Annotated in this window: 51 protein-coding genes and 1 pseudogene (2 of these 52 cut by a window edge); 34 read left to right on the top strand and 18 right to left on the bottom strand. The window is 73.1% G+C overall.

Features of this window, described 5'->3' with window-relative positions:
• Positions 1–88 carry the 5' portion of a glycoside hydrolase family 75 protein gene (locus AB0I49_RS02075; RefSeq protein ID WP_363224806.1) on the bottom strand. It extends 629 nt beyond the left edge of the window, so only the first 88 of its 717 coding nucleotides appear in the window; it begins with the start codon at positions 86–88; its stop codon lies beyond the left edge, outside the window.
• 319 nt (positions 89–407) lie between these two features.
• Between AB0I49_RS02075 and AB0I49_RS02080 the strand changes: the two genes are divergently transcribed.
• Positions 408–1,388, top strand: coding sequence for a C45 family peptidase (locus AB0I49_RS02080; protein ID WP_363224807.1), 981 nt, complete (start codon positions 408–410; stop codon positions 1,386–1,388).
• On the opposite strand, the gene AB0I49_RS02085 is transcribed toward AB0I49_RS02080, so the two are convergent.
• Together AB0I49_RS02085 and AB0I49_RS02090 are read right to left on the bottom strand one after the other, a co-directional pair.
• On the bottom strand, positions 1,385–2,734 hold the full coding sequence (locus tag AB0I49_RS02085) for an MFS transporter (RefSeq protein WP_363224809.1): 1,350 nt from the start codon (positions 2,732–2,734) through the stop codon (positions 1,385–1,387). The two genes, AB0I49_RS02080 and AB0I49_RS02085, sit on opposite strands and share 4 nt — an antisense overlap.
• A gap of 169 nt (positions 2,735–2,903) precedes the next feature.
• Complete coding sequence (locus AB0I49_RS02090) at positions 2,904–4,688, bottom strand: PucR family transcriptional regulator ligand-binding domain-containing protein (RefSeq protein WP_363224811.1); 1,785 nt, start codon at positions 4,686–4,688, stop codon at positions 2,904–2,906.
• Positions 4,689–5,027: 339 nt separating this feature from the next.
• Between AB0I49_RS02090 and AB0I49_RS02095 the strand changes: the two genes are divergently transcribed.
• The 6 genes from AB0I49_RS02095 (at position 5,028) to AB0I49_RS02120 (ending at position 13,477) form a co-directional block, all read left to right on the top strand.
• Positions 5,028–5,939 carry a xanthine dehydrogenase family protein subunit M gene (locus AB0I49_RS02095; protein ID WP_363224813.1) on the top strand — a complete coding sequence of 304 codons (912 nt, stop codon included), beginning with the start codon at positions 5,028–5,030 and terminating at the stop codon, positions 5,937–5,939.
• Complete coding sequence (locus tag AB0I49_RS02100) at positions 5,930–6,595, top strand: (2Fe-2S)-binding protein (RefSeq protein WP_363224814.1); 666 nt, start codon at positions 5,930–5,932, stop codon at positions 6,593–6,595. The genes AB0I49_RS02095 and AB0I49_RS02100 overlap by 10 nt, the downstream gene beginning before the upstream one ends.
• A 2-nt stretch (positions 6,596–6,597) precedes the next feature.
• Positions 6,598–8,985: a xanthine dehydrogenase subunit D gene (pucD, locus tag AB0I49_RS02105; RefSeq protein ID WP_363224815.1), complete on the top strand. Its 2,388-nt coding sequence runs from the start codon at positions 6,598–6,600 to the stop codon at positions 8,983–8,985.
• A gap of 183 nt (positions 8,986–9,168) precedes the next feature.
• On the top strand, positions 9,169–10,617 hold the full coding sequence (locus AB0I49_RS02110; RefSeq protein ID WP_363224816.1) for an NCS2 family permease: 1,449 nt from the start codon (positions 9,169–9,171) through the stop codon (positions 10,615–10,617).
• A 34-nt stretch (positions 10,618–10,651) separates the two neighbouring features.
• A complete protein-coding gene (locus tag AB0I49_RS02115; protein WP_363224817.1) occupies positions 10,652–11,839 on the top strand; it encodes an XdhC/CoxI family protein in 1,188 nt (395 codons plus the stop codon).
• 393 nt (positions 11,840–12,232) lie between these two features.
• Complete coding sequence (locus AB0I49_RS02120; protein ID WP_363224961.1) at positions 12,233–13,477, top strand: SLC13 family permease; 1,245 nt, start codon at positions 12,233–12,235, stop codon at positions 13,475–13,477.
• Positions 13,478–13,515: 38 nt separating this feature from the next.
• On the opposite strand, the gene AB0I49_RS02125 is transcribed toward AB0I49_RS02120, so the two are convergent.
• Positions 13,516–13,971: an ATP-binding protein gene (locus AB0I49_RS02125; RefSeq protein ID WP_363224818.1), complete on the bottom strand. Its 456-nt coding sequence runs from the start codon at positions 13,969–13,971 to the stop codon at positions 13,516–13,518.
• On the opposite strand from AB0I49_RS02125, the gene AB0I49_RS02130 reads away from it, so the two are divergent.
• The 9 genes from AB0I49_RS02130 to AB0I49_RS02170 all read left to right on the top strand — a co-directional run bounded on the left by AB0I49_RS02130 (position 13,966) and on the right by AB0I49_RS02170 (position 23,832).
• A complete protein-coding gene (locus tag AB0I49_RS02130; RefSeq protein ID WP_363224819.1) occupies positions 13,966–14,274 on the top strand; it encodes a hypothetical protein in 309 nt (102 codons plus the stop codon). The two genes, AB0I49_RS02125 and AB0I49_RS02130, sit on opposite strands and share 6 nt — an antisense overlap.
• The gene (locus AB0I49_RS02135) at positions 14,267–15,127 is read left to right on the top strand and encodes a helix-turn-helix transcriptional regulator (RefSeq protein WP_363224820.1); all 861 of its coding nucleotides are present in this window, start codon (positions 14,267–14,269) and stop codon (positions 15,125–15,127) included. Before AB0I49_RS02130 ends, AB0I49_RS02135 begins: the two co-directional genes overlap by 8 nt.
• 5 nt (positions 15,128–15,132) lie before the next feature.
• Positions 15,133–15,366: a DUF397 domain-containing protein gene (locus AB0I49_RS02140; protein WP_363129973.1), complete on the top strand. Its 234-nt coding sequence runs from the start codon at positions 15,133–15,135 to the stop codon at positions 15,364–15,366.
• Positions 15,367–15,468: 102 nt separating this feature from the next.
• Positions 15,469–16,284, top strand: coding sequence for an SAM-dependent methyltransferase (locus AB0I49_RS02145; RefSeq protein ID WP_363224822.1), 816 nt, complete (start codon positions 15,469–15,471; stop codon positions 16,282–16,284).
• Positions 16,285–16,771: 487 nt separating this feature from the next.
• Entirely contained in the window at positions 16,772–19,624 is a 2,853-nt protein-coding gene (locus tag AB0I49_RS02150) for an AAA family ATPase (protein ID WP_363224824.1), read from the top strand.
• Positions 19,625–20,767: 1,143 nt separating this feature from the next.
• On the top strand, positions 20,768–20,893 hold the full coding sequence (locus tag AB0I49_RS02155) for a hypothetical protein (protein ID WP_363224825.1): 126 nt from the start codon (positions 20,768–20,770) through the stop codon (positions 20,891–20,893).
• A 163-nt stretch (positions 20,894–21,056) separates the two neighbouring features.
• The gene (locus AB0I49_RS02160; RefSeq protein WP_363224826.1) at positions 21,057–22,031 is read left to right on the top strand and encodes a ParB N-terminal domain-containing protein; all 975 of its coding nucleotides are present in this window, start codon (positions 21,057–21,059) and stop codon (positions 22,029–22,031) included.
• A gap of 383 nt (positions 22,032–22,414) precedes the next feature.
• A complete protein-coding gene (gene hppD, locus AB0I49_RS02165; protein ID WP_363224827.1) occupies positions 22,415–23,500 on the top strand; it encodes a 4-hydroxyphenylpyruvate dioxygenase in 1,086 nt (361 codons plus the stop codon).
• 107 nt (positions 23,501–23,607) lie between these two features.
• The gene (locus AB0I49_RS02170) at positions 23,608–23,832 is read left to right on the top strand and encodes an MbtH family protein (RefSeq protein ID WP_363224828.1); all 225 of its coding nucleotides are present in this window, start codon (positions 23,608–23,610) and stop codon (positions 23,830–23,832) included.
• A 130-nt stretch (positions 23,833–23,962) separates the two neighbouring features.
• Here AB0I49_RS02170 and AB0I49_RS02175 read toward each other — a convergent pair whose 3' ends face one another.
• On the bottom strand, positions 23,963–24,487 hold the full coding sequence (locus tag AB0I49_RS02175; protein ID WP_363224829.1) for a DUF6314 family protein: 525 nt from the start codon (positions 24,485–24,487) through the stop codon (positions 23,963–23,965).
• Between the two features lie 172 nt (positions 24,488–24,659).
• Here AB0I49_RS02175 and AB0I49_RS02180 point away from each other — a divergent pair, with 172 nt between their 5' ends.
• Positions 24,660–25,895, top strand: coding sequence for a serine hydrolase domain-containing protein (locus tag AB0I49_RS02180; RefSeq protein WP_363224830.1), 1,236 nt, complete (start codon positions 24,660–24,662; stop codon positions 25,893–25,895).
• 56 nt (positions 25,896–25,951) lie between these two features.
• On the top strand, positions 25,952–27,496 hold the full coding sequence (locus AB0I49_RS02185; protein WP_363224831.1) for an alpha/beta hydrolase: 1,545 nt from the start codon (positions 25,952–25,954) through the stop codon (positions 27,494–27,496).
• 50 nt (positions 27,497–27,546) lie between these two features.
• Here AB0I49_RS02185 and AB0I49_RS02190 read toward each other — a convergent pair whose 3' ends face one another.
• The 3 genes from AB0I49_RS02190 to AB0I49_RS02200 all read right to left on the bottom strand — a co-directional run bounded on the left by AB0I49_RS02190 (position 27,547) and on the right by AB0I49_RS02200 (position 30,999).
• Positions 27,547–28,734, bottom strand: a complete 1,188-nt coding sequence (locus tag AB0I49_RS02190) for a magnesium and cobalt transport protein CorA (RefSeq protein WP_363224833.1) — start codon at positions 28,732–28,734, stop codon at positions 27,547–27,549.
• Between the two features lie 199 nt (positions 28,735–28,933).
• On the bottom strand, positions 28,934–30,289 hold the full coding sequence (gene lysA / locus AB0I49_RS02195) for a diaminopimelate decarboxylase (protein ID WP_363224834.1): 1,356 nt from the start codon (positions 30,287–30,289) through the stop codon (positions 28,934–28,936).
• 236 nt (positions 30,290–30,525) lie between these two features.
• Complete coding sequence (locus AB0I49_RS02200; RefSeq protein WP_363224835.1) at positions 30,526–30,999, bottom strand: SAV_915 family protein; 474 nt, start codon at positions 30,997–30,999, stop codon at positions 30,526–30,528.
• 261 nt (positions 31,000–31,260) lie between these two features.
• Here AB0I49_RS02200 and AB0I49_RS02205 point away from each other — a divergent pair, with 261 nt between their 5' ends.
• The 3 genes and pseudogenes from AB0I49_RS02205 to AB0I49_RS02215 all read left to right on the top strand — a co-directional run.
• Positions 31,261–31,857, top strand: coding sequence for a TetR family transcriptional regulator (locus tag AB0I49_RS02205; protein ID WP_363224836.1), 597 nt, complete (start codon positions 31,261–31,263; stop codon positions 31,855–31,857).
• A 322-nt stretch (positions 31,858–32,179) separates the two neighbouring features.
• Entirely contained in the window at positions 32,180–32,410 is a 231-nt protein-coding gene (locus AB0I49_RS02210) for a hypothetical protein (RefSeq protein WP_363224970.1), read from the top strand.
• Positions 32,371–32,697 (top strand): annotated as a pseudogene (locus AB0I49_RS02215) (RNHCP domain-containing protein); the annotation flags it as partial. The gene AB0I49_RS02210 and the pseudogene AB0I49_RS02215, both read left to right, overlap by 40 nt.
• A 208-nt stretch (positions 32,698–32,905) precedes the next feature.
• Here AB0I49_RS02215 and AB0I49_RS02220 read toward each other — a convergent pair.
• Positions 32,906–33,691: a LuxR C-terminal-related transcriptional regulator gene (locus tag AB0I49_RS02220; protein ID WP_363224963.1), complete on the bottom strand. Its 786-nt coding sequence runs from the start codon at positions 33,689–33,691 to the stop codon at positions 32,906–32,908.
• A gap of 156 nt (positions 33,692–33,847) precedes the next feature.
• Between AB0I49_RS02220 and AB0I49_RS02225 the strand changes: the two genes are divergently transcribed.
• Positions 33,848–35,533: an AMP-binding protein gene (locus tag AB0I49_RS02225; RefSeq protein WP_363224837.1), complete on the top strand. Its 1,686-nt coding sequence runs from the start codon at positions 33,848–33,850 to the stop codon at positions 35,531–35,533.
• A complete protein-coding gene (locus tag AB0I49_RS02230; RefSeq protein ID WP_363224838.1) occupies positions 35,530–37,164 on the top strand; it encodes an AMP-binding protein in 1,635 nt (544 codons plus the stop codon). Before AB0I49_RS02225 ends, AB0I49_RS02230 begins: the two co-directional genes overlap by 4 nt.
• 175 nt (positions 37,165–37,339) lie before the next feature.
• Here the strand turns inward: AB0I49_RS02230 and AB0I49_RS02235 are convergent, their stop codons facing one another.
• Positions 37,340–38,326 carry a helix-turn-helix domain-containing protein gene (locus AB0I49_RS02235; RefSeq protein ID WP_363224839.1) on the bottom strand — a complete coding sequence of 329 codons (987 nt, stop codon included), beginning with the start codon at positions 38,324–38,326 and terminating at the stop codon, positions 37,340–37,342.
• 108 nt (positions 38,327–38,434) lie between these two features.
• Here AB0I49_RS02235 and AB0I49_RS02240 point away from each other — a divergent pair, with 108 nt between their 5' ends.
• Positions 38,435–39,373: an alpha/beta hydrolase gene (locus AB0I49_RS02240; RefSeq protein WP_363224840.1), complete on the top strand. Its 939-nt coding sequence runs from the start codon at positions 38,435–38,437 to the stop codon at positions 39,371–39,373.
• Between the two features lie 108 nt (positions 39,374–39,481).
• Here AB0I49_RS02240 and AB0I49_RS02245 read toward each other — a convergent pair whose 3' ends face one another.
• The 4 genes from AB0I49_RS02245 to AB0I49_RS02260 all read right to left on the bottom strand — a co-directional run bounded on the left by AB0I49_RS02245 (position 39,482) and on the right by AB0I49_RS02260 (position 41,785).
• Positions 39,482–39,628, bottom strand: coding sequence for a hypothetical protein (locus AB0I49_RS02245; RefSeq protein ID WP_363224841.1), 147 nt, complete (start codon positions 39,626–39,628; stop codon positions 39,482–39,484).
• A gap of 164 nt (positions 39,629–39,792) precedes the next feature.
• Complete coding sequence (locus tag AB0I49_RS02250) at positions 39,793–40,224, bottom strand: GNAT family N-acetyltransferase (protein WP_363224964.1); 432 nt, start codon at positions 40,222–40,224, stop codon at positions 39,793–39,795.
• Between the two features lie 88 nt (positions 40,225–40,312).
• On the bottom strand, positions 40,313–41,047 hold the full coding sequence (locus tag AB0I49_RS02255; RefSeq protein ID WP_363224842.1) for a hypothetical protein: 735 nt from the start codon (positions 41,045–41,047) through the stop codon (positions 40,313–40,315).
• Positions 41,048–41,167: 120 nt separating this feature from the next.
• A complete protein-coding gene (locus AB0I49_RS02260) occupies positions 41,168–41,785 on the bottom strand; it encodes a helix-turn-helix domain-containing protein (protein WP_363224843.1) in 618 nt (205 codons plus the stop codon).
• A 136-nt stretch (positions 41,786–41,921) separates the two neighbouring features.
• On the opposite strand from AB0I49_RS02260, the gene AB0I49_RS02265 reads away from it, so the two are divergent.
• Entirely contained in the window at positions 41,922–43,085 is a 1,164-nt protein-coding gene (locus tag AB0I49_RS02265) for an FAD-dependent monooxygenase (RefSeq protein ID WP_363224844.1), read from the top strand.
• Here AB0I49_RS02265 and AB0I49_RS02270 read toward each other — a convergent pair.
• Complete coding sequence (locus tag AB0I49_RS02270; RefSeq protein ID WP_363224845.1) at positions 43,076–44,281, bottom strand: DUF4037 domain-containing protein; 1,206 nt, start codon at positions 44,279–44,281, stop codon at positions 43,076–43,078. The two genes, AB0I49_RS02265 and AB0I49_RS02270, sit on opposite strands and share 10 nt — an antisense overlap.
• Positions 44,282–44,515: 234 nt before the next feature.
• On the opposite strand from AB0I49_RS02270, the gene AB0I49_RS02275 reads away from it, so the two are divergent.
• Together AB0I49_RS02275 and AB0I49_RS02280 are read left to right on the top strand one after the other, a co-directional pair.
• Entirely contained in the window at positions 44,516–44,767 is a 252-nt protein-coding gene (locus tag AB0I49_RS02275) for a hypothetical protein (RefSeq protein ID WP_363224846.1), read from the top strand.
• Positions 44,764–45,201 (top strand): helix-turn-helix domain-containing protein, encoded by a 438-nt coding sequence (locus tag AB0I49_RS02280; RefSeq protein WP_363224847.1) that lies wholly within the window; start codon positions 44,764–44,766, stop codon positions 45,199–45,201. Before AB0I49_RS02275 ends, AB0I49_RS02280 begins: the two co-directional genes overlap by 4 nt.
• Before the next feature lie 32 nt (positions 45,202–45,233).
• Here the strand turns inward: AB0I49_RS02280 and AB0I49_RS02285 are convergent, their stop codons facing one another.
• Complete coding sequence (locus tag AB0I49_RS02285) at positions 45,234–46,184, bottom strand: DNA-3-methyladenine glycosylase 2 family protein (protein WP_363224848.1); 951 nt, start codon at positions 46,182–46,184, stop codon at positions 45,234–45,236.
• Positions 46,185–46,186: 2 nt separating this feature from the next.
• Positions 46,187–46,564: a VOC family protein gene (locus AB0I49_RS02290; RefSeq protein WP_363224850.1), complete on the bottom strand. Its 378-nt coding sequence runs from the start codon at positions 46,562–46,564 to the stop codon at positions 46,187–46,189.
• A 201-nt stretch (positions 46,565–46,765) separates the two neighbouring features.
• On the opposite strand from AB0I49_RS02290, the gene AB0I49_RS02295 reads away from it, so the two are divergent.
• The 7 genes from AB0I49_RS02295 to AB0I49_RS02325 all read left to right on the top strand — a co-directional run bounded on the left by AB0I49_RS02295 (position 46,766) and on the right by AB0I49_RS02325 (position 54,823).
• The gene (locus AB0I49_RS02295) at positions 46,766–47,239 is read left to right on the top strand and encodes a MarR family transcriptional regulator (protein WP_363224851.1); all 474 of its coding nucleotides are present in this window, start codon (positions 46,766–46,768) and stop codon (positions 47,237–47,239) included.
• A gap of 181 nt (positions 47,240–47,420) precedes the next feature.
• Positions 47,421–47,939, top strand: a complete 519-nt coding sequence (uraD, locus tag AB0I49_RS02300) for a 2-oxo-4-hydroxy-4-carboxy-5-ureidoimidazoline decarboxylase (RefSeq protein ID WP_363224852.1) — start codon at positions 47,421–47,423, stop codon at positions 47,937–47,939.
• On the top strand, positions 47,936–48,472 hold the full coding sequence (locus AB0I49_RS02305; protein ID WP_363224853.1) for a hydroxyisourate hydrolase: 537 nt from the start codon (positions 47,936–47,938) through the stop codon (positions 48,470–48,472). Before uraD ends, AB0I49_RS02305 begins: the two co-directional genes overlap by 4 nt.
• Before the next feature lie 6 nt (positions 48,473–48,478).
• Entirely contained in the window at positions 48,479–49,423 is a 945-nt protein-coding gene (gene pucL, locus AB0I49_RS02310) for a factor-independent urate hydroxylase (RefSeq protein ID WP_363224854.1), read from the top strand.
• 50 nt (positions 49,424–49,473) lie between these two features.
• Positions 49,474–50,934 carry an 8-oxoguanine deaminase gene (locus tag AB0I49_RS02315; protein WP_363224855.1) on the top strand — a complete coding sequence of 487 codons (1,461 nt, stop codon included), beginning with the start codon at positions 49,474–49,476 and terminating at the stop codon, positions 50,932–50,934.
• Positions 50,935–51,340: 406 nt separating this feature from the next.
• Positions 51,341–52,690: a nucleobase:cation symporter-2 family protein gene (locus AB0I49_RS02320; RefSeq protein WP_363224857.1), complete on the top strand. Its 1,350-nt coding sequence runs from the start codon at positions 51,341–51,343 to the stop codon at positions 52,688–52,690.
• A 189-nt stretch (positions 52,691–52,879) separates the two neighbouring features.
• Positions 52,880–54,823, top strand: a complete 1,944-nt coding sequence (locus tag AB0I49_RS02325) for an alpha-L-fucosidase (RefSeq protein ID WP_363224859.1) — start codon at positions 52,880–52,882, stop codon at positions 54,821–54,823.
• A 72-nt stretch (positions 54,824–54,895) separates the two neighbouring features.
• Here the strand turns inward: AB0I49_RS02325 and aceB are convergent, their stop codons facing one another.
• On the bottom strand, positions 54,896–56,369 hold the 3' portion of the coding sequence (gene aceB / locus AB0I49_RS02330) for a malate synthase A (RefSeq protein WP_363224860.1). Its footprint extends 152 nt past the window's final position; the window shows 1,474 of its 1,626 coding nt (coding positions 153–1,626); its start codon lies off the right edge, out of view — the gene reads right to left on this strand; its stop codon occupies positions 54,896–54,898.

Here is a 56,369-nt window from a genome sequence, read left to right on the forward strand (position 1 = left end):
GTGAGTTGTGGGCCTGGGCGGCGGCGGGGACGACGGCGAGAGCGGTGGCCGCGGCGGCGATGCCGACGGCGAGGGTGCGTTTACGCATGGGGGATCCCTCTGTTAGGAAACCTTCCTTACCGTGCCGCGTCAATGTCCCCGCATGGGCATGACCGCGTCAACCCTTCCGGCGCCCGCAATTCCGGAACGCCGGACGCCGGGACGCCGCACGGCCGCCGCCCGCACCGCTGACGGCCCGTCGGCCCGTAGATCCGTACGCACCCGGCGCCCCGCACCCGGCACCCTGCGCCAGACGCCCGAAGCCCGCCGCCTGACCTGGTGATTCGCAGGCGATTCCGGCTAGGTTGCGCAGCAGCCGCCCGTAGCGATCACGGCCGGTGCCGGACGGACCGAACTGGGGGAGAGGCATGCCCGAACAGCAGCACAAGACCTTCCGCGCCATCGAGGTGGGTGACGGCGGCGACGGCCGATGGGCCGCTCACGCGCGAGGCCGCTGGCCGGTCGCCGAGGGCTGGTTGAGCGAAGAGGGGCGTACGGCGGCGGGCGCGGCGCGGGCCCGCCGGCTCTTCGAGACGCATCTGCCCGAGCTGGTCCCGGTGCTCGACCGGCTCGCCGGGCAGCTGGACCGGCCCGGCGGCGCCACCTACCTGACCCACGCCGCGCTGCGGCCGTTCTTCTCCGGCTGCACGCAGACCGGCGCCCCCGGCGCCCTGCTGCGCAACTACGACTTCGCTCCCGCACAGTGCGAAGGCACCATCGTCTCCTCCCATTTCCTGCGCCCCGTGATCGGGATGCAGGAGGAGGGGTGGGGGCTGCTCGACGGGATGAACGACGCCGGGCTCGCCGTCTCCCTCACCTTCGGCGGCCGGTACGTGCACGGCCCCGGCTTCAGCGTCCTCATCGTGCTGCGCTACCTCCTGGAGACCTGCGACACCGTCGGCGAGGCGGTCGCCGCGCTCCGCTCGATACCGGTCGGCATCCCGCAGAACATCACCCTGGTCGACGCCGAGCGCGCCGTGACGGTGTACACCGGCCCCGACATCCCCCTCACCGAGGCCCCGGACGCCTGCGCCGCCAACCACCAGAACCTGCCGGTCCCCGAGGAGCAGGAGCGGTTCACCCGGACCCAGGAGCGGCTGGCCACCGTACGCGCGGCCGTAAGCGCGGGCGTAGGCGCGGCCGTGGGGATGCAGGGCGTCGAGGCCGCCGCGATGCTGCGCCCGCCGCTGTATCAGTTCGCGTACGACAAAGGGCTGGGCACGGTCTATACGGCCGACTACCGGCCCACCGAAGGGCGCGTGGTCTACCACTGGCCCGGCGCGAGCTGGGAGCAGTCCTTCGCCGCCTTCGCACCGGGAGAGCGGACGGTGGCCCTCGGAGCCAACTAGGGAGCCGCGGCGGGTACGGGGGACGCGCCGCCGGGCAGCGGTGTCCCGGCGGATGCGCCGTCGGCGTCGGCGTCGATGGGGGCGGTGGCCCGGTGGTGTCTGCGCACCGCCTCGGCGAGGAAGGCCGCGCTGAGCAGGGTGAGGACCGTGGCGCCCGCGAACACCGCCGGGTAGCCCAGTGACTTCGGGCCGGCCAGCGGGACCAGCTGCGCGATGGCCAGGTGGGAGACGAGGAACGGGATCGCCGTGAAGCACGCGACCTGGGTCGCCGGACGGTTCTGGCGGGTCAGCGTGAAGGCGAGCAGCGTGGACAGCGCGGAGAAGGTCGCGTACGAGACGCGGGAGACCAGGACCGAGAACAGGGTCAGCGAGGCCGCGTGCAGGGCGGCGGCCGCGATCAGCAGGGCGCAGGAGAGCGCCTCCCCGCAGACCACGGCGAGGACCAGCCGCGGCCGGGGGAGCCGCCGCACCGGGATCCACAGCAGCGCGCCCACGAAGGACATGGCCAGGCCCGCGGTGCCCATGAAGGCGCCGATGGTCCGCGGGGAGAGGTGCTGGTCCACCATGAGGACCGAGGTCAGCTTGTGCGCCAGGCCGACGCCCAGCCAGTTCAGGGTCAGCCCGGCGACGGCCAGCAGGCCGATCAGGCGGGTTCCGGAACCGGCCGCCGTACGGTCCTGGGCGCGGGCCGCGGCGGCCGGCTCCGCCGCGTCCTCCGGCCGCTCCCGCAGCAGCAGCACCGGCACCGCCGTCACCACGCCGATGGCCAGGACCAGCAGCACCGCCGTCCGGTAGCCGAGCGTGAGGGCGACGCCGCCGCCGATCGCGGTGCCCAGCAGGATGCCCATCGACTCCGCGGCGGAGAGCCGGCTGCGGTGCCGGGCCGGCGCCGCCCGCATCACCAGCGCGTCCCCGGCGGCCCGTTCCCAGCCGCTGAACAGCCCCACGGCCACCCCGCAGGCGGCCAGCGCCGGCCAGGAGCGGGTGAGGAGCAGGGTGCTCAGCGCTATCAGCACCAGCAGCCGGAAGGCGAGCAGTTGGAGGCGGTAGGAGAACCGCCGCGCCGCGAGGCGGTCCAGCACCGGCGCGACGACGAAGCGGGTGGACCACAGCACCATCACATACCCGAACAGGGCGACCTGGTGCAGCGAGCCGCCGCCCGCCCGTACCAGGACCGGCAGCGCCGAGGCCACGTAGTCGATGGAGACCAGGTGGCCCAGGTAGAGCAGGGCCATCGCCCAGCTCGCCCGCGAGGGCGCGGCGGTGGTCGCGGTCGGCGTGTCCGCGGCGGTGGTCGGGATCGGCGCGTCCGGTCGGAACCGGAAGGCCGGGGAGAACTTCGCCATGCGGGCTCCGTTTGCGTCGTCTTGCCTCGTCACACACGCTTCTATCGCTCTTGCATACAGTATGCAGATACTGGATCTCCGCAGAGAGCCGCCCCCCGGCGGTGGGCGCGCGGACGCGAAGCGGCCCCTGGCGAACATTCGCCAGGGGCCGCTGAGCAGGGGACGCGCGTCAGCTCATCCGCAGCGCCAGGAAGAAGTCCAGCTTGTCCTCCAGTCGGGACAGATCCCGGCCTGTCAGCTGCTCGATCCGCCCGACCCGGTACCGCAGGGTGTTCACATGCAGGTGCAGCCGGGCCGCGCAGCGCGTCCAGGAGCCGTCGCAGTCGAGGAACGCCTCCAGCGTGGGGATCAGCTCGGCGCGGTGACGCCGGTCGTAGTCGCGCAGCGGGTCCAGCAGCCGAGCGGTGAAGGCGCGGCGCACGTCGTCCGGTACGAAGGGAAGGAGCAGCACATGGGAGGCGAGCTCCTGATGGCCCGCGGCGCTGACCGCGCCCGGCCGGGCCGCGGCGACGCGACGGGCGTGCCGGGCCTCCTCCAGCGCGCCGCGCAGCCCCTCCGCGGAGTGCACGGCCGCGCTGACGCCCAGCGTGAGCCGCCCGTCGTCGGCCAGCCCCCGCGACAGCGGCTCGCGCACCGCGGCCAGCAGCGCGTCCGCGTGCAGACCGGGGGCCGGCGCGTCCTCCGCCTCGTCGTCGGGGAGCGCGGGCAGCGGTACGAGCGCCACGGCCTCGTCCCCGGTGTGCGCGACCGCGATCCGGTCGGAGGGCTCGGGGCCCGCGGCGGCCGGGTCGACCAGCACCTCCTCCAGCAGCGACTGGGCCACGGCGCCGCCCGGCACGTCATCGCCCGCCCACTCGACGCGCGCCACCACGACCTGCCAGCGCGGGGCCGCGCCCAGCCCCGGCAGCAGCACGGGGGCCGCCACCCGCAGCCGGGCCGCGATCTCCGCGGGCTGCGCGCCCGACTGCACCAGCTCCAGGACCTCCTGCGCCAGCCGCCGCCGCACGGTGCGCGCGGCGTCCCGCCGGTCCCGCTCCACCGCGATCAGCTGGGTGACGCCATGCAGCAGGTCGAGCCGCTCCGCCGGCCAGTCCCCGGCGTCCGCCTCGACGGCCAGCACCCAGTCCGACAGCACCGTCTCCCGCAGGTCGCGCCCGCCGCCGCGGACCGGGAAGAGGGAGTACGTACCGCCCCCGGCCGTACAGCGGTACGGCCCGCGGCGGCCCGTACGGGACGCGGCGAGCTGCTCGCCCGCGAGCGCGGCGCGCACCTCGGCGGACAGCTCCGATCCGCCTCCGGAAGGCCCCCCGCCGGAAGGTCTCCCGGAAGCCCCGCCTCCGGCGGCCCCGCCCCCGGAAGGTCTCCCTCCGGCAGCCCCCCCTCCGCTCGCGGGGGCCCCGGCCGAGCTGGCCCCGCCCGACGAGCCGCCCGCGATCCGGCGCCCGGTGGGGGAGAGCACCCAGGCCCGCAGGTCCAGGTCCGAGCCGAGCAGGTCGAGGACGACGTCCGGCCCGCCGCCCGCCGGGCCCGCGGTCATCAGCCGCCGGTGCCGGTCGACGACGGCCGCCAGGTCCCCGGCCCGCTCGCCGGAGACCTGCCGCACCACGTGCTCGGTGATCGACGCGAACGACACGCTCTCCACGACCGCGAAGAGCGGCAGCCGGTGGCGGGCGCAGGCCGCCACCAGATCGTCCGGCACCGGCCCCGTCTCGGCCTCGCCCGCCGCGAGCCCGGCGATCCCGGCCGCCGCGAGGATGCGGACGAACCGCTCGGAGTCCTCCGGCTCGCGCCGCCAGGCGAGGCCGGTCAGCACCAGTTCGCCGCCGGAGAGATACCGGCTCGGGTCGCGGAGATCGGTGGTCATCACGCCGCGGACGGTGCGCTCCAGCTCGTCTTCGCCACCGAGCAGCCGCAGGCCCAGGGCCTCGGTCTCCAGCAGGGTGCGCAGCCGCATCGTCGTCTCCGCCGATCTGTCGTGTCGTCACCAGTGGAATGCGGTGAGGTTTCCGGACCCCGCCTTTCGTTCGAATCTACAAGACCGGGCCCGCGACCAGCCAACTGCTTCATGGTTTCGGTGACTGCACCCGGCGGCCGCCCCCTGCGTGTACTGGGCGCACGCCGTCCGAACGGGACAGGAAGCACCAGTCGCCGCCGGCCGGGCGCGCGTCCGGCGCCCCCGGTGCCGTCCCGGCACAGCCCCGAGCAGCTCCCTCGAACGAACTCGAACCTGAACGCGCACTCGACCCCGACCGCGAACGCGCACTCGAACCCGATCGAGAAGAGACACACGCCCATGGACTTCCTGCGCCCCACCCGCTGGGAGGACGCGCTCGCCGCCAAGGCCGAGCACCCCGCGGCCCTGCCCATCGCCGGCGGCACCGACGTGATGGTCGAGCTCAACTTCGACCAGCGGCGGCCCGAGCACCTGCTCGACCTCGGGCGCGTCGCCGAGCTGACCGAATGGGAGACGGACGGGGAGCGGGGCGCGGGGTGCGTACGCCTCGGCGCCGCCGTCCCCTACACCCGGATCATGGAGCGGCTCCGCGCCGAACTGCCCGGCCTCGCGTTGGCCGCGCACACCGTCGGCTCGCCCCAGATCCGCAACCGCGGCACCGTCGGCGGCAACCTCGGCGCCGCCTCCCCGGCGGGCGACTGCCACCCCGCGCTGCTCGCCGCGGGCGCCGAGGTCGAGGCCGCGTCGGTGCGCGGCACCCGCCTCATCCCGGTCGAGGAGTTCTATACGGGCGTCAAACGCAACGCCCTCGCCCCCGACGAGCTGATCCGGGCCGTCCGCGTCCGCACGGCCGACGGGCCCCAGCAGTTCTCCAAGGTCGGCACCCGCAACGCCATGGTCATCGCCGTCTGCGCCTTCGGCCTCGCCCTCCACCCCGAGTCCCGCACGGTGCGGACCGGCATCGGATCGGCCGCGCCCACGCCCGTACGGGCCCGCGCGGCGGAGGACTTCCTGAACGCGGCGCTCGCGGACGGCGGGTTCTGGGAATCGGGGCGGGCCCTGCCCCCGCCGGTCGCCGCCCAGTTCGCCGAGTTGTGCTCCGGGGCCTGCAACCCCATCGACGACGTCCGCGGCAGCGCCGCGTACCGGCGGCACGCGGTCGGCGTCATGGCGCGCCGCACGCTCGCCTGGACCTGGGACGAGTTCCGCGGCCCCGGCCGCTCCGCCAAGGGAGGCGCCCCGTGCGCGTGAACCTCACCGTCAACGGCCGGCCGCAGCGGGCCGACGACGTCTGGGAGGGCGAGAGCCTGCTGTACTTGCTGCGCGAGCGGCTGGGTCTGCCGGGCTCCAAGAACGCCTGCGAACAGGGGGAGTGCGGCTCCTGCACGGTCCGCCTCGACGGCGTGCCGGTCTGCGCCTGCCTGGTGGCCGCCGGACAGGCCGAGGGCCGCGCCGTCCTCACCGTCGAGGGCCTCGCCGACCTCGCCGAGCAGCGAGCGGCGGGCCCCACGGCCGACACCGCCGGTACGGACGCGGGCACGGCCGACGCCGCTGGTACGGACATCGGCAGGGCCGAAGCCGGTACGGGCGCGAGCTCCGCGGCCCGTACCGGCGGAGCCGGAACCCCCGCCCAGCCCCCCGCCCAGCCCCCCGCCCAAGCCCCCGCCCTCGCCCCCGTGCAGCAGGCGTTCATCGACGCCGGGGCCGTGCAGTGCGGGTTCTGCACCCCCGGACTGCTCGTCGCCGCCGACGACCTCCTGGAGCACAACCCCGAGCCGTCCGACGCGGACATCCGCGAGGCGCTCTCCGGCAACCTCTGCCGCTGTACCGGCTACGAGAAGATCCTCGACGCGGTCCGCCTCGCGGCCACCCGCGCCGCCGCCCCGGCCCCGGAAGGGGGGCGCTGACCATGGGCGCGACCCGAGCGACCCGCACCCCCGCCGGCCTCACCCAGGGCGCCGCCGCCCAGGGCGGCGTCGGCGCGTCCACGCTCCGCCCGGACGGCACGCTGAAGGCCACCGGCGAGTTCGCGTTCGCCTCGGACCTGTGGCACGAGGACATGCTGTGGGGCTTCACCCTCCGCAGCCCGCACGCGCACGCCGAGATCCGCTCCGTCGACACCGCCGAGGCGCTGGCGCAGCCGGGCGTGCACGCCGTCCTCACCTACGACGACCTGCCCGCCCCCGCCAAGACCTACGGCCTGGAGATCGAGGACACCCCCGCGCTGGCCCACGGCCGGGTCCGCCACCAGGGCGAGCCCGTGGCCGTCGTCGCCGCCGACCACCCCGAGACCGCCCGCCGCGCCGCCGCGAAGATCAAGGTCGAGTACGCCCCGCTGCCCGTCGTCACCGACGAGGAGAGCGCCACCGCCGCGGACGCGCCGCTGCTGCACCCCGGCCGCACCGACCACCACGCCGCCCGGGTGCCGCACCCCAACATCGTGCACCGGCAGCCGATCGTCCGCGGCGACGTGGCCGCGGCGCGGGCGCGCGCGGACGTCATCGTGACGGGCGAGTACGAGGTCGGCATGCAGGACCAGGCGTTCCTCGGCCCGGAGTCCGGCCTCGCGGTGCCCGCCGAGGACGGCGGCGTAGACCTCTACATCGCCACCCAGTGGCTCCACTCCGACCTGCGGCAGATCGCCCCCGTGCTCGGCCTGCCCGAGGACAAGGTGCGGATGACGCTCTCCGGCGTCGGCGGCGCGTTCGGCGGCCGCGAGGATCTGTCGATGCAGATCCACGCGAGCCTCCTCGCGCTGCGCACCGGCCGGCCCGTGAAGATGGTCTACAACCGGTTCGAGTCGTTCTTCGGCCATGTGCACCGCCACCCCGCCCGGCTCCGGTACGAGCACGGGGCGACCAGGGACGGCAAGCTCACCCATATGACGTGCCGGATCGTGCTGGACGGCGGCGCGTACGCCTCCTCCTCCCCGGCCGTCGTCGGCAACGCCTCCTCGCTCTCCGCCGGCCCGTACGCCGTCGACCACGTCGACATCGAGGCGCTCGCGCTCTACACCAACAACCCGCCGTGCGGCGCGATGCGCGGCTTCGGCGCGGTCCAGGCGTGCTTCGCGTACGAGGCCCAGATGGACCGGCTCGCGGCGGAGTTGGACATGGACCCGGTGGAGCTGCGGCGCGCGAACGCCATGTCGCAGGGCACCCTGATGCCCACCGGGCAGGCCGTCGACTCGCCGGCGCCCGTCGCCGAACTCCTGCGCCGCGTCAAGGCGCTGCCGCTGCCGCCGGAGAACCAGTGGGAGACGACGGAGGGCGCCGACGTGCGGGCCCTGCCCGGCGGGCTGTCCAACACCACGCACGGCGAGGGCGTCGTGCGGGGCGTCGGCTACGCCGTGGGGATCAAGAACGTCGGCTTCTCCGAGGGCGCCGACGACTACTCCACGGCGCGCGTCCGCCTGGAGGCGGCCGGCGGCGAGCCGGTCGCCGTCGTGCACACCGCGATGGCCGAGGTCGGCCAGGGCGGCGTCACCGTCCTCGCCCAGATCGCCCGTACCGAACTCGGCGTCGCCCAGGTCACCCTCCACCCGGCCGACACCCGCATCGGCTCGGCGGGCTCCACCTCCGCCTCCCGGCAGACGTACGTCACCGGCGGCGCGGTCAAGCACGCCTGCGAAGAGGTGCGGGCCGCGGTCCTGGAGCGGGGGCGGGCGCGGTTCGGCACGTACCACCCGGCGTGGGCCACCGCCGAACTCCTGCTGGAGGGCGGCAAGGTGGTCACCGACGCGGGCGAGGTCCTCGCCGACCTCGTGGACGTCCTGGCGGGCGACGCCGTCGACCTCGAACGCGTATGGCGGCACCGGCCCACCGAACCCCTCGACCCGCGCACCGGGCAGGGCGACGGCCACGTCCAGTACTCCTTCGCCGCACACCGCGCGGTCGTCGAGGTGGACACCGAACTGGGCCTGGTCAAGGTCGTCGAGCTGGCCTGCGCCCAGGACGTCGGCAAGGCGCTCAACCCGCTGTCGGTCGCCGGCCAGATACAGGGCGGCACCACGCAGGGCCTGGGCCTCGCGGTGATGGAGGAGATCGTCGTCGACCGCGACGGCAAGGTCCGCAACCCCTCCTTCACCGACTACCTCATCCCCACCATCCTCGACACCCCGAGCATCCCCGTCGACGTCCTGGAACTCGCCGACGCCGCCGCCCCGTACGGGCTCCGCGGCGTCGGCGAAGCGCCCACCCTGTCCTCCACCCCGGCCGTCGTGGCGGCGATCCGGGCGGCGACGGGGCTCCCCCTCAAGCGCGTGCCGGTGCGGCCCGAACACCTCACCGGCACCTGACCGTCGCCCGGCCGCCGGGCACGGCGGTACGAGCGCGCGCCGCCGTACGTCCGTACGTACGCCCGTCCGTCCGTACCCCGTCCATCCGTCTCGGGCCGTCCCCCGGGTCGTGCAGCCCCCGCACCATCCCATCCACATCCCGCGCCGCACGCGGGCGCCCCTGTGAACCTTGGGAGCAGGCACATGACCCATCAGTCGATACGGCCGCGGCCCGCGGCGGGCGACGGCCCGCGCCCACCCGCCGGCCGCTCGTGGCTCGACCGGTACTTCCACATCACCGACCGCGGCTCGACCCTCGCGCGCGAGGTGCGCGGCGGCATCACCACCTTCATGGCGATGGCGTACATCCTGCTGCTCAACCCGGTGCTGCTGAGCGGCCCCGACGTCGACCGGCACACCCTCGGCCGCACCGCCGTCATCACCGCGACGGCCGCCGCGGCGGCGCTCTGCACGCTGCTGATGGGGTTCGTCGGCAAGGTGCCGCTCGCCCTCGCGGCCGGGCTCAACGTCTCCGCGGCCCTGACCGCGCAGGTCGTGCCGCGGCTGACCTGGCCGCAGGCGATGGGGATGTGCGTGATGTACGGGGCCGTCATCATGCTCCTGGTCGTCACCGGCCTCCGCGAGATGATCATGAACGCGATCCCGCTGCCGCTGAAACACGCGATCACCATGGGCATCGGCATGTTCATCGCGCTGATCGGCCTGGTGAAGGCCGGCTTTGTCGGCAAGGGCACGGGCGCCCCCGTCCAACTGGGCGCCACCGGCGAACTCAGAGGCTGGCCCGTCCTCTTCTTCGCCGTCACCCTGCTGCTCATCCTCATGCTCCAGGCCCGCGCCGTCCCCGGCGCCATCCTCATCGGCATCGTCGCCGGCACGGTCCTGTCCGTCGCCGTCACCAAGCTCGGCGGCCTCACCGACCGGGACTGGGGCGGCCCCACCCCCGCGCTGCACGGCGGCGCCGTCTCCACCCCCGACTTCGGACTCCTGGGGCACGTCGAATTCGGCGGCTGGGACCGGATCGGGGCGATCAGCGTCGGCATGATCGTCTTCACCCTGGTGCTGGCCGGGTTCTTCGACGCCATGGCCACCATCATCGGCGTCGGCACCGAGGCCGGGCTGACCGACGCCGAGGGCCGGATGCCCGGCCTGTCGCGGGCGCTGTTCATCGACGGCGCGGGCGGCGCGATCGGCGGCGTCGCCGGGGCCTCCGGCCAGACCGTCTTCATCGAATCGGCCACCGGGGCCGGCGAGGGCGCCCGTACCGGGCTGTCGTCCGTCGTCACCGGCGCGTTCTTCGCCGCCTGCCTCTTCTTCACCCCCGTCACCCGGCTCGTGCCCGCCCAGGTGGCCGCGGCGGCGCTCGTCGTCATCGGCTCGATGATGATGGGCGCGGCCAAGCACGTGGACTGGAGCGACCGTTCGGCCGCCGCCCCCGTCTTCCTGACGGTCGCCCTGATGCCGTTCACGTACAGCATCACCGCCGGGGTCGGCGCGGGCGTCATCGCCTACACCGCCATCCGGGCCGCGCGCGGGAAGTGGCGCGAGCCGGGAGGGTTCATGTGGGGGCTGAGCGTTATCTTCCTCGTCTACTTCGCGCTCGGCCCGATCGAAGGGTGGCTGGGCGTCGCATGAGGGACGCACCGGGGCACACGAGGAGTTGACCGCCATGCTGGACATCGCCGCCGAACTGCACCAATGGTGCGAGCAGGGCCGTGACTTCGCCGTCGCCACCGTCGTGGCGACGCACGGCAGCGCGCCCCGCCGGCCCGGCGCCGCCCTCGCCGTCGACGCCGACGGCACCGCGATCGGCAGCGTGTCCGGCGGGTGCGTCGAGGGCGCGGTGTACGAACTGTGCCGCGCGTCGCTGGAGAGCGGCGACAGCGTCCTGGAGAGCTTCGGATTCAGCGACGAGGACGCCTTCGCGGTGGGGCTGACCTGCGGCGGCGTCATCGACATCCTCATCACGCCGGTACGCGCGGCCGACCCCGCGGACGGCGGGGCGCGGACGACGCTCGCCGCCGCCCTGTCCGCCGCCGCGCGCGGCGAGGCCGCGGCGCTGGCCCGCGTCGTCGGGGGAGCGGCCGGTCCGCTGGGCCGCGCCCTGCTCGTACGCCCCGACGGACCGTACGAGGGGACGCTCGGCGGCGACGCGGAACTCGACCGGACCGTCGCCGCGGAGGCCCGTGCGATGCTCGACGCGGGGCGTACGGGCACGCTGACGGTCGGCACGGAGGCGGTGGCCGCTCCACTGGGGGCGGCGGAGACGGAGTGCGGACAGCGTGCCGTCCTGCTCGTCGAGTCGAGCTCCCCGCCGCCCCGCATGATCGTCTTCGGGGCCATAGACTTCGCCGCCGCCCTGGTCAAGGTCGGCAAGCTGCTGGGCTACCACGTCACCGTCTGCGACGCGCGCCCCGTCTTCGCCACCCCGCGGCGCTTCCCCGAGGCGGACGAGGTCGTCGTCGACTGGCCGCACCGCTACCTCGACACGCAGCGGCTCGACGGCCGCGGCGTGCTCTGCGTCCTCACCCACGACGCCAAGTTCGACGTGCCGCTGCTGGAACGGGCGCTGCGGCTGCCCGTCGCCTACGTCGGCGCGATGGGCTCGCGCCGCACCCACCTGGACCGCCTGGCCCGCCTGCGCGACGCCGGCCTCACCGAGGAGGAGCTGGCCCGGCTGCACTCCCCGATCGGCCTCGACCTCGGGGCCCGTACGCCCGAGGAGACGGCCCTGTCCATCGGCGGCGAGATCGTCGCGTCCCGCCGGGGCGGCACCGGCGCCCCCCTCACCGGCGCCCACACCCCGATCCACCACGACGCGCGAACGCCCCTCGGCCCCCTCGGCTCACCCGCCTGACCTTCCGCCGGCCGCGGCGACGGCGTGCCGCGGATCGAGCCCCCGGCGGGCCGGGCGGCGGCGCCTGCGCACCACCCCGCTCCGGAGCGCGGCACGGCCCGTCGACCGCCGCGGCGGCGCGCCCGGTGAGCGGGGCGGACGCCTCCGCCGAGTCGAGCCGGGGGCCCAAATTCCCCGGTGAGCCGGCCTCGCCGCGGCTACGCGCCCCAGGGAGCCGAGCGGCCGGTGTCCGCGCGGCGCGCCCGGCTCCGGGGCCGGGCGCTGGTTCCCCGGCCGGGCCCGGAAGCTCGTACGCTGCGCACAGCAGCCGTTGACCTGAAGCCGTGCCGTGCCGTTCGGCCCGTACGCGACGCCGGAAGGACCGAGCACCGTGAGCCCCGCCCCGTGAGCGCCGTGCTGGAGACGGTCTCGGTACTCCTGCTGCTGGTGGTGCTGGCGTTCGCCGTCGTGCGGCCCCGCGGCCTGCCGGAGGCGGTGGCGGCCGTGCCCGCCGCGGCCGTCGTGGTCGCCATAGGAGCGGTCTCGCCCGCCGACGCCTGGGAGCAGACCCGCACCCTGCTGCCGGTCGTCGGGTTCCTCGCCGCGGTGCTGGCGCTGGCCCGGCTCTGCGACGACGACGGGCTGTTCGCGGCCGCCGGGGACGCGGTGGCGCGGCGCTGCGGCGGCAGTCCGGGGCGGCTGCTGGGCGGGGTGTTCGCGGTGGCCGCCGTCGTCACGGCCGTGCTCAGCCTGGACGCGACCGTGGTGCTGCTGACCCCCGTCGTCTTCGCGACGGCCGCGCGGGCGGGGGCCCGCGCCCGGCCGCACGCCTACGCCACCGCGCACCTCGCCAACTCGGCGTCGCTGCTGCTGCCCGTCTCCAACCTCACCAACCTCCTGGCGTTCGCGGCCAGCGGCCTGACCTTCACGCGGTTCGCCGCGCTGATGGCCCTGCCGTGGCTCGCCGCCATCGCCGTCGAGTACGCGGTCTTCCGCCGCTTCTTCCGCGCGGACCTGACGGACGGCGCGCACGCCGTACGCTCCCCGGACCCGCCCGCCGTGCCCGTGTTCACGCTCGCCGTCCTCGCGCTGACCCTCGGCGGCTTCGTCGTCACGTCCTTCGCCGACGTGAACCCGGCCTGGGCCGCGCTCGCCGGGGCGCTGGTACTCGGCGTACGGGCGCTGCGCCGCGGGCGGACCACCGTGCCCGCCCTCGTGCGCTCCGCGAACCCGCAGTTCTGCCTGTTCGTCCTCGCGCTCGGCATCGTCGTCAAGGCGGTCGTCGCGGGCGGCCTCGGCACGGCCATGGGCGATCTGCTGCCGGACGGCGACTCGCTCCCCGAACTCCTCGCCACAGCCGCCCTGGCCGCGGTCCTCGCCAACGCCATCAACAACCTGCCCGCGGTGCTGGCCCTGCTGCCGCTGGCCGCCCCCGCCGGCCCCGGCCCCGTGCTCGCCGTCCTCATCGGCGTCAACCTCGGCCCCAACCTCACCTACGTCGGGTCCCTGGCCACCCTCCTGTGGCGGCGCCTCCTGCGCGAGCGGGACGCCGAACCCGGCCTCGGCGAGTTCACCCGCCTCGGCCTGCTGACCGTGCCGGCCACCCTCGCCGCCTCGACCGTCGCCCTGTGGGCGATGCTCCGGGCCGTCGGCGGCTGAGGGCGCGTACCTCCTGCCGGCGTCGCCAGGCGTACGGCTCAGGCGCCGGTGATCCGCAGCGTGGCCCACACCGTGTGGCCCGAGCTGTGGCCGGGGGCGGCCACCCCCCACGCGTCGGCCATGCTCCCCACCAGCAGCAGCCCGCGCCCCGTCTCGGCGTCCGGCCCCGCGCTGCGCTGCCGGGGGCCGCGCCGCCCCGAGCCGCTGTCCCGCACCTCCAGGCGCACCTGGGCGGTGTCCGCCCGTACCCGGCAGGAGATCCGCTCGCTGTCCGTGTGGACCACGGCGTTGGTCACCAGCTCGGAGACGACGAGGACCGCCGCCGCGCATATCCCGTCCGGGACGGCGCACCGGTCGAGCCACTGGCGGGTGCGGTGCCGCGCCTCGGCCACGGACGCCGTGCGGCTCGGCAGCTGGAAGACGTCCTCCTGCTTCGAGTCCTGCTGCTGCGAGCGCGGGGTGTGCGACTGCGGAGTGGGGGGCGAAACATGCACGAGGAGCGCCTTCCAGCGGAGGGGGCGGGTCTGTCGACGGCCTCGCGGTCCGGCACGGCAGGCCACGGCGCGCATCGGCGTGTCGGTTACCGGCAGGACAACTCGACCGTGCAGACGGCTGGTTGGCGTGGACTGCTCGTGGTTCGTGAGGTGCGCCACTCGATCACTATGAGTGCCGACACAGTCAACTGGCAAGCGGTCAACCTGATAATTTCAGGAAGGCAATCTCAAATTGCTTCTATCCTCAACGCTATGGCGCAGGGCATGATGTGCCGGAGAGTTGAGGAGGTGCTGTATGGGTGACGCGCGAACTGGCAGCGCGCCCACCGTCCTGCGTCTGGTGCTCGGCATACAGCTCCGAGGGCTCAGAGAGCGCGCCGGGCTGGAGCTCGAAGAGGCCGCCGCGGCCATCGACGTGACCCACCAGACCATCCGCAGGATGGAGAAGGCCGAGGTAGGGCTCAAGATCCCCTACGTCAAGGAGCTGGTGGCGCGGTACGGCCTCGGCGAGGAGGAGCGCGAGGACTTCCTCGCCCTGGTCCGCGAGGCCAACAAGCCCGGCTGGTGGCACCGGTTCCGCGACGTCCTGCCGGACTGGTTCAGCGCCTACGTCAGCCTGGAGGACGCCGCCGAGCTGATCCGCTCGTACGAGCCGCACTACGTGCCGGGGCTGCTCCAGACCGAGGACTACGCCCGCGCCGTCCTGACGGTCGGCTCCGACGGGAACAGCGACGAGCTGGAGCGCCGCGTCGCCTTCCGCGTCAAGCGCCAGGACCTGCTCACCACGGACCACGCGCCCACCGTGTGGGCCGTCCTGGACGAGACGGTCTTCCGCCGGCCCGTCGGCGGGCCCGGCGTCATGCGCGCCCAGATCGAGCACCTCCTGGAGGTCTCCGAGCGGCCGAACGTCCGGCTCCAGATCATGCCGTTCGCGGCCGGACCGCACCGCGGCGCCTTCGGACCCTTCCATCTGTTCCGCTGCCGGCTGCGCGAACAGCCCGATGTCATCTACACCGAGGGACTCACCGGCGCGGGGTACCTCGACGACCGCCCCGATGTCGCGGCCTATATCGAGGCCCTGGACCACATGGCGGTCCAGGCCGCCTCCTTCGAGCAGACGAGAACCATCCTCAAGGACCTGAGAGAGGAGCTGTGACGCAGATGGAGATCCACAACGGAATGCCCGCCAACGCCCTCGGCACCGAGGGCTGGCACAAGCCCTGGAGCGGACCCAACGGCGGCAGCTGCGTGGAAGCGAAGAAGCTGTCCGACGGCCATATCGCCGTACGCCAGTCCACCGACCCCGACGGTCCCGCCCTCATCTACACCAAGGCCGAGATCAAGGCGTTCATCCAGGGCGCGCGCGCCGGAGACGCGGACTTCCTCGTCCACTGACCGGCCCGCTCCACCCCACCCGCCCCCGGCGCCCCGGCACCCCCGGACCACCGGCGGCACCCACACCGACAGATCACTCCCGAGCACGGAGGGCGGACTCCCATGGCCGAAACCGGCGGCGCACCCGGCACCATCGACACCAGCAAGCCACACCCGGCGCGCATGTACGACTACTACCTGGGCGGCAAGGACCACTACGACGTCGACGCCCTGGCGGCGGGGGACGTGGAGGCGGTCTTCCCCGGCATCAAGATCTGCGCCCAGACCAACCGGCTGTTCATGCACCGGGCGACCCGCGTACTGGCCGAGGCCGGCATCCGGCAGTTCCTGGACATCGGCACGGGCATCCCCACCACCCCCAACCTGCACCAGGTGGCGCAGGAGGTGGCCCCCGACGCCAAGATCGTCTACGCGGACAACGACCCCATCGTGCTGATCCACGCGCAGGCCCTGCTGCGCAGCACCCCCGAGGGCCGCACCGAGTACATCCACGCGGACGTCCGCGACCCCGAGTCCATCCTGAAGGCCGCCCAGCTGCACGCCACGCTGGACATGGACCAGCCGATCGCGATGTCGCTCAACGCGCTGCTGCACTTCATCCCCGACTCGGACGGCCCGTTCGAGATCGTCAAGGGGCTCGTCGACGCCCTGCCCTCGGGCAGCTACCTCGTGCTCTCCCACTGCACGCCCGACTTCGACCCGGAGACCTGGGAGAAGGTCATCTCCATCTACCACCGCAGCGGCATCCCCGCGCGCGTCCGCCCGAAGGCGCAGGTGGAACGATTCTTCGACGGTCTGGAACTCCTCGACCCCGGAGTGGAGGTGCCGCACCGCTGGCGGAACGAGGGCGCCGAACTGGGCCCCGAGATCACCGACGCGGCGGTCTCCTTCTACGCGGGCGTGGCCCGCAAGCCGTAGCCGCGGCCACCGCGCCCGGACCGGTCCCGCCCCGGGGCGTGCTGTGCGGCCGACCCCCGCCCGTACGGCACGCCGCGGAATCCCAGGCTCCCGAAACTGTTTCACGATTGGACTGGCGACCAGGTAAGGCGCAGGCAAAAATAGGTGGATGACGGGGTGGGGGAGAGCGCCGGCATGGGGACGGTTCCACCGGAACCGCTGCCGCCACGGGCGCGAGCGCCAGGCCGACCGGCCGCCGGCGCCGATCCCCGCACGGGCAGGCCGACCGCCGTCGGCGGACAGCGCGAGCCCACCGGGCCCGCCGCCCCGACCGGAACACTCCTCCGTCCACAATCGCCTTCACCTACTCCTTCGCGGCCGAAGCGGAAAGAACGGTTTCGGCCGCTGTGCGTTCCGCCGCGGACGGCGCCGCCGGAGCGGCGGGCACGCGCGCGACACAGGGACACAGCACGGATCGGCAGTCAGCACTCGGGGGTGAAACCAGCTCATGAGGTTGGTGGAACGCGACAAAGAGCTTGCGGCGATGGGGAACATGCTCGACGCCTGCGCGGCCGGGCACGGCGGGGTGGCCTGGGTCAGCGGTCCGGTGGCCAGCGGAAAGACGGCACTGCTGCGCGCGTTCGGGCAACGCGCCGCGGAGACCGGCGCGCTGCTGCTGCGCGCCACGGCGGCCGGGGCCGCCCACGACCAGCCCCTCGGCGTGCTGCGGCAGCTGCTGCTCGGCGCGGACCTGCCCGGCGCCGACGCCGACCGCGCCGCCCGGCTGCTGAACCTGGTCGCGGCCGCCGCGCCGGTGCGCGGCGCCGAGGGCACCGTCCCCGCCGAAGTCGCCATCAACGTCTTCCCCCGGCTCTGCGGCATCCTGCTCGCCCAGGCCCGCAAGCGCCCCGTGGTGATCGTCGTCGACGACGTGCACCACGCCGACGCCCACTCCCTGGAGTGCGTCCTCTACCTGACGCGCCGGCTGGACGTCAGCCGCATGCTGGTCGTCCTCGGCGAGAGCAGCAGCTTCCCCTCCAAGGACCCGCGGTTCCGGACCGAGCTGCTGCGCCGCCCCAACTGCCGCCCGCTGCGGCTCGACCTGCTGCCCTGGCGCGGCGTGACCGAGATGATCGCCGCCGGCCAGGAGGGCTGGCGGGCCCGCCCCCTGGTCTCCGACTTCCACCGGCTGAGCGGCGGCAGCCCGCTGCTGCTGCGGGCGCTGCTGGAGGACTACCACGCCTCCGACCGGGCCCGGTCCGCCGAACTGGTGCCGGGCGAGGCGTTCGAGCAGGCCATCACGGCCTGCCTCTACCGCAGCGACGCCGCGACCCGGGGCACCGCGTGGGCGCTCGCCGTCCTCGGCCCGCGCGCCACCCACCCCGAACTCGCCGACGTCCTGGACACCGGCCCCGAACCGGTCGGCCGCAGCCTCACCGCGCTGACCGAGATGGGGCTGCTCAGCTGCGGCTGGTTCCGCCACGAAGCGGGCCGGGCCGCCGTGCTGCGGAGCATGGAACCCGCGCACCGCGCCCGGCTGGAGGCCCGCGCCGCCCGCGTGCTGTACGAACACGGGGAGCCGCCGGCCGCACTGGCGCGGCATCTGATCGTGGCCGAGCCGATCGACGAACCGTGGGCGCTGCCCACCCTGCTGGCGGCGGCCGAGGAGGCGCTGGCCGACGACGAGACCGGACTCGCCCTGGACTGCCTGCGCGTCGCCCACGACGCCTGCTCCGACGAGGCGCGGACCCTGGCCATCCGGTCCGCGCTGCTGCGCACCGGCTGGCGCGTCAGCCCGTCCGCGGCGGTCCAGTACCTGCCCGGACTCACCGCGGCCGCGCTCGCCGGGCGCCTGGACAGCCGGGACGCCAGAGCACTGGTGGGCTATCTGCTCTGGTTCGGACAGGTGGGCACGGCCGTCGACGTGCTCGACGCCGTCGACAAGCACGGCGGGTCCGCGGCGGACGGCGAGGAACCGCGCGAGCTGGGCTTCCTCCGGCTCTGGGCCGCCTACAGCTATCCGGGGCTCTCCGGCCTCCCGGCCCGTGCGGCCGGCGGGCCCGCCGGCCGGCGCGACCTCACCCCGGCGCAGAGCGCCCAGCAGCAGGCCGTCTCCCTGCTGGACGGCGCGCTGGACCGGGGCTCCGGCGGCGACGTGGTGCTGCGCGCGGAGCGGCTGCTGCGGGACACCCGGCTGGACGACCGTACGCTGCCCGCCGTCACCGCCGCCCTGGCCGCGCTCATCTTCGCCGACGCCCTCGACCGGGCCGGCTCCTGGTGCGACGCCCTGCTCAAGGAGGCGACGGAGCGGCGGGCCCCGATGTGGCAGTCGATATTCGCCGGGGCCAAGGCGCTCGTCGAGATCAGGCTGGGCGGGCTCGCCGCGGCGGAGGAGTCGGCGCACACCGCGCTCACCCTCGTCTCCCCCGAGGAATGGGGGGCGGCCATCGCCACGCCCGTCGCCGCCCTGCTGTACGCCAAGACCGCGATGGGCCGCCTCGACGAGGCGGCGGCGCACCTGAGCATCCCCGTGCCCGACGCGGCCTTCCACAGCCCCGGCGGGCTCCTCTACCTCTGGGCGCGCGGCCACTTCTACCTGGCCGCGGGACGCCCGTACGCAGCGCTCGACGACTTCCGCTCCTGCGGGGACCTGATGTCCGGCTGGGACCGCGACCTCCCCGCGCTCGTACCGTGGCGCACCGACGCCGCCCAGGCGTATCTGGCGCTGGGCGACCACCGGCGCGCTCGGGCGCTCGCCGAGGAGCAGTTGGCGCGGGACGGCGCGGGGCGGTCCTGGACGCGCGGGGTCTCGCTGCGGGTGCTCGCGGCCGTCGCCGAGCCCGGCCGGCGGCCCCGGCTCCTCGGCGAGGCCGTGGAGATCCTCCGGGAGCGCGGCCACCGGCTGGAGCTGGCCCGCGCGATGGACGCGCTGGCCCGCGCGCACCGGGACCTCGGCGACGAGGGCCGGGCGCGGACGCTCGCGCGCAAGGCGCAGCAGCTGATGCGCGAGAGCGGCGCCGAGCCGCCCGCGTACGAGACCGCCGCCGCCGACGCCGGTGCCTCCCTGCCGCTCGCGGGGCGGCAGTGGTCGCCCGGCACCGGCTGGCAGCCCGTCGAACTCAGCGACGCGGAGCTGCGGGTGGCCACGCTCGCCGCCCGCGGGCACACCAACCGGCAGATAGCCGGCAAGCTGTTCATCACCGTCAGCACCGTCGAGCAGCATCTGACCCGCGTCTACCGCAAGCTCGACGTCCAGCGCCGCACGGACCTCGCGCCGAAGCTCAGACTCGACGTCGGGGGGCCGGGCGACTCGGACGGCGGCGGCAATGGCGCCGCCCGTGACCGGCTCCGCGCGGTCTAGACCGAAACGGCCGGAACGGTGGAATCCGTGGGGGAAACGCGCGGAATTCACCAGGAGAGCACTCGAAAAAACACTCCGGAACTCGTGGCGCGTTGAACGGCGCGGGACGGCGCGCCGGGGGCGCTCGTACAGCTGTTTACCCCGGATTCATCGGCGTCCGCCGTTTCGCTCCTTGCACATCCCGGCGGCACTCGCGCTCCTCGAACCGCCCGCCGGCGACCGGCCGGTAGGGGTACCCCGCCGGACCGGGCCCGCAGGCCGGCGGGGGAACCGGCCACGAGAGGGCGGTCGAAGACCGGGCGACGCCGTCCGATTCCTGGTCGATACGGCGTCCACCAGGAGTTCTTCCAGTATCGCCGGCATGGGGACCCGAGCACACCGGGCACGTTCCGTTGATTGTGCGGCCAAAGCTTCCGGGGAGATTACCCGGTGCCTCGCATATTCCCCGATAGGGGTACCGAATCCGAACTCATGATTTCATCGGGCCGTCGGCGCCGGATTTCCGCACGGCTCTGGACCGTGATTCTCGATGGCCTATACCTTTACTGACGTGCCCGCGACGACCCCGCGTCCCCGCTGGTCGTAGCGGGTCGAGCAGCGCCGGATGGTCCGTACCGGAAAGACCGGGGCGGTCCGCCGGATGACGGTGACATGGCCGCGGGTGAAAGCGGGGCGGCGGCTCTCAGGGGTCGCGTCGTCCCGGCGGAGGAGGCCCCCGGGCGGCGAATACCCCGGCAAGCCGACGACAGTGGGCCCGCCGCCAGAAGTTCCTTACGCATAATGCAGTACCGAGTTGTCCCCTCCGGCAACTGCCCCGGATAAGCGAATCATGGCACCACGAGTCCGGCGGCTTCGGATAGGGGTGCCTGACCGGTAAAGACGCTGTTAGAGTCGGAGTCCGAATAGGGGAAATTCGCCGCCGGTACACGGCACTTGACGCATGGCGGGGCAACGGGGGGAGGGCGCGTGGGTTTGGCGACGGACGGAATCCTGCAATTCGACGGGATACGCGCGATACGCGGTTTCGGCCGCACCGCGGCAGACGGCGACGGTGAGGATGTGTTCCTTCATACATCCGCCTTCGCGGGGGAACCAGGGGGACCGGGAGATCCGACCCCGGAAGCGCGTATCGAATTCCAGATCATGGCCGGCGAGTACGGCGAGTACGGCGGGTACGGGGCGCACGGCGGGCACGACGACCGACAGCCCGTACCGGCACGGCGGGCCCTGACCGGGCCCGTCCGGCAGTACGGCCGGGCCGATGTCTGACCGGCAGGGCGGCGCCATACGCCGGGGCAGACCAGCGGGGGAGCGCTGCGCGGCGGCCTCGCATGAGTCGCCAGGTGCGCCGACGCACGCCTCGGGCGTGCCGACGCTCACCTGCGCACGGGGGAAATCAGATCGTGAGGAGCTGGCGTTGGAGCCGGGGCAGGTGCGATTCGATCAGCAGATGGCCGTCGGAGTGGAGATCAGCGCGCTCTCAGTGGCCGATTCACCGAGGATCTCCGGGGAAGATCCGGAACACGTCAAGGCGCTGACGGTGGCGCAGACCGAGCTGCCGCCGATCATCGTGCACCGCGCGACGATGCGGGTGATCGACGGAGTGCACCGGCTGCGGGCCGCCATGCTCTGCGGCCACGACAAGATCGCGGTCAGATTCTTCGACGGCGACGAGGCCGACGCCTTCGTGCTGGCCGTCGAGTCGAACATCGCGCACGGCCTCCCGCTGTCCCTCGCGGACCGGAAGCGCGCGGCCGGGCGCATCATCGACTCGCACCCGCAGTGGTCGGACCGGATCGTCGCCTCCGTCACGGGCATAGCCCCCGGCACGGTCGCCGAGATCCGCAGGCGCCGTACGGGCGGACTGACCGCGGTGAGCAGCCGGATCGGCCAGGACGGACGCATCCGCCCGGTCAACGGCACCGAGGGGCGCAGGCTCGCCAGCGAGGTCATCGCGGAGAACCCCACCCTCTCGCTGCGGCAGATCGCGCGGGCGGCCGGGATATCCCCCGAGACGGCCCGCGACGTACGGAACCGGCTGCGCCGGGGCGAGGACCCGCTGCCCAAGCCGCGCGGCAAGGGGCGCGTCGCCGCGCGGGCGACGGCGCAGGTCAGTACGGGCAAGGGGTTCGGCACCGGGACGGTACCGCAGCGCGCGCCGGTGCAGGACCGCACGGCGACCGTGGAGCGGCTCAAGGCGGATCCGGCGCTGCGGATGAGCGAGACGGGGCGCACCCTGCTGCGGCTGCTCGCCATCCACACGGTCAGCGCCGAGGAGTGGGAGGAGATCATCGACAACATTCCGCCGCACTGCAGCAACATCGTGGCTCATCTGGCCGGCGAATGCGCGGGGCTGTGGGCGGAGTTCGCCCTCCGCGTGGAGCGGCGGGTGGCCGAGACCGTATAGCTCTCCGGCGGCCGGGGGACGGCGGCTCGGGAGCCAGGGGGATGTGAGGAATCGGGGGCATCGGGACATCGGGACAGCGGGGGAATCGGGACATCGGGGGAATCGGGGAATCGGGGAATCGCGCCGGAGGCTCTCCGGCGCGGCGTCCAAGCGCGGGAGTCGGCCGGTTGGACGGCGGTCGTCGTTCCGGGGCGCGACGGGCGGACGGGACCGGCGCGCGGGGCAGGAAGCGCGCGCCGGAGCAGCGGTCCGCGGTGCGTGGTCTGCGACCCGTGGTCTGTGGTCCCGATCCCCTGCCCCCGCTCTCAGGCCCCCGGCCCCCGGCCCCCGGTCCGCAAGAAGGTGCACACATGGGGAAGAGGCTCACACATGGGGGAATTTGGATGGACGTTCATGCGATAGACCATCTTGAGCTGTACGTCGAGGACGCCGAGGAGACGGCCGCCCACCTGCGCGACGCGTACGGATTCACCGTGCGCGGACGCGGCGGCCCCGACACCGGCCTGGGCAACTGCCGGACGGTCCTGCTCCGGCAGCGGGACATCGCCCTCCTCGTGACGTCGGCGCTGCCGGGCGGCCACCCGGCCGGCGAGTACGTGGACCGGCACGGCGACGGGGTCGCGGTCATCGGACTCGAAGTCGACGACGCGGACGCCGCGTTCTCCGAGGCCGTGGAGCGCGGCGCCGTGCCGACCGCACCGCCGACGGTGCTCGGCGCCGCGGGCAACCGCGTGGCCTTCGCGTCGGTGCTCGGATTCGGGGACGTGGAGCACCGCTTCACTTCCCGCGAGGCGCGGGGCGCGCCCTTCGCGCCCGGCCTGATCGAGGAGAGCGGGCCCGCCGCCCCGGCCCGTACGGCGCTGTTCGAGACCGTGGACCACATAGCGGTCTGCCTGCCCGCGGGCGAACTCGAGCACGCCGTACGCCACTACCAGGAGGTCTTCGGGTTCGCCCAGACCTTCGAGGAGCGGATCGTGGTGGGGCACCAGGCCATGGACTCGAAGGTGGTGCAGAGCGCTTCGGAGAAGGTGACGCTCACCCTCATCGAGCCCGACATCACCCGCGAGCTGGGACAGATCGACGCGTTCGTGTCCGCGCACGGCGGCGCGGGCGTCCAGCACGTGGCCTTCCTCACCGGCGACATCACGCGGGCGGTCCGCTCCGCCTCCGACCGGGGCGCGCGCTTCCTGTCCACCCCGGCCGCGTACTACGACACGCTCACGGAGCGGGTCGGCGACCTGTCCGTACCCGTGGCGGAGCTGCGGGAGCTCAACGTCCTCGCCGACCGGGACAGTTCGGGCGCGATGTTCCAGATCTTCAGCGAGTCCCGGCATCCGCGGCGGACTCTGTTCTACGAGCTGATCGAGCGGCGCGGGGCGCGCACGTTCGGCAGCAACAACATCAAGGCGCTGTACGAGGCGGTGGAGCGGCAGCACGCGCTCTCCGACTCCACGGCGCCGTCGGCGTGAGGGGCGTACCCGGCCCGCGCACGCGGGCGCCGGGAACGGCCGCCTCCATGACCATCGCCGGCGCCACGGTCACCATCATCGCCACCGCCACCGAAAAGGACTGAATCATGACCAATCCGTTTGACAACGAGAACGGCACTTTCCTGGTGCTCGTCAACGACGAGGGGCAGCACTCCCTGTGGCCCGCCTTCGCCGAGGTGCCCGACGGCTGGGACATCGCGCACGACGAGGACACCCGGGCCGCGTGCATCGCGTACATCGAGGAGAACTGGACCGACATGCGGCCGAAGAGCCTCATCGCGGAAATGAGCGCCGACCGGCAGACGGCCTGACCCCCCGGCGGCCGGCACCCCGGCCGCGGGGCGGGAAGGGGCGCGTGGCCTCGGACCGGGCGGGCCGCAACGGCCCGCCCGGTCTCTTCGCGCGCCGGTCCGGGCCGGCTGCCGTACGGCCGGGCCGACGCTACGGACGGTCCGGCGCGCCGGTCCCGCGCCGCCGGTAGACGGAGCGCAGCAGCTGGTCCTTGGCCGGGCCGCCCACCCGCCAGCTCACCCGCCACTCGTCCGGCGAGACGACGGTGAACCCGCCCTCGTACAGGTCGTCGACGCAGGGGTGCCGCGCGTCCCAGACGCCGGTGCGCAGATCGAGGTCGTGGAACGGGCGGCCGTCGGCGAACGCCACCTCCGCCGTGCCGTCCGGCCGGGGGGACAGCCGCAGGGTGCGACTCGCGGGGCTCACCGCGCCGCCCCAGGTCAGCTCGCCCTCCTCGATATGCAGCAGCACCCCGTCGCCGTCGCCGCCCCCCTCGTCCGCGGGGCGGAAGACGGCCATGCCGTGGAAGCGGCCGCTCGTGCCCGCGCTCAGGTCGAACAGTTCCCGGTCCACCGTCCACGTTCCGGACAGATAGGACGCGGCATCGGGAACGGGGTGGGCGGCCCCGGCCGGGGGCCGGTCGTCCGGGTGCGGGGGCGGTGCGACAGAAGCCATGGCCCCATTGTCCGGCCCCCTCGCACGTCGGCGCGGCGCGGGGGCGCCGGAGGGCGCGGCGGGCTCCGCGCAATCGGGTAACCCCCACCATTCGAAGCCGACTTGGGTGCACCCGATGCCGGGGAGCGGGCCCCATTGGCGGCGCGCCGGGGGTGCTGGAGGCTGCTGAGGCATGACAGCAGTTCGCAGAGAACCTTCGAACACGCCTGCCCCGGCGGTCGCCTCGCGGTCGTCCGTCACCCGCCGCCAGATCCTGCGCGGTACGTCCGTAGCGGCCGTGGCCGCGCTGGGCGCGGGGTCCGGACTGGGCGCGGCGCACGCCGCGCCGCCGCGCCCGCCCGGCAGCCGGGCCGCGCCCGACCTGGCGGCGGTGCGCGGGGTGCTGGCCGGTCTGATCGAGGCCGAGGGGCTGCCCGGCGCGCAAGCGGTGATCACCGACGCGGACGGCCGGGTGCGAGAAGTGGGCGCCGGGGCCGGCGACCTGGCCTCGGGCCACCCCTACCCGCACCGCTCCCGGCTGCGGGTGGCCAGCCACACCAAGACGTTCATCGCCACGGTCGTGCTGCAACTGGCGGCGGAGGGACGGGTGCGGCTGGAAGCGCCGGTGGAGCGCTATCTGCCCGGCGTGGTCCGCGGCCACGGCAACGACGGCCGCCGCATCACCGTGCACCAGATGCTCCAGCACACCAGCGGCCTGCCCGACTTCCCCGAGGACCTGACCGACGAGACCCCCGGATACTTCACCCCCGAGGAGGTGACCCGGCGCATCCTGACCCAGCCGCCGGAGTTCCCGCCCGGCGAGCGGTGGTCTTACTGCAACCTCAACTACATCCTGCTCGGCATGGTCATCGAGCGCGTCACCGGGCACGGCTACGAGCACGAGGTGGAGCGGCGCGTCATCGCGCCGCTGGGGCTCCCGCACACCTACTGGCCGCGCTGGCCCGAGCAGCGGCTGCGCGGCCCGCACCCGAAGGCGTACGCGACGGTGGCGGGCGGCGGCCACCGGGAGATCACCTTCATCAACACCTCGGTCATCGGCTCGGCGGGAGCCCTGGTGTCCACGGCACAGGACCTCACCACGCTCTACTCCGCCCAGCTGGCCGGGGAGCTGCTGCCGCCCGCGCAGCTCGCGCGGATGCGCGACACCATGCCCGCCGACATCGCCCGCGGCGCCGAGTACGGGCTGGGGCTGGCGAGCTACCCGATCGCCGGGGGCGCCGGCGGCCGGTACTGGGGCCACGGCGGCACCGTCGACGGGACCCGCACCCGCGGCGGGGTCACCGAGGACGGCCGGGCCGTGTTCGTCGCCGTCAACGAGGTCCCCCGGCGCGAGGACGCCTCCCAGGCGGTCGTGGACGCGGTCGACCGCATCTTCCAGCTCGTACCGAAGGCCGCTGCCACCCGCTGACCACGCGTCAAGTGATGGCCTGTCAACTGATGATCCCCACAAGGAGAACACCCTCCATGAAGAGACTGCGACCCTTGCGCCGCACCGCGGCCGTCGCCGCGCTGGCCGCGGCCACCGCCGCCGGACTGCTCGCCCCCGTGCAGACGGCCTCCGCCCAGCAGCGCCAAGAGCCCTCCGGCATCGACAAGTTCACCCAGCAGAAAGTGCGTTGGGAGAAATGCGGCGTCAAGGACCTCGACCAGGCCGGGGCGCGGTGCGCGTCGATCCGCGTGCCGCTGGACTACAGCCGGCCCGACGGACCCACGCTGTCCGTCGGCTTCTCCCGGATCAAGGCGACCGACACCCGCCACCGCGTCGGGCTGATGATGCACAACTCCGGCGGCCCCGGCGGCCCGACCCTCGACATGCCCCTCGAATCACGGGCCGCCATGGGCGAGAAACTCGCCGCCCGCTACGATCTGATCGGCATGGACCCGCGCGGTGTCGGCCGCAGCAGCCCGCTGCACTGCGGCACCAGCGGCCACTGGCTCCGCTCGGCCGGCTACGACGACGCCGGATTCCGCGCCCAAGCCCGCTACGAGCAGCGCCTCATGGCGTCCTGTCAGCAAAAATACGGGAAGAAGATGGCGTATCCGCGGCACTTCACCACCCGCAACACCGCCCGCGACATGGACCTGCTCCGCGCAGTCCTGGGGGAGCGCAAGACCTCCTACTTCGGCGTCTCCTACGGCACCTACCTGGGCGCGGTCTACGCGAACATGTTCCCCGGCCATGTCGACCGGCTGCTCCTGGACAGCGCCATGGACCCCGGCCGGTACGGCGTCCAGGCGTTCCGGGACATGGGGCGGGTCAACGAGGAGTTCATGGACGCCTGGGCGCGCTGGGCGGCTCCCCGGAACAGCGCCTACGGATTCGGCGACACCCCCGCCAAGGTGCGCGCGACCGTCGAGGGCATAGCCCGCCAAGCCGCCCGCGAGCCCCTGAAGGTCGGCCCGTACACCGCCGACGGCCAGCAGGTGCCGGCCGCGTACGCCATGATGATGTCCGACGACCGGGACTTCGCCGAGGCGGCGAAGAACATCCGGATCCTGTACGACGCGGCCCAGGGGCGCACCGTGGAGCCGACCGAGGCGCTGGCCGCCGCGTTCGGCAGGCCTGACGCGGCGATGGACAACCAGAACTCCCTCCAGATGTCCCTGATATGCGCGGACCGGCAGGCCCCGCGTGACCTGTCCTGGTACCGGAAGAACGTCGAGGCGAGCCGGGCGAAGAACCCGCTGTACGGGCCGCTCGCCAACGGCGTGTCCCCCTGCGCGTTCTGGCCCGGCGGCAAGCCGGCCGAGCCGCCGATGCTCTCCGGCAATGATGTGCCCGGCCTCATCGTCCAGTCCACCGGCGACCCGCGCACCAGCTACGCCAACGGCCAGGGCCTGCACCGCAAGATGCCGAACTCCCGGCTCATCACCCTCAAGGCGCGGGTGCACGGCGTCTACGGCACGTACCAGAACGCCTGCGTGGACCGGCAGGTCAACGACTACCTGAGCACCGGCCGGCTGCCCGCGAAGGACACCACCTGCGAGAAGGCCCCGGCAGGCCGCTGACGCCCCGCCAGGTCCCCGAGCGGCGCGGCCGGCCCGTACGCGTCACGGCGTCACAGCCAGCCGCGCCGCTTGAAGATGAAGTACAGGCTCACGCAGACCAGCGCCATCAGGCCGATCGCGAACGGATACCCGAGCAGCCAGTGCAGCTCCGGCATATGGTCGAAGTTCATGCCGTAGATCGTGCCGACGAGGGTCGGCGCGAAGAGGATGGCCGCCCAGCTGGAGATCTTCTTGACCTCCTCGTTCTGCTCGAAACCGGCCTCGGCGAGCGCCCGCATCTCGGCGTTCTGCTGCTGGGTGACCAGCGTCGCGTTGACGGCGAGGATGTCGGCGAGCGCCGACCGGAAGCCGTCGACGCGCTCGCTGGTGTGGGTGACGTGGTCGGCGACGTCGCGGAGATAGCGCTGCAGCTCCTCGTCCGTGCCGTACTTCGTGAACCCCGCCATCAGCCCCCGCAACATCCCCACCAGCGGACGGGTGGCGCGCTGGAACTCGACCATCTCGCGGGAGAGTTCGTAGATGCGCCGCGACACGGCGGGGTCGCCGCCGAACACCTCGGTCTCGATCTCGTCGATGTCGTTCTGCACGCCCTCCACGACCGGCGCGTAGCCGTCGACGACCGCGTCGAGGATCGCGTACAGCACCGCCTCCGGGCCCAGCGCCATCAGCTCGGGCGTGGCCTCCATGCGGCTGCGCACGGTGGACAGGTCGGGGGCCGCGCCGTGCCGGACGGTGATGACGAAGTCCGGGCCGACGAAGACGTGCAGCTCGCCGAAGTCCACCTCCTCCGGGGCGTCGAGGTAGCGGGCGGCGCGCAGCACGACGAAGAGCGTCTCGCCGTACCGCTCCAGCTTCGGGCGCTGGTGCGCTTCGAGCGCGTCCTCCACCGCCAGCTGGTGCAGGTCGAACTCCTCGGCCAGCGAGACCAGTTCGGCCTCGCTGGGGCGGTGCAGCCCGATCCACGCCATGCCGGACGGCTCCGCGTGCAGCTGCCGGTAGGTCTCGGCGAGGGTGGCCGGGGTCGCGACGCGGTGGCCGTCCCGGTAGACCGCCGCCTGCACGATGCTGCCCCGGCCCGTCGGCTCCGCCGCGCGGGGTTCGCCGTCCGCCGGCGGGCCCTCCGGCGCGCCCGGCGCTCCGGTCGCCGCGGTCGCTCCCGGCGAGCCGGCGGGCCGGAGCCAGCCGTGCTTCTTGATGGAGGCCCCCGTCTTCCGGGGCGGTTTCCGGCGGTCGGGCATCGGGATTCCTTCACGGTCGCGGTCGCTGGGACATCGGCGGGCACACCGGGCGGACGCCGCCGCCCGGCCCGCGCTGTGACCGGACCGCTTCGGACCGCTGGAGCACAATGCAGGATATACGTGCGCAATCACGCGACCGCGAAAGAGGGGCGGACCGCGGCCGGGGGCCGGCGTGCGCGCGTCCCGGCCGCGGTCCCGTTCACTCGCCGACGTCGCGGCTCCGCAGGTCCGCGAGCGTCTCGCGGCGTACGAGCAGCCGGGCGTGGCCGTCGCGGACGGCGGCCACGGGCGGCCGGCCCACGAGGTTGTACCCCGAGGCCATGGAGACGTGGTACGCGCCGGCGGCCGGGACGGCGAGGAGGTCGCCGGGGCGGATGTCCGAGGGCAGCTGGACGCCCTCGGCGAGGACGTCGCCCGCCTCGCAGTGCCGGCCGACGACCGTCACGGCGCGGGGAGCCGCGTCGGAGGCGCGGCCCACCAGCCGGACGGTGTAGCGGACCCCGTACAGGGCGGGACGCGGATTGTCGCTCATGCCGCCGTCGACGGCGACGAACGTGCGGTCGCCGGTGTGCTTGACGGACAGCACGTGGTACAGCGCGACGCCCGCCGGGCCGGCGATCCACCGGCCCGGCTCGATCGCCAGCCGGGGCACGGGGAGCCCGAACTCCGCGCATCGCAGGGCGAGTTCACCGCCTACCCGGTCCGCGTACGCGCGCGGGTCCACGGTCGGTTCGCCCGCGCGGTAGGGGATCGCGAAGCCGCCGCCGAGGTCCAGTTCGGGCAGCGTCACGCCGTGCCGGCCGCGGATCTCGGCGAGCAGCGGCACCAGCCGCCGTACGGCCGTGACGTACGGGTCCAGGCCGGCGATCTGCGAGCCGAGGTGGCAGTGCAGCCCGACCAGGTCCAGCCGGGGCTGGCCGAGAATGCGCGCGACGGCGTCCGCCGCCTCGCCGCCCGCCACCGGAAGCCCGAACTTCTGGCCCTCCACCCCGGTCCGTACGGCCGCGTGCGCGCCCGCCTCCACGCCGGGCACGACGCGCACCAGCACCCGCTGCCGGCTGCCCGCGGGCACCAGGGCGGCGAGCCGGGCGATCTCCCCGGTGGAGTCGATGACGATCCGGCCGACGCCCAGCCGCAGGGCGGTACGCAGGTCGGCGGGGCTCTTGGCGTTGCCGTGCAGGACGAGCCGGGCGGCCGGGAACCCCGCGTGGGCGGCCAGTTCCAGCTCGCCCGCCGAACACACGTCGAGGGACAGCCCCTCCTCCTCGACCCAGCGGACCATGGCGCGGGAGAGGAACGCCTTGCCCGCGTACGCGACCTCGGCGTCCGGGAGCGCCGCCCGCCAGGCGCGGGCCCGCGCCCGTACCTCCTGTTCGTCGATGATGTAGGCGGGGGTGCCGAAGCGGTCCGCGAGACGGGCGAGCGCGACGCCGCCGACGGCGAGGTCGCCCGACGGCAGGACCCGCGTCGACGCGGGCCACGGTGAGGCCGCCGCGTCCACGTCGGCGGGCGGCGGGGACAGCGGCGTGGGTACGGGCGCGAGTGACAGAGACATGGGAGTGCCTCCTTCGGGGGCAGAGCGGAGGGAGCGGGGGACCGCTGCGGGGGCCGTCGAGCGGGTGGGTAGGGGCGGGCGTGCGGAGGGGGACCGGGCGCGTGGCCGGGCCCCCGCGTGGGGGGGGGCCGGGGCACACGGGCGGCCGGGAACGCGCGAGCAGCCGGGGACATACCGGGTGCCGGGGCCATGGGAGCAAGCGCCGAGCGGCGAGCGGCGGGCGGGGAGCGTTCGGCTCAGGTGAGGAATGCCTGGAGGGCGGCCACGGCCGCCGCCGCGCCGGTCACGCGCAGCGCGCCGGCCGCGTCCGGGTCCCAGGAGGGCCGCCGGGGCGCACGCGGCTTCGGGCCTGGCTCCGCCTGCCGCGCCTTCGGGGGGCGGGCGGTGAGCAGCGGGTCCACCGAGAGCCGTGCGATGCCGAGGGGTTCGGCCAGCGCCAGCACGGCGGGCCGGGCGAGCCGGATGAAGGGCTGCTGCGGGCCCAGGACGTGCGAGAGCCGCCGCCTGGAGGTGAAGGCGACGGCGGTTCGGGTGCCGAGCGGGGTGCGGAAGACGCGCAGGGCGAAGCCGGCGGGGCAGGTCCGCACGGGTACGTACAGCGGTCCTGCCGCGCGACTATCGGAGGGCTCGCCGTCCTCCGCGGCGCAGGGGGAGCCGGCGGAGCGCGGCTCGGCGGTGAACGTGTCGGCGGGGGTGCGGCTGATATGCATGACGGTCCTTGCAAGGCGTCGGAACAGTGCACTCCACACGCTAGGCCGCCCGCGGCGGCCCGGTACCGGGCCCTGACATGCTGTTGATTCCCCTTCACGCTGATTTGACGGGCCGTTGACGTCGAAGACGCACAAGGGCGCGGGAGGCCCGCCCCACGGGGCCCGGGGAACGCCGGACCACGGGGCTCCGGAGAGGCCGGAGCGCGGCCCCGCCCCCCCGGCCGGTGACCTGTCAACGGCCGTTGGCCTACAGTCGGTGGAGTGACGACACAGACCGGGAGCGACGGGCGCGGCGAGCGCGAGGACCGTGCCGTGCGGCGGTCGGACGGCACGCGCGCCGCCATCCTCGACGCCGCCCGCCGCCGCTTCGCCGAGCACGGGTACGAACGCACCACCATCCGCGCCGTGGCCGCCGACGCCGGTATCGACCCCGCCATGGTCATGCGCTACTACGGCAGCAAGGACCGGCTCTTCGAGGCCGCCCTCGCCATCGACCTGCGCCTGCCCGACCTGCGGGACGTGCCCCGCGCCGACATCCCGCGGCGGCTCGTGCGCCACTTCCTCGACCGCTGGGAGGGCGACCCCACCGACGACGCGCTGCTGCTCCTGCTGCGCTGCGCCGTCACCAACGAACGGGCCGCCGAGCGCGTACGCGGCCTCCTCACCGGTCAGGTCGCTCCCGCGCTCGCCGCCGTCACGGACGACCGCCGCCTCGGGCTGCTCTCCTCCCAGCTCCTCGGCCTCGCCCTCACCCGCTATCTCCTGCGCGTCCCCGTCGTCGCCGACCTCACCGCGGACGAGGTGACCGACCTGTACGCGCCCGCCGTCGCCGGGCTCCTCGGCCTGGACGCCCGGTAGCCCCACCCCCGCCGGCCCTCCTGCCGCCTCCTGTCGCCTCCGCCGAAAACCTGTTGCCGGGATGCGGGGGCACCGGTTTTCATCGAGGACGACACGCGACCCCGGCAACTCGGCCGGGGCGGTGCGGAAGAGGTGGTGTTGTATGCCCGGGGCCCCGCGGAACCGCTCTCGTCATCGAGGACGTTCCGCACCGTCGGCGCTGCCCCCGCGGCAGGGCTGACACGGCACGTACTCCTCGGGCGCGAGCGGTGATCGTACGGTCCCGTCAGCTCGCAGCAGCCAGGAGTCCTCTTCACCATGTCCCGCGACCACAGCGACCAGCATGAACACCACGACCAGCATGGACACCGCGACCGACAAGAACGTCGCGACAGGCGAGAACGCCGTGACCGACAAGAACGTCGTGACCGCCGCGACCACCGCGAATACCGCGACAGCGACAGCGCCAATGAATTCCGTGAATATCGCGATCACCGCGAACCGCGCACCACCGCCAAGCAAGCGCGTGTCCTTTCCTTCCGCTGCCTCAACTGCGGCCTCGACGTACCGATGAGCGCCGCCGGCACCAGCCACCGCAATCACTGCCCCAACTGCCTGTGGAGCCGTCACCTCGACGACACCCCCGGCGACCGGGCGGCCGACTGCGGTGCGCGGATGGAGCCGCTCGCCATATCCGTCCGCAAGGACGGCGAGTGGGTGATCGTCCACCGCTGCTCCGGCTGCGGCGTTCTGCACGCCAACCGGACGGCGGGCGACGACAACGCGCTGCCGCTCACACGGCTCGCGGTCCGCCCACTGGCCCAGCCGCCGTTCCCCTTTGAACGGCTGGCCGGGCTGTGACGTACCAGGTGTGAGAACCGAGGGGGTGACCCGTCACGGGGGTCGGGTCACCTCCTCGGGCAAGTTCACTCGAACGAGTCGTCATTTCGCGGTGCGTTCACCCCATGGTGGCGCGCCGACGACGGTCACCCCAGGGCGGCACCTCACCGTGAGCCACCGCGCACCACTGCTCCACCGGACCCGGCGGCGCACCGTCACGCCCCGCGCGTCACGGCAGCAGCCCCGCCCGACGGGCCGCCACGACCGCCTCCAGCCGGGTGTGCGCGCCCAGTTTCCGCATCGACGACCGCAGATAGCTCTTGACCGTCTCGGGCCGCAGCCCGAGCCGCTCCGCCGCGCCCGCGTTCGTCGTGCCCGCGGCCACCTGCGTCAGCACGTCCACCTCGCGCGGCGACAGCTCCACCGCCGGCCGGCCCCGCTCCGGCACGGCGCCCGAGGCCGCCGCCAGCCGGCCGCACGCCGCCAGCAGCTCCCGCCGCAGCCCGGGGTCGGTCACCTGGTGGGCCAGCACCCGCAGATCGCCGTGCGCCTCGCGCACCTCCTCCCACACCGCCGGATCGGCCGACGGCTGCCGGACCATGGACAGCAGCCGCCGCGTCTCGTCCCGCACGGCGAGCGCCTGCTCCAGCTCGCGGGCCGCGTCGACCGCCGCCGACAGCGGCCGGTCGCCCAGCGTGAGCGGCTGGCGCAGCGCCCCGTACAGGACGCCCCGCACCCGGCCCCGTACGACCACGGGCACCGCCAGTATCGAGCGCAGCCCCTCCGCGGCCACCGCGGCGTCGTACTCGTGGCTGATCACACGCGAGGCGTGGTAGTCCGTCACGGACAGCGGCCGGCTCAGCGTGGCGGCCTTGCCGCCGAGCCCCGCTCCCGGCCGGATGGCGAGCCCGCCCAGCGCCCCCGACTCCGTGCCGGCCAGCTCCGAGATCCGGAACTGGCGCGGCCCCGCGAACAGCCCGCCGAAGACGACCGGCAGCCCGCTGCACCGGCGCATCCGCAGCAGTGCCGCGCGTACCTCTGTCGCCCCGTCCGGATGTGCCACGGCCTTCTCCCGAATTCGCGGATTGCGGCCACCCCCGTCCGGGGGTGGTGAGACTCAGATCACTCGTCGCACGATGCTAACGAGCGGGTTCTGCAATGAGGAGGACATGTGACGGCAACCGACGTGACCGAAGAGTTCCGCGCGGCGCGGGATTTTCTGCTCGGGCACCGGGAGGACTACACGGCCGCCTGCGCCGGATTCTCGTGGCCCCGCCCCCGGGAATTCAACTGGGCGCTCGACTGGTTCGACCGGATCGCCGAGGGCAACGAGCGGACCGCCCTGTGGATCGTGGAGGAGGACGGCGGCGAGACCCGGCTCTCCTTCGACGCGCTGCGCGACCGCTCCGGACGGGTCGCGAACTGGCTGCGCTCCCAGGGCGTACGGGCCGGGGACCGGATCGTCGTCATGCTCGGCAACCAGGCCGAGCTGTGGGAGACCGCGCTCGCCGCGATGAAGCTGCGCGCCGTCGTCATCCCCGCCACCCCGCTGCTCGGCACCGCCGACCTCGCCGACCGCATCGAGCGCGGCCACGCCGCCCATGTGCTCGTACGGGCCGAGGACCGCGACAAGTTCACGGACGTGCCGGGCGACTACACCCGGATCGTCGTCGGCGGCGGGCCGGGGAGCACGGACGGCGGCTGGCTCCCCTACGAGGACGCCTACCAGTGCCCCGGCGCGTACCAGCCGGACGGGCCCACCCTCGCCGCCGACCCCCTCATGCTGTACTTCACCTCCGGGACCACGGCCCAGCCGAAGCTGGTCGAGCACACCCATGTCTCCTACCCCATCGGCCATCTGTCCACGATGTACTGGATCGGGCTGCGGCCCGGCGACGTCCACCTCAACATCTCCTCGCCCGGCTGGGCCAAACACGCCTGGTCGAACCTGTTCGCGCCGTGGAACGCCGAGGCCACCGTCTTCGTCCACAACTACACGCGCTTCGACGCCGCCCGCCTCATGGCCGAGATGGACCGCTGCGGCATCACCAGCTTCTGCGCGCCGCCCACCGTGTGGCGGATGCTCATCCAGGCCGACCTCGGCGCGCTGCGCACCCCGCCCCGCGAGGCCGTCGCCGCCGGCGAGCCGCTCAACCCCGAGGTCATCGACTCCGTGCGGCGCGCCTGGGGCGTGACCATCCGCGACGGGTTCGGGCAGACCGAGACGTCCGTGCAGATCGCCAACTGCCCCGGCCAGAGAATCAAGTCCGGCTCCATGGGCCGCCCCAGCCCCGGCTTCACCGTCGCCCTCCTCGACCCGGTGACCGGCAGGCCCGGCGACGAGGGCGAGATCAGCCTCGACCTCTCCGCCCGGCCGGTCGGGCTGATGACGGGGTACGAGGGCGACCCGGAGCGCACCGCCGAGGCGATGGCCGACGGCTATTACCGCACCGGCGACATCGGCTCGCGCGACGAGGAGGGCTACATCACCTACATCGGGCGCGCCGACGACGTCTTCAAGGCGTCCGACTACAAGATCTCGCCCTTCGAGCTGGAGAGCGCGCTCCTGGAGCACGAGGCCGTCGCCGAGGCGGCCGTCGTCCCCGCCCCCGACCCGCTGCGGCTCGCGGTGCCCAAGGCGTACATCGTCCTCGCGGCGGGCTGGGAACCGGGGCCCGAGACCGCCACGGCGATCTTCGCCCACTCCCGGACGGCTCTCGCGCCGTACAAGCGCATCCGCCGCCTGGAGTTCGCGGAGCTGCCCAAGACCGTCTCCGGGAAGATCCGCCGCATCGAGCTGCGCGAGCGCACGGCGCAGGGCGGCGGCGCGGAGTTCCGAGAGGAGGACCACCGATGAGCGCACCGCAGAGCTCCCTGTCGTACGCGAGCGGGGCCGGCGACGCCCCGCTGCTCGGCGACACGATCGGCGCGAACCTGGCCCGCGCCGTCGAGCGGTTCGCCGGGCGGGACGCGCTCGTCGACGTCCCGAGCGGCCGCCGCTGGACGTACGCGGAGTTCGGCGAGGCCGTCGAGGAGGTCGCCCTCGGGCTGCTGGCCAAGGGCGTCGCGAAAGGCGACCGGGTGGGCATCTGGGCGGTCAACTGCCCCGAGTGGGTGCTCGTCCAGTACGCCACCGCCCGGATCGGCGCGATCATGGTCAATGTCAATCCGGCCTACCGCGTGCACGAGCTGGAGTACGTGCTCGCGCAGTCCGGCATCGAGGTGCTGGTCGCCTCCGTCGAGCACAGGAGCAGCGACTACCGGCGGATGGTCGAGCAGGTCCGCTCCCGCTGTCCCGCGCTGCGCGACGTCGTCTACATCGACGATCCGACCTGGCAGGGCCTCATACGGGCGGGGGCCGGGGTGCCGACCGAGCGGCTCGCCGAGCGCGAGGCGCAGCTCTCCTGCGACGACCCCGTCAACATCCAGTACACCTCGGGCACCACCGGATTCCCCAAGGGCGCCACCCTCTCCCACCACAACATCCTCAACAACGGCTACTTCGTGGGGGAGACCGTCGGCTACACCGAACGGGACCGGATCTGCCTGCCGGTGCCCTTCTACCACTGCTTCGGCATGGTGATGGGCAACCTCGGCGCGACCAGCCACGGCGCGTGCGTGGTCATCCCCGCGCCGTCCTTCGACGCCTCCGCCACCCTGCACGCCGTCGAACGCGAGCGCTGCACCGCGCTGTACGGCGTCCCCACCATGTTCATCGCCGAACTGGAACTGCCGGACTTCGCGACGTACGACCTCTCGACGCTGCGCACCGGCATCATGGCGGGCTCGCCGTGCCCGGCCGAGGTGATGAAGCGCGTGGTCGGCGAGATGAACATGGCCGAGGTGTCCATCTGCTACGGCATGACCGAGACGTCGCCGGTCTCCACCCAGACCCGGCGCGAGGACGACTTGGAGCGCCGCACCGGCACGGTCGGCCGGGTGCTGCCGCACATCGAGGTGAAGGTCGTGGACCCGGCGACCGGGGTCACCCTGGAGCGCGGCGAGGCCGGCGAGCTGTGCACCCGCGGCTACTCGGTGATGCTCGGCTACTGGGACGAGCCCGAGCGCACCGCCGAGTCCGTCGACCGCAGCCACTGGATGCACACCGGGGACCTCGCGGTCATGCGCGAGGACGGCTATGTGGTGATCGTGGGCCGCATCAAGGACATGATCATCAGGGGCGGCGAGAACGTCTACCCGCGCGAGATCGAGGAGTTCCTCCACTCCCATCCCAAGATCTCGGACGTGCAGGTCATCGGCGTCCCCGACGAGAAGTACGGCGAGGAGATCATGGCCTGCGTCATACTCCGCGACCGGGCCGGGACGCTCAGCCGCGAGGAGCTGGCCCGCTACTGCCGGGGCCGGCTCGCGCACTACAAGGTGCCGCGCTATCTGCGTATCCTCGACGCCTTCCCGATGACGGTCAGCGGCAAGGTCCGCAAGATCGAACTGCGCGCGGAGGCGGCGGCGGGGAGGCCGGAGGCGTAGCCGGGCCGGGACGGCGCGTACCGCTGCCGTACGGGCGGGTGCGGGGGCGCGGCGGCCACTTCGCCGCCCGCTTCGCCGCCCACGAGGGGCCCGAGCCCCTCGCGTACGACCTCACCGAGTTCTTCCGCGTGTTGAGGTGGCCGCCCGACGGCCCGGCCGCCCCCCCGATCCCCGCTCAGGGCCGGGGCCCGGCGCTCGACCGGAACGCGCGCCGGTAGGCGGAAGGGGTGGTGTCCAGGCTGATCCGCATGTGCTGCCGCAGGTTGGTGCCGGTGCCCAGGCCGCACTCGGCGGCGATGTCGTCCACCGGCAGGTCCGTCGACTCCAGCAGGTAGCGGGCGTGCTTGAGGCGGGCGGAGGTGAACCATTCGGCGGGGGACAGGCCGGTCTCCTGCCGGAACCGCCGGGTGAACGTCCGCACGCTCATGTGGCAGTGGGCCGCGAGCTCCCTGAGGGACAGCCGCTGGTCCAGGTGCCGGGCCATCAGCGCGCGCGCCCCGGCCGTCGACGTCCCCGCGTCCTCCGAGACGGGCTGGTCGATGTACTGGGCCTGCCCGCCCTCCCGCATGGGCGCGACGACGTTGTACCGGGCCACTTGGTTCGCCACGGAGCTGCCGTGGTCCTCGCGGATCAGATGCAGGCACAGGTCGATGGCCGCCGCGCCGCCCGCCGAGGTCAGGACCCCGCGGTCGTCGACGTACAGCGGGTTGGTGTCGAGCGCGATGGCGGGGAAGAGCCGGGTGAAGTGGGCGGCGTAGCGCCAGTGCGTCGCGGCCCGGCGCCCCTCCAGCAGACCGGCGGCGGCGAGCGCGAACGCCCCGGTGCACAGGGACACCATGCGGGCGCGGTCGCGGGCCGCCCGCAGCGCCTCGGCGATGCGGGGGTCCAGGAACCCCTCGTCGAGCAGGCCCGGGGAGCGGGTGCCCGCGACGATCACGGTGTCGGCGTCCTCCAGCAGGGACAGATCGCCTTCGGGGGTGACGGCGTACCCGTGCGCCGTGGACACCGAGGAGCCGTCCGGGGTGGCGGTCCGCACCCGGTAGGCCGCCTGGTCCGTGACGGACGGGACGGTGGCCAGCATCTGGGCCGGGATGCTGAGGTCGAAGGCGACCACGGGTGCGATGGCGAGCACCGTGACCTGGTGAGGGGCCGTGACAGTCATGGCCCGATAGTTTCACATCATGGCCCTCGGGCCACTTCTGCGGCGTCCGTGAACTGGAGAAACTGATGTTGCTTCCTCCGGAACACGCACGAAAGCGAGCAAACCGCCATGTCGTACCCCGCCGTCGACCCCGAGATCCAGAACCTCCTCGACACCGCCGACACCGGCGTCTTCCCCGTCTACGGCCTGGACGAGGTCCTCGCCGACCCCGCCCGCTACGCGGTGCTGCGCGACCTCCCCGACACCCCTGCCGACGACCGCGTGCAGGTCGAGAACCTGTTCATCCCCGGCCCCGGCGGCAAGCTGCGGCTGCGCGTCTACCGCCCCGTCACCGACGAGATCCTCCCGGTCATCCTCTACATCCACGGCGGCGCCTACACCTACGGGTCCCCCGAGGCCGAGGAGGGCCGCTCCCTGCGCTACGCCGCCGAGGCCGAGGCCGTCGTCGTCTCCGTCGACTACCGCCTCGCCCCCGAACACCCCTTCCCCGCCCCCGCCGACGACGCCTACGCCGCCCTCGTCTGGATCGGCGAGCACGCCGCCGAGATCGGCGGCGACCCCGAGCGCATCGCCGTCGCCGGCGGCAGCGCCGGCGGCAACCTCGCGGCCTCCACCGTGCTGCGCGCCCGCGACCTGGCCGGACCCCAGGTGATCTTCCAGTCGCTCACCTACCCCGGCGTCGACACCACCGCCACCAGCGACTCGATGCGCACCGCCGGCGACCTGCCCGTCCTCAACCGCCGCGCGCTGGAACTGGCCCTGGAGTACTACACCGGCGGCGAGAACCTGGACCCGTACGCCTCCCCGCTGCACGCCGACGACCTCAGCGGCCTGCCGCCCACCTTCATCGCCGTCGCCGAGATCGACCCGCTGCGCGACGAGGGCCGGCAGTACGCCGAACGCCTCAGCGCCTCCGGCGTCACCACCGAATTCATCCAGGTCCCCGGCGCCGTACACGGCTTTGACCTGCTCTTCCCGCAGGCCAGGATCAGCGAGCGCAACCTCGCCGACCAGGTCCGCGCCCTCCGCGACGCCCTCCACACGTGACGGCCCCGGGCGCACCGGACCGCCCGCCCCGCGGCAGCGGAGGGGCGGCCCGGAGCACCGCCTGGGCGGGTGCGCGAACAGCTCCCCCCGGCGTCGTGTGACCGGCTGTCACACCACGCCGGGAGTGCACATGCAGAAGCTGAATTTCTCGGTGAGGCCCATCGGGTGGACGTCCTCTTGTTGCTCGGTCACTTCACGCAGGTCGAGGTCGAAGACGTCCTCGGCGGTCTCGATCGCCACAGCGACAGGAGGCATGCCGGGTTCCTTTCCACACGATGAGGGAGCTGCGGACAACGCAGCTGATCAGGTCTTTTCCCTCAACCGGGCGGCTGAAAAGCCCGGATGGACCGATCACCCGAACGGGGGAGGCCGAGATGAGAACGCTGCACCGGAGGCCGGCCCGCCCCGTCGGCGGACCGTCAACCGCCCCGCGTGAAGCGGTACATACCGATCGACCCGTGCTCGGCGGTGTCGGCGAAGCCGAACTTCTCGTAGAGGAAGCGCGCCGGCCCGTCCGCGATCAGCGAGACGTACGCGGTGGCGGGCGCCCGGCGCTCCAGCTCGTCGGTGAGCGCGGCCATGATGCGCCGGCCGAGGCCCTTCCCCTGGTGCGCGGGGTGCACGCAGATATCGACGATCTGGAACGCGGTACCGCCGTCGCCGACGATCCGTCCCATGCCGATGGGCTCGCCCTCGTGGTGGAGGACGACGCCGTGCCAGGTGCCGGGCAGCGCCAGCGCCACCGCCTCGGGATCGCGGTCGGAGAGTCCGGCGTCGGTGCGCAGACGGCGGAAGACGTCCACGGAGGGCACGCCGTCGCGCAGGTCGTACGGGTCGTACGGGTCGTTCATGAGGTCCACGCGCCTCATGCTACGGCGACGGCGCCGCGGCGTCGGGGCAGGTGGGGGGGGCGGCGGGCGGAGCGCCGGGGCCGCATGGTCATCGCGGGCGCCACGGGCCCATCCGGATCAGGTCGTCCGCCGGGTCGTTGACCGGCTGCGGGGTGCCCGTGAGGTCCATGACGAAGAGGGGGATCAGCAGGTCGTCGGCGCGCTGCCGCGCGTCGCGGCCGTATCCGGCGAGGGAGAAGAAGACGCCGAGCGCCGCATCGCCCATGCCGTGCAGCCACAGGCATTCGACGGCGCGCAGCCCGGTGGGGTGGGTGGTCGGGTCGACCTGGGCGATGATGCCCGGCCCCCGCAGGTCCACCCCGGATATCGCGCGGTCCTGCGACTGCCGGACGCCCGCGAAGCCCAGCCACTTCAGATACTGCGCGGCGGCCGTCACCGCGTCCCGCGCCGTACGGATGGTGACCGGGTGGAACGCGGGCCGCAGCACGGCCGAGGTGGGCGACGGGGTCCGGCCGGGGCCCGCGGCGGCGCCGAGACCGGCGTCCCGGCAGTCGGGGCCCGGCGGCGGAGTGACGGGCAGCCGGACGACCGCGCCGCAGGCGCAGCCCAACTCCGGCGCGGGCCACGAGTCCTGGCGGTCGCAGGACGGGCACCGTACCGTCACCCAGGATTCCTGCCAGGTGCGGTGCTCCAGCAACTCCGGTATGCAGCCCGGCAGTACGGGCAGGGTGAGCGGGGCTCCGCACGCGCAGGGGAAGGTCGGCGGGGTGAAACAGTGCTCGCGGCGGCACGCCGGGCAGCGCACCGGCACGCTCTCTGCCATGTTCGGCTCCTGCGCGGTCCGTAGGGGAGGTTCCGTCCATCGTCCATGATGCGCGACGAGTTGGGGACGGAAACTCCGGTTCGCCTCGCGGTGGTACGGGCCGGGTGGGAGGGGCGGAGGTCAGCTGGGCGCGGGCTGCGCGGTCCGCGCGTCGTACGTTCCCCAGCCCCGCTCCAGCAGGTCGAAGACCGTGTTCAGCGCCCCCTGCGGATCGGGGTCTTCCGAGGCGAGCAGCACCGCCTGTAGGGCGAACCGGGCCATGGTGCGCGAGGCGACGTCGGCCTCCGGGTCGCCGGCCGCCTCGCTGATGGCGCGGGCCAGCGCCTCCTCGTGGCGCTCCCACATCCGGCGGAAGTGTTCGCCCAGCACGGGGGTCGACCTGATCAGGCCCCTGAACTGCTGGTAGTCGGGCCTGTTCGCCGCGTCCAGGGGGCCCGCCGTCAGCAGGTGGGAGCGCAGGGCGGCCAGGACCGTCCGGCCCGCCGGTCGGTCGCGGACCGCCGAGACCAAGACCCTCTCCTGGTCGGCGTCCAGGTCGAAGACGAGCGACTCCTTGCTCGGGAAGTGCTTGAAGAGCGTGGTCACCGAGACATCGGCGGCCTCGGCCACCTCGGCGACGGTCACGTGGTCGTAGCCCCGTTCCGAGAACAGCCGCAGGGCCGCGTCCGCCAGGGCTTTGCGGGTCTGGGCCTTCTTGCGCTCGCGGCGTCCGGTCGGCTGGGTCGTCGGCTGGGTCATGGGGTCCAGGCTACCGCAGGGGTGGATTCACTCAATAAGTTGAGTCATTGCACTTATTTAGTGGGTGTGCTTTTCTGGGGCGGTCACCGCGAGTGGGCGTCACCGCCCCGCGGGTCCTTACGGAAGTGGAGCCGTCATGAACCAGAAGTCCGTCCTCATCTCCGGCGCGAGCATCGCCGGCCCCGCCCTCGCGTACTGGCTGCACCGCTACGGCTTTCGCACCACCCTCGTGGAGCGTGCGCCCGCCCTGCGCGACGGCGGCCACGCCATCGACTTCCGCGGCGTAGGGCTGGACGTCGTGAAGCGGATGGGCCTCCTTGAGGCTGTGCGCGAACACGACACCGCCATGAAGGGCATGACGGTGGTCAACGGCGCGGGCGAGACCGTCGCCACGCTGCCGGCCGAGTTCATGTCCGGGGAACTCGAAGTGCTGCGGGGGGACTTGACGCGCGTTCTGTACGAGGCGACCCGGCACGACGCCGAATACGTCTTCGGGGACTCCATCGTCTCCATGGTCCAGGGCGGGGACGGAGTGCACGTCGAATTCGAGAAGGGCGAGCCCCGTACCTTCGACCTCGTCGTGGGCGCCGACGGCGCCCACTCCAACGTCCGCCGCCTCGTCTTCGGCCCGGAGTCGGAGTACGCCCACGACCTCGGCCTCCGCAGCGCGGTCTTCTCCGCGCCCAACTATCTGGACCTCGACCACCGCGGGGTGCTCTGCCGCTTCCGCGACAAGGCCGCGATGATCTTCAGCGCCCGGGGCAACACCCAGGCCCTCGCGGGCCTCTTCTGCACCGCTCGGTCAATGGACTACGACCGGCACGACATCGCCGCGCAGAAGCGCTTCCTCGCGGAGCGGTTCGCGGGCGAGGGGTGGGAGATACCGCGGCTGCTGGACATCATGGAGAACGCCGACGACTTCTTCTTCGACGGCATCGACCAGATCCGGATGGACACCTGGTCGCGCGGGCGCGTCGTTCTCCTCGGCGACGCCGCCTACTGCGCCGCGCCGACCTCCGGCATGGGGACGTCGCAGGCGATGGTCGGCGCGTACGTCCTGGCCGGCGAGCTCGCGACGGCGGCGGGTGACCATGCGGCCGCCTTCGCCGCCTTCGAGAAGGAGATGCGCGACTACGTGGACCAGAACCAGCTCCTCGGCCGCCGCATGGCCGAATCCTTCTTCCCGTCCCACGACGACGCCGGCGACGACGCCGACGCCCAGGCCGACGGCGGGCCGGGGCTGCACAAGATGGCCGAAGCACCGCTGTCCACCATGGAGTTGAAGACGTATCAGGTCTGAGGGGACGACCGTTCCCGAGGCCGCCCGGTCGCGACCTGGTTGAGGAAGTCGGTGCTGTCGGCCCACTGGTCCACCCCGCCCGTCAGCGGCCGCTCCCGCAGCCAGGGGTCCGTCACCGTGCCGGCCAGCGCCTGCGTGAAGCGCTCGGCACGCAGGACCAGGAACGGGCGCGAGTGGTACGGCCGGGGCCTCGGATCCACCGGGGCGCTGAGCCCCGACGCGTTCTGGAGCTCGGCGACGGTCTCGTACGCACGGGCCAGCCGGCTCTCGCGGTCCGGGTAGTCCGTCGCGGCCAGCGCCCCGCGCAGCGCCGGCGCGAGCGTCTCTGCGACCGCCAACTGCCGGAACGCGCTGCCGAGCCACTTGCCGTACGGGGCGTACCGGCGCTCCAGCAGCAGGCACAGCCTCATCAGGTCCCGCACCAGCCGCCCGGCCGTCACCGCCGAACCGAGGTCGTCGCCGACCTCCGCGCAACGCCCCACGAACGCCTCCTCCTGCGAGATCCGCTGCCACTGGCAGGCCAGGAGGTAGCGCCACACCTGCTCCGGATACCAGGCCAGCGCGCGCCGCGCGGCGGTGAGCGAGCCGGTCCCGTCGTGGAACACCGCGCCGCCGGTCGTCTCGGCCAGCCGCTGCTGCGGCATCGCCAGCCATGCGCGGGTGCTGGGCTCCGGATAGGCGGAGCCCAGCCCGGCGCGCAGCCCGAGCTGTCCGCCGAGCCATTCGTCCACCTCGTGCGCGGACACGCGGTGGTTGACGGGCCCGTCGGTCGGCCGCATCAGGCCGACGGGGTCCCGCGGATCGTCGCTCTCCTGGAAGTGGGTGGGCCAGCCGCGCACCCGCTTCGGCAGCCGCTCCGACAACAGGCGGCGGATGTCCGCGCCGTGCCGGGCGCGGTCGCCGGGGGCGAGGAACAGCTCCAGCCGCGGGCCCCACTCGTGGTCCGCGGACCTCGGCGTGTCGAAGCCCAGCACCTCCGAGCCGCCGCCGATCCGCGCGGCGGCGTACCGCAGTTCCGGATACGCGACGTCGAGGAGCGGCCGCACCGCCTCCTCGTACAGCGCTCGGGACAGCTCGATGCCGGGTACGAAGCCGGGTGCGGGCGTTGCGGGCTGTGTGGACGATGAGGGCGTTGCGGACGGGATGGACGTTGCGGACGGGGTGGACGATGCGGACGGGGGATCGGGGATCGCCATGACGGTGACCGTCCCGGACACCGCGCCCCGGGGCAACCGGATTTCGCACGCCGCCCGGGGCGAGCCCTTCGGCCTCTTCCTTACGCTGCCCGAAGTAGGCCGCTCCCTACACTGATGACCGCCGTGGGCTCCGGCGCGGGCGGGTCCCGTGCGCCGGGGGGCGGCGCGGGCAGGAGCGGTTCGAATCGATGCAGGTCGGACGCGGGTACGGACGCGGGTACAGGAGTGGGCACAGTGCGATTGAGGGTCGAGTTCACGACCGAGCCCTTCGACCTCGACGAGCCCCCGCAGCACGCGGTGATAGCTCGCGAGGTCGTGCAGTCCGCCGCGCTGGACGCGGTGGACGTCGGCCCCTTCGGCAACACCGCCGAGGGGACGGCGGACACGGTGCTGACCGCGGTGGACTCGATGCTGCGCGAGTCGCTGGCTGCGGGCGCCACCCGAGTGTCGTTGCAGGTCAACGTGGTCGCGGAAGGTGACGTATGACGGGCGGGGCCGGGCCCGGTGACCTTCCGCCGCCCGGCGACCACCCGTTCCTGCTGGCGATCAAGCCGCTCGTGGACGCCATGGGCGGCGAACTCGTCGCCCCGGGCCAGGCGACCGGCGACGACGTCGTGCTCTCCTGGGAGGGCCGCGACCTGGTGGCCGTGCGGCTGCCGCACCTCTCCGACTCGCTCGATCACATACTGGCCGAGCTGGAACGGCGGCACGGCGTGCCGCTGCCGGAGCTCGACCGCAAGACCAAGCAGTCGGTCGTACGGGTCCTGGAACAGCGCGGCGCGTTCTCCGTACGCCACAGCGTGGAGACGGTGGCGAACGCCCTCGGCGTCAGCCGCTTCACCGTCTACAACTACCTGAACAGGGAGAACGCCGCCAAAGCCCCGACTGACAAGGCCGCTGAGCAGGGATATCGGCAGTAGCGCTGTCGGCAGTAGCGTTATCGGCCTTGGCGCTACCGGCAGACCGCCGCCCGCTCCTCCGCGCGCAGCCGCAGATGGAGCGCCACCCAGCTGCGGTACGGACGCCAGGCCCCGGCGACCGCCGCGAGCCGCGCGGTGTCGGCGGCCGTCGCGGCGTCGAGGCCGTACGCGGCGGCCATGGCCTGGTGCAGGCGGGGTTCATGGAAGGGGAAGACGTCGGGGTGCCCGGCGCCCCGGATCAGGACGAGTTCGGCGGAGAACGGCCCGATGCCCGGCAGCTCCTTGAGGTCGGTCAGCGCGAACTCGACCGGCTGCGAACGGAGTTGACTGGCATTCAGACTATCGTCGAGCGCCGCGTCGGCGATGGCGCGCAGCCGCTCCGTCTTCACCTCCGTCAGCCCCGCGACGCGGTCGAGGCGGCGCAGCACCGACGGCACGGGGAAGGCGTGGAGCCGCTGGCCGGCAACGTCGACGGCCTGTCCGTACTCCTCGGCGATACGGGCCTTGATGCGGGCGCCCTGGTCCATGCGGACGCGGTTGCCGATGACCGTCCAGGCGGCGGCCTCGTACGGCGAGTGGAACAGTACGGGCCGCAGGCCCGGGAACTCGGCCTGGAGCCCGGCGACGACCGGGTCGGCGTCGGCGAGCGCGCGGAAGCCGGCGGCGTCGGAGTCGAGGGAGAGGATGCGCGCGATCTGGGCCCGTGCCGCCTCGGCGGCCGGTGTCCCGTCGGCGGGCCCGGCTGGCCGCCCGTCGACGTAGCGGGTGTACTCGGCGTGCACCGTGGCGGGGGGCCCGTCGGCCGCCGTCTCCTCCTGCCGCACGGCGCACCCGATGACGGACTCGCCGTCGTCGGCGGGGAAGGCCATCCGCAGCACGCCGTCGGGCGCGCGCTCGTACGAGGCGGGGGTGCAGCTCTCCAGGAACCGGCAGGAGGCGGCCAGCGAGTACGGCCCGGCAGGGGTGAAGGAGACGGCGGTCACGGTCAGCCCTCCTGGGCCTGGTGCACGGTCAGGACGTAGCCCTCGGGACCGGCGAAGGAGAACATCGGGCCGAACGGGCTCTCGGTGATCGGGGTGAGGATCTCGACGCCGTTGGCCGTGAGCTGGTCGTGCAGGGCCTGCGTGTCGGGGGTGGCGAACCACAGGGCGACGCCGAGGCCGGGGCGCCCGGAGTCCAGGTCGGTGCCGGGCAGCGGTTCGCGTACGGCCATCGGGGTCGGCTTGGTGTCGAAGACGACCGCGTGGGGCGGCGAGTAGGGGGCGCGGCGCAGGCCGAGGTTCTTCTCGCAGAACTCCGCGGCCGCCTCCAGGTCGCGTACCTGTAGGGCGATGAAGTCGGGGCCATCGATGCTGACGGTCATGAGTGCTCTCCTCGGGGTGCCGGAACGGTGAGTGCCGGCGACGTGGATGTCGGCGACGTGAGTGCCGGCGACGTGAATGCCGGGGTTGCCGGCGTCGGGACGCGCGCCGGGGCTTGGGCCGGGCTCGTCCGGACTTTTCGATGTCAGGACTTTGACATACTCGACGCTAAACCCGATCCCCGGAGGTGTCAAAATATGGACATGCAGGAGAGCTCGCAGGTGGACTCGCAGGTGGAACCGCCCCATCCGGCCGCGGACGTACTCGATCACGTGGGGTACCGGCTCAAGCGCGCGCACGCCGCCCTGCGCGCCGCCATGGACCAGGTGCTGCGCGAGCACGGCCTGACCGTTCCGCAGTACGCCTGCCTGGAGGTCCTCGCCGCTCGGCCCGGCATGTCCAACGCCGAACTCGCCCGCGCCACCTTCGTGACCCGCCAGTCCATGAACGTCGTCCTGCGCGGCCTCCAGGACGACGGGCTGCTCACCCGCCCCTCGACCGTCGACCACGGGCGCGCCCGCCCCGCCACCCTCACCGGCGAGGGTCGCCGCCGCCTCGGCGCGGCGCAGGCCGCCGTGTACGCGATCGAGTCCCGCATGGTCCAGGCGCTCCCCGAAGGGCGGCTGACCGCGCTCCTCGACGACTTCGACAGCATCACGCGGGCGCTGACGGACTGATCGGAGCGCTTCGGGCCGCCCTGGGCCGCTCCGGACCGCCGTCGATTTCACCGGATGGTTTCAACAAAGTGTTGACGTTGTGATCCCCAGGGCGTTAGCTATGCGCAGCCCGCCGTCCCCGGCGTCGCCGGCGCGCGGGCTGGACCAGCGAATCCCCCAGATCGCAGCCACGGAGGCCCCCATGAGGCCGAGCACGGATCCGATCCTGGCCCGGTTCAACACGGCCGACGACACCGCGGCCCGCGCCGTTCTGCGCGAGGTCTGCGCCAGCGAGGAATGGTGCGGGGCGATCCTCGCGCGGCGCCCGTACCCCGACCCCGAAACCCTCCTCGGCGCCAGCGACGCCGCCACCGCCCGGCTCGGCGCCGAGGAACTGGCCGCGGCGGTCGCCGGCCACTCGCCGCTCGGCCGCCCGGCGCCCGGGGATTCCGCCTCCGCCCGCGAGCAGCGGGGCATGGCCGACGCGTCCGAGCGGGTCAGAGCCGAGACGGCGGAACTCGACAGGGCCTACCGGCGGCGGTTCGGCCACGTCTTCCTGATCTGCGCCGACGGCCTCAGCGGCGAGCAGCTGCGCGACGCGGTACGCGCCCGGATCGGCAACACGCCGGAGCGGGAGAACGAGATCGTGCGGGCCGAACTGGGCAGGATCAACCGCGTCCGGCTGACCCGCCTCGTCACCGAAGGAGCGCTGCGGCCATGAGCGACGGCAGCACCGGGACCGCCGACGCCTCCGGGGGCATCGCCCCGGCCGCGTCGGTCTCCACCCACATCCTGGACACCAGCGCCGGGCGGCCCGCGCGCGGCGTGCCCGTCACGCTCTCGGTACGCACCGGCGGCACGGACCCATGGCGGGACTGCGGCGCGTCGCGGACCGACGGCGACGGCCGCTGCCGGGACCTGCCGCCGCTGCCGGAGTCAACTACCCACGCCCGGCTCGTCTTTGAGGTCGCGGGCTACTTCGAGCGGGAGGGCGGCGGGGAGGGCGGGGGCGAGGCCGGGGACGGTGCCGAGTCCGTAGGCCGCTCCGACCCCCCAGGCAGCTCCGAACCTGCCGGCCGGTCCGAGCCCGCCCGTGGCACCGAGCCCGCCCGCCGGTCCGAATCCGCCGGCCGCCCCGAGGCCGGGGCCTTCTTCCCCGAAGTGACGGTCGTCTTCGCCGTCGCGCCGGGCGAGCACTATCACGTACCGCTGCTGCTCAACCCGTTCGGCTACTCCGTATACCGAGGGAGCTAGCGCGATATGACAGTCCATTCCCGACCGGCGCCCGCCGTCGTCCTCGGCCAGAACCAGTACGGCAAGGCCGAGTGCCATGTCGTCCGGATCACGCGGGACGGCGCCACCCACCACATCAAGGACCTCAACGTCTCCGTCGCCCTCTCCGGCGATCTGGAGGACGTCCACCTCTTCGGCTCCAACGCCAACTGCCTGCCCACCGACACGACGAAGAACACCGTGTACGCCTTCGCCAAGCAGCACGGCATCGAATCCGCCGAAGACTTCGGCATTCTGTTGGCCCGTCACTTCGTCACCAGCCAGGGGCCGATCAAGCGGGCCCGTATCCGCGTCGAGGAGTACGCCTGGGACCGGATCGCCCGGGGGAACGAGGACGGTGGGGGAGCGGGCGGGCACTCCTTCGTCCGCAGGGGCCAGGAGACCCGCCTCGCCCAGGTCACCTTCGACGGCGAGCGGTGGCAGGTCGTCTCCGGGCTCAAGGACCTCGTCGTGCTGAACTCCACCGACTCGGAGTTCTGGGGCTATATCAAGGACGCGTACACGACGCTGGAGGAGGCGTACGACCGGGTGCTCGCCACCGAGGTCTCCGCCCGCTGGCGGTTCGGCTGGAGCGGCGAGCCGCACCGGGAGCCCGCCTGGGAGAGCTCGTACCGCAGGGTCCGGGCGGACATGCTCCAGGCGTTCGCGGAGACCTACAGCCTCTCGCTCCAGCAGACTCTGTACGAGATGGGCTCGCGCGTCATCTCCCGCAACGACGAGGTCGACGAGGTGCGGTTCTCACTCCCGAACAAGCATCACTTCCTGGTGGATCTGGAGCCGTTCGGGCTGGAGAACGGCGCCGACGACGCGGCCGTCTACCACGCGGCGGACCGCCCGTACGGGCTCATAGAGGCCACCGTCCTGCGCGAGGGCGCCGAGGCCGGGATCCCTCACGATCTGACGAATCTCTGAGCGGGTTCGGGGAAGTACTGGCACCCCCACCGGAAGGACGAGGACCCACCATGGCAGCATCGGAACCCCCCGGCGCCACGCCGCGCGCGTCTCGCTCAATTCCCGCGGCCCCCTCAATTCCCGCGGCCCGCACAATTCCCGCGGCCCGTACGGTCATCGAGAACTGCGCCATCGCGACCGTCGACGCCGACGGCGCCGAGCACGCGAGCGGCCACGTCGTCATCGCCGGGGACCGGATCGAGTCCCTGGGCGCGGGCCGGGCCCCGGAAGGGCTCGCGAACGTCGTCCGGCGCGTCGACGGCACGGGCCATCTGCTCACTCCGGGCCTGGTCAACACCCATCACCACTTCTATCAGTGGCTCACCCGCGGCCTCGCCACGGAGCACCGCCTCTTCGACTGGCTGGTCGCGCTCTACCCCGCCTGGGCGCGGATCGACGAGCCCATGGTGCGCGCGGCGGCCCGCGGTTCGCTCGCCATGATGGCCCGCGGTGGAGTGACCCTCGCCGCCGATCACCACTACATTTTCCCCAAGGACTCCGGCGACCTGGTCGCCGCCGAACTGTCGGCCGCCGCAGAACTCGGCGTCCGCTTCACCCTCGCCCGCGGCTCCATGGACCTCGGCGCCTCGGACGGCGGGCTGCCGCCGGACTTCGCCGTCGAGTCCACCGAGGGCGCGCTCGCGGCGACCGAGAAGGCCATCGACGAACACCACGACCCCTCCTTCGGCTCGATGACGCAGATCGCCGCCGCGCCCTGTTCGCCGTTCTCCGTGACTACCCAACTGATGAAGGAGAGCGCCGAGTTGGCGCGCCGCAAGGGGGTGCGGCTGCATACGCACGGCTCGGAGACCGTGGAGGAGGACCGGTTCTGCCGCGAGCGGTTCGGGATGGGGCCGACCGACTACTTCGCGTCGACGGGCTGGCTCGGCGAGGACGTATGGATGGCCCACTGCATCCACATGGACGACTCGGACATCGACGCCTTCGCCCGTACGGGCACGGGGGTCGGGCACTGCCCGTCCTCCAACGCCCGTGTCGCCGCGGGCATCGCCCGCGTCCCGGCCATGCTGGCGGCCGGCGTCCCGGTCGGCCTCGGCGTGGACGGCACCGCCTCCAACGAGTCCGGGGAACTGCACACCGAACTGCGCAACGCGCTGCTCGTCGGCCGCCTCGGAGCCGACGACCCCAGTGCGTTGACGGCCCGTCAAGTACTGCGGCTGGCAACGCGGGGCGGCGCGCGCGTACTGGGCCGGGACGCGGAACTCGGCTCCATCGAACCCGGCAAACTCGCCGACCTGGTGCTGTGGAAGCTCGACGGCATCGGCCACTCCACCATCGCCGACCCCGTCGCCGCCCTCGTGCTGGGCGCGGCGGCCCCCGTGACGCTCTCCCTCGTGGGCGGGCGGCCGGTCGTGGAGGACGGCCGGCTGACGACCGTGGACGAGACGGCCGTCGCGCGGGCGGCGCGGGAGCAGTCCCGTCGCCTCACGGAGATCGCCGCATCGGCCTGACGTACGTACGTACCGCCTCACGCCTCCACCGCGGGGCGCCGCCCAAGACTCGGTCGAGGGGGACGGCCCTCGGCCGGGCTCGCGGGCCACGGGAATCCGCCGGGTCCGCGAGTACCGGGCCGGGGCGCGAACGCAGCACCGCGCCCCGGCCCGGACCCGCCCGTCGGCCTGGACCTGCCCATACGTATCGACCAGCCCCGTACGTACCGACCTCCCTGTACGCGCACCCCCTCCGCACCGCCTCCCTGAAACCGTGCCATCGGCGGCACGACAAGCGACAGGAGGAACCGCCGTGACGTCAGCGCCCAGGTTCAGCAAGCGCGGCGACAGCCGCCAACAGCCACGGGAACGACGGCGACGGCGAAGGCGGAGTGCCGGAGGTGAACTTCCTCACCCCGTAGACCAGTTGCTGCCTCCCGGCAGGCTGCTCGCGAGCGGGTTGCAGCACGTCGCCGCCAGCTACGCGGGGGTGGTCGCGCCGCCGCTCGTGCTCGGCGCGGCCGTCGGCCTCTCGCCGCGCGACCTCACGTTCCTGGTGGGCGCGGCCCTGTTCACCGCGGGCATCGCGACGCTGCTCCAGACCCTCGGGCTCTGGCGGATCGGTGCGCGGATGCCGTTCGTCAACGGCGTCTCCTTCGCGGGAGTCGCCCCGATGATCGCGATCGTCGATGCCCAGGGCGGCGACCGTACGCGCGCCCTGCCCGTCATCTTCGGCGGCGTGATCGTCGCCGGGGTGCTGGGCTTCGTCCTGGCCCCTTACTTCTGCCGGCTCGTACGCTTCTTTCCGCCCATCGTCAGCGGCACGGTGATCACTCTCATCGGGATCACGCTGCTGCCGGTGTCGTTCGGCTGGATACAGGGCAGCCGCCCGGAGCGGCCGACGCCGATCACCAACCTCGCGCTGGCGGCGGCGACGCTGGTGATCGTGCTGGTGCTGCGGCGCGTGCTGCGCGGCTTCCTCCAGCAGATCGCCATACTGCTCGGCCTGGTGGCGGGCACCCTGATCGCGATACCCGCCGGGGCCGTCGACTTCGCGGCGACGCGCCAGGCGGGCCTCGTCGGCTTCCCGACGCCCTTCCACTTCGGCGGCCCCGAGTTCCAGCTCTCCGCGATCATCTCGATGTGCATCCTCATGCTGGTCTGCATGACGGAGTCCACGGCGGACATGCTGGCGCTCGGCGTGATCGTCGGCCGCCCGGCGGACGAGCGGACCATCGCCGCCGGGCTGCGCGCGGACACCCTCTCCTCCGCGGTCAGCCCGCTCTTCAACGGCTTCGCCAACAGCGCCTTCGCGCAGAACATCGGGTTGGTGGCGATCACCAGGGTGCGCAGCCGGTTCACCGTGGCCGCCTGCGGCGCGATGTTCATCGTGCTGGGCCTGAGCCCGGTCTTCGCCTCGCTGATCGCCGTCGTGCCGCAGCCGGTGCTGGGCGGCGCGGGCATCGTGCTGTTCGGCACCGTCGCGGCCAGCGGCGTCAAGGTGCTGCTCGGGGCGGGGCTGGAGAAGGCCGACAACCTGCTGATCGCCGCCACGTCGCTCGGCATGGGCATGATTCCGGTGGTCTCCCGGACGTTCTACGACAACACGGCGATTCCGGAGAGTCTGAAGATCATTCTGGACTCGGGGGTCAGCGCGGGCTGCCTCACCGCCGTCGTGCTCAACCTCGTCTTCAACCACTTCGGGAGGCGGCGCGGGGAGGGGGAGGGGGCCGCGGAGGCGGGGGCGGGGGAGCCGTCGGTCACGGCGACGCACTGAGGCGGGTTGGGAGGCGGGCACTGACGCCCGTACGCCCACCAGACATCGGATGTGTAGTCGCTGAGCAGCCGATCGTCGGCGGAAATTCGTCCCGAACTTCCCGTTGACATCCCACCTTTGGCGGCCCTAAGTTCCGTACGCGGCCGGCCGGCCCTCCTGCACGCCCCACCGCCCAGTCCAGGAGCCGCCATGCGTACGAAGCCCACCAGACCGCCCCGTCACCGATCCGTGCGGGGAGCGCGCGGGTTCGCGCCGCTGCTCGCGACCGCGCTGCTGGCCGTAGCGCTGCCGGTCATCGCACTGCCGACGGCTGCGGCGAGCGCCCGGCCCGCTTCGCCCGCCGGGCCGCCCGCTTCGCCCGCTCCGCCTGCTCGCCCCGCCGGCCCCGATCGGCAGCAGCCGGCCGCCGGCCCCGGCACCAACTTCGCGGTGGACGACCCCTTCACGTCCGACCGCACCAGCTGGTGGCGGCAGGACCGGTTCGGGATGTTCATCCACTTCGGCGCGTACTCCAACCTGGAGGGCGAGTACCGGCGGCCGGACGGGACCGTCTGCCGCGACGCCGAGTGGATCAAGCGGCAGTGCTCGATCCCGATGAGCGCGTACGAGAAGCAGGCGAGCACCTTCGACCCGGCCGGCTTCGACGCCAAGGCCATCGTGAAGGCCGCCAAGGACGCGGGCCAGCGGTACATCGTCATCACCGCCAAGCACCACGAGGGCTACGCGATGTGGCCCACCAAGGTGAACACGTGGAACCTGCGCGACCACTCCGCCTTCGACAAGCGCCGTGACATCCTGCGCGAACTGAAGACCGCCGCCGACCGGGCCGGCATCAAGCTCGGCTTCTACTACTCGATCTGGGACTGGCACGATCCCGACTTCGCGGACCCGGCGACCTTCCCCAAGTACCGGGAGCGGATGTACGCCCAGCTGAGGGAGCTGGTCAAGGGGTACGCTCCGGCGCTGCTCTGGTTCGACGGCGAGTGGGACACCGACAACCCCCACAACCCCTGGACCGCCCGCGACGGCGAGGCCCTGGAGTCGTATCTGCGCGGCCTCGACCCGAAGCTCATCATCAACAACCGGGTCGGCAAGCGCCGCGTGACCGACGGCGACTACGGCACCCCCGAGCAGGAGATCCCCGCCGCGCCGGTGGACGGCCAGCTGTGGGAGAGCTGCATGACGCTCAACGGGCACTGGGGATTCGCCGCGTACGACCAGGACTGGAAGTCCTCCGCCGCCATCACCCGCAACCTCCTCGCCACCGCGAGCCGCAGCGGCAACTACCTGCTCAACGTCGGCCCCGACAAGCATGGCCGCGTCCCGCAGCCGTCCCTAGACCGGCTGCACGACGTCGGGCAGTGGCTGCGCACGGCCGGGCAGGGCAGGGCGGTGTACGGGGCCGGGTACGCCGGTCTCGTCGAGGAACCGTCCTGGGGCGCGGTCAGCCGCTCCCGCTCCGGCGCGGGAGACAAGCTCTACGCCACCGTGACCGACTGGCCGGCCGCGGGGAAGCCGCTGCATCTCGCGGCACGGGCCCCGTTCCGGGTAATGGGGGCGCGAATGCTGGGCAGCAGCCAGCCCGTCAAGGTCACTGCTGTGAAAGGAGGTTACGACCTGAAACTATCGGGCAAGCCGCCGAACCCCACCGCCACGGTCATCGAACTGACCGTCAGAACGCCCAGGCCCGCACCCAGGGGCCACGGCAGCGGACTGCGCGCCGACATCTTCGCCAATGACACGCTCAGCGGCCCGCCCGCGCTGACCCGCATCGACCGCACCATCAACTACGCCTGGAAGTTCAGCGGTTCACCCGCACCGAGCATCCCCGCCGACCACTTCTCCACCCGCTGGACCGGCTCCATCCAACCGCGCTTCAGCGATACGTACACCTTCACCACCGTCTCCGACGACACGGCCCGCGTCTGGATCGACGGCCGCCTGCTCATCGACAACACCAAGCCGCACGACGCCACCATCGACAAGGCGTCCATCCCCCTGCGCGCCGGCCACAAATACGCCATCCGCGTAGAACACACCGAACAAACCGGCGAAGCCACCATGAAACTCCTCTGGTCCACCCCCAACCAACCCCAGGAAATAGTCCCCACCACCCAGCTCTACCGCCGCTGACCACCATCGCCCCAGCGGCGACCGGGCCCCGGCACCTCAGGAGGGGTGCCGAGGCCCGTGCAACAGGTCGGCTCAGGGCAGTAGTTCGTACGCCGGGAGGGTGAGGAAATCGGGGTAGGTTTCGTTGAGGGCGACCTGGAGGAGTAGGTCGTGGGCTTGTTGCCAGCGGCCGGTGGTGAAGGCGTCGGGGCCGATCTCGGCGCGGATGGCGGTCAGTTCGGTGGCGGCTACCTCTCGGGTCAGGGCGGCGGTGGCGCGTACGGATGTGCCGTCGCGGTCGAACTCGACGCCTGCGTTGATCCATTGCCAGATCTGGGAGCGGGAGATCTCGGCGGTGGCGGCGTCTTCCATGAGGTTGAAGATGGTGACGGCGCCGTGGCCGCGCAGCCAGGACTCGATGTAGCGGATGCCGACCTGGACGGCGTTGCGCAGGCCCTCGAAGGTCGGTGCGGCGTCCAGGGAGTCGATGGCGATGAGCTCGGGGGCGGTGACGCGGACGTCCTCGCGCAGCCGGTGCTTCTGGTGAGGGGCGTCGCCGAGTACCGCGTCGAAGCAGGCGCGGGCGACGGGGACCAGGTCGGGGTGGGCGACCCAGGAGCCGTCGAAGCCGTCGCGCGCCTCACGGTCCTTGTCGGCCCGGACCTTCTCGAAGGCGACCTTGTTGACCTCTTCGTCGCGGCGCGAGGGGATGAACGCCGCCATGCCGCCGATCGCGTGCGCGCCGCGCTTGTGGCACGTACGGACCAGCAGTTCCGTGTACGCGCGCATGAACGGCGCGGTCATCGTCACCGCGTTGCGGTCCGGCAGGACGAACTTCGCCCCGCCGTCGCGGAAGTTCTTGACGATCGAGAACAGATAGTCCCAGCGGCCCGCGTTGAGCCCGGAGGCGTGGTCCCGCAGCTCGTAGAGGATCTCCTCCATCTCGTACGCGGCGGTGATCGTCTCGATCAGGACGGTGGCGCGCACGGTGCCTTGCGGGATGCCCAGGAAGTCCTGCGCGAAGAGGAACACGTCGTTCCACAGCCGGGCTTCGAGGTGCGACTCGGTCTTGGGGAGGTAGAAGTACGGTCCCTTGCCGAGGTCGATCAGGCGCCGGGCGTTGTGGAAGAAGTAGAGGCCGAAGTCGACCAGAGCGCCGGGGACGGCCTCACCGTCGACCGTCAGGTGACGGTCCGGCAAGTGCCAGCCCCTCGGCCGTACCACTACGGTCGCCAGTTCCTCCGGCGGCCGCAGCGCGTACTCCTTCCCCCGCGGGTCGGTGAAGTCGATGCGCCGCTCGTAGGCGTCGATCAGGTTGAGTTGGCCGAGTACCACGTTCTCCCACGTCGGGGCGGTGGCGTCCTCGAAGTCGGCGAGCCAGGCGAGGGCGCCCGAATTCAGCGCGTTGACCGTCATCTTGCGGTCGGTCGGCCCGGTGATCTCCACCCGTCGGTCCTCCAGCGCGGCCGGGGCCGGGGCGACGCGCCAGCTGTCGTCCGCGCGGATGTGCGCGGTCTCCGGCAGGAAGTCCAGCGTGCTGGTACGGGCGATCTCCGCCCGGCGCGCG

This window comes from Streptomyces sp. NPDC050617, assembly GCF_040654795.1.
In the GTDB taxonomy this organism is placed as follows: Bacteria; Actinomycetota; Actinomycetes; order Streptomycetales; family Streptomycetaceae; genus Streptomyces.

Coding starts and splice junctions, on each gene's coding strand:
- AB0I49_RS02080 (WP_363224807.1), top strand. CDS start 408: ATGCCCGAACAGCAGCACAAGACCTTCCGCGCCATCGAGGTGGGTGAC.
- AB0I49_RS02085 (WP_363224809.1), bottom strand. CDS start 2,734: ATGGCGAAGTTCTCCCCGGCCTTCCGGTTCCGACCGGACGCGCCGATC.
- AB0I49_RS02090 (WP_363224811.1), bottom strand. CDS start 4,688: ATGCGGCTGCGCACCCTGCTGGAGACCGAGGCCCTGGGCCTGCGGCTG.
- AB0I49_RS02095 (WP_363224813.1), top strand. CDS start 5,028: ATGGACTTCCTGCGCCCCACCCGCTGGGAGGACGCGCTCGCCGCCAAG.
- pucD (WP_363224815.1), top strand. CDS start 6,598: ATGGGCGCGACCCGAGCGACCCGCACCCCCGCCGGCCTCACCCAGGGC.
- AB0I49_RS02110 (WP_363224816.1), top strand. CDS start 9,169: ATGACCCATCAGTCGATACGGCCGCGGCCCGCGGCGGGCGACGGCCCG.
- AB0I49_RS02115 (WP_363224817.1), top strand. CDS start 10,652: ATGCTGGACATCGCCGCCGAACTGCACCAATGGTGCGAGCAGGGCCGT.
- AB0I49_RS02130 (WP_363224819.1), top strand. CDS start 13,966: ATGCACGAGGAGCGCCTTCCAGCGGAGGGGGCGGGTCTGTCGACGGCC.
- AB0I49_RS02135 (WP_363224820.1), top strand. CDS start 14,267: ATGGGTGACGCGCGAACTGGCAGCGCGCCCACCGTCCTGCGTCTGGTG.
- AB0I49_RS02140 (WP_363129973.1), top strand. CDS start 15,133: ATGGAGATCCACAACGGAATGCCCGCCAACGCCCTCGGCACCGAGGGC.
- AB0I49_RS02145 (WP_363224822.1), top strand. CDS start 15,469: ATGGCCGAAACCGGCGGCGCACCCGGCACCATCGACACCAGCAAGCCA.
- AB0I49_RS02150 (WP_363224824.1), top strand. CDS start 16,772: ATGAGGTTGGTGGAACGCGACAAAGAGCTTGCGGCGATGGGGAACATG.
- AB0I49_RS02155 (WP_363224825.1), top strand. CDS start 20,768: ATGGCCGGCGAGTACGGCGAGTACGGCGGGTACGGGGCGCACGGCGGG.
- hppD (WP_363224827.1), top strand. CDS start 22,415: ATGGACGTTCATGCGATAGACCATCTTGAGCTGTACGTCGAGGACGCC.
- AB0I49_RS02170 (WP_363224828.1), top strand. CDS start 23,608: ATGACCAATCCGTTTGACAACGAGAACGGCACTTTCCTGGTGCTCGTC.
- AB0I49_RS02175 (WP_363224829.1), bottom strand. CDS start 24,487: ATGGCTTCTGTCGCACCGCCCCCGCACCCGGACGACCGGCCCCCGGCC.
- AB0I49_RS02180 (WP_363224830.1), top strand. CDS start 24,660: ATGACAGCAGTTCGCAGAGAACCTTCGAACACGCCTGCCCCGGCGGTC.
- AB0I49_RS02185 (WP_363224831.1), top strand. CDS start 25,952: ATGAAGAGACTGCGACCCTTGCGCCGCACCGCGGCCGTCGCCGCGCTG.
- AB0I49_RS02190 (WP_363224833.1), bottom strand. CDS start 28,734: ATGCCCGACCGCCGGAAACCGCCCCGGAAGACGGGGGCCTCCATCAAG.
- lysA (WP_363224834.1), bottom strand. CDS start 30,289: ATGTCTCTGTCACTCGCGCCCGTACCCACGCCGCTGTCCCCGCCGCCC.
- AB0I49_RS02200 (WP_363224835.1), bottom strand. CDS start 30,999: ATGCATATCAGCCGCACCCCCGCCGACACGTTCACCGCCGAGCCGCGC.
- AB0I49_RS02210 (WP_363224970.1), top strand. CDS start 32,180: ATGAACACCACGACCAGCATGGACACCGCGACCGACAAGAACGTCGCG.
- AB0I49_RS02220 (WP_363224963.1), bottom strand. CDS start 33,691: ATGCGCCGGTGCAGCGGGCTGCCGGTCGTCTTCGGCGGGCTGTTCGCG.
- AB0I49_RS02230 (WP_363224838.1), top strand. CDS start 35,530: ATGAGCGCACCGCAGAGCTCCCTGTCGTACGCGAGCGGGGCCGGCGAC.
- AB0I49_RS02235 (WP_363224839.1), bottom strand. CDS start 38,326: ATGACTGTCACGGCCCCTCACCAGGTCACGGTGCTCGCCATCGCACCC.
- AB0I49_RS02240 (WP_363224840.1), top strand. CDS start 38,435: ATGTCGTACCCCGCCGTCGACCCCGAGATCCAGAACCTCCTCGACACC.
- AB0I49_RS02245 (WP_363224841.1), bottom strand. CDS start 39,628: ATGCCTCCTGTCGCTGTGGCGATCGAGACCGCCGAGGACGTCTTCGAC.
- AB0I49_RS02250 (WP_363224964.1), bottom strand. CDS start 40,224: ATGAACGACCCGTACGACCCGTACGACCTGCGCGACGGCGTGCCCTCC.
- AB0I49_RS02255 (WP_363224842.1), bottom strand. CDS start 41,047: ATGGCAGAGAGCGTGCCGGTGCGCTGCCCGGCGTGCCGCCGCGAGCAC.
- AB0I49_RS02260 (WP_363224843.1), bottom strand. CDS start 41,785: ATGACCCAGCCGACGACCCAGCCGACCGGACGCCGCGAGCGCAAGAAG.
- AB0I49_RS02265 (WP_363224844.1), top strand. CDS start 41,922: ATGAACCAGAAGTCCGTCCTCATCTCCGGCGCGAGCATCGCCGGCCCC.
- AB0I49_RS02270 (WP_363224845.1), bottom strand. CDS start 44,281: ATGGCGATCCCCGATCCCCCGTCCGCATCGTCCACCCCGTCCGCAACG.
- AB0I49_RS02280 (WP_363224847.1), top strand. CDS start 44,764: ATGACGGGCGGGGCCGGGCCCGGTGACCTTCCGCCGCCCGGCGACCAC.
- AB0I49_RS02290 (WP_363224850.1), bottom strand. CDS start 46,564: ATGACCGTCAGCATCGATGGCCCCGACTTCATCGCCCTACAGGTACGC.
- AB0I49_RS02295 (WP_363224851.1), top strand. CDS start 46,766: ATGCAGGAGAGCTCGCAGGTGGACTCGCAGGTGGAACCGCCCCATCCG.
- uraD (WP_363224852.1), top strand. CDS start 47,421: ATGAGGCCGAGCACGGATCCGATCCTGGCCCGGTTCAACACGGCCGAC.
- AB0I49_RS02305 (WP_363224853.1), top strand. CDS start 47,936: ATGAGCGACGGCAGCACCGGGACCGCCGACGCCTCCGGGGGCATCGCC.
- pucL (WP_363224854.1), top strand. CDS start 48,479: ATGACAGTCCATTCCCGACCGGCGCCCGCCGTCGTCCTCGGCCAGAAC.
- AB0I49_RS02315 (WP_363224855.1), top strand. CDS start 49,474: ATGGCAGCATCGGAACCCCCCGGCGCCACGCCGCGCGCGTCTCGCTCA.
- AB0I49_RS02325 (WP_363224859.1), top strand. CDS start 52,880: ATGCGTACGAAGCCCACCAGACCGCCCCGTCACCGATCCGTGCGGGGA.